The organism is Pantoea sp. B550 (assembly GCF_024158165.1).
GTDB classification, from domain to species: Bacteria; Pseudomonadota; Gammaproteobacteria; order Enterobacterales; family Enterobacteriaceae; genus Pantoea; species Pantoea alfalfae.
On sequence record NZ_JAMYXI010000003.1, the window covers coordinates 346,030 to 401,067 of the forward strand.

At 56.2% G+C, this 55,038-nt stretch carries 62 protein-coding genes, 1 tRNA gene and 2 pseudogenes (1 of these 65 only partly in view); 33 read left to right on the plus strand and 32 right to left on the minus strand.

Annotation, left to right across the window (positions count from 1 at the left end):
• Positions 1–188 precede the first annotated feature (188 nt).
• Entirely contained in the window at positions 189–740 is a 552-nt protein-coding gene (locus NIM72_RS04725; RefSeq protein ID WP_253419040.1) for a DUF6037 family protein, read from the plus strand.
• A gap of 143 nt (positions 741–883) precedes the next feature.
• Here NIM72_RS04725 and NIM72_RS04730 read toward each other — a convergent pair whose 3' ends face one another.
• Together NIM72_RS04730 and NIM72_RS04735 are read right to left on the minus strand one after the other, a co-directional pair.
• Positions 884–1,651: an antitermination protein gene (locus tag NIM72_RS04730; protein ID WP_253419043.1), complete on the minus strand. Its 768-nt coding sequence runs from the start codon at positions 1,649–1,651 to the stop codon at positions 884–886.
• Positions 1,648–1,926 carry a recombination protein NinG gene (locus NIM72_RS04735; RefSeq protein ID WP_253419046.1) on the minus strand — a complete coding sequence of 93 codons (279 nt, stop codon included), beginning with the start codon at positions 1,924–1,926 and terminating at the stop codon, positions 1,648–1,650. The genes NIM72_RS04730 and NIM72_RS04735 overlap by 4 nt, the downstream gene beginning before the upstream one ends.
• Before the next feature lie 47 nt (positions 1,927–1,973).
• Here NIM72_RS04735 and NIM72_RS04740 point away from each other — a divergent pair, with 47 nt between their 5' ends.
• The 5 genes and pseudogenes from NIM72_RS04740 to NIM72_RS04760 all read left to right on the plus strand — a co-directional run bounded on the left by NIM72_RS04740 (position 1,974) and on the right by NIM72_RS04760 (position 3,662).
• Complete coding sequence (locus NIM72_RS04740; RefSeq protein WP_253419048.1) at positions 1,974–2,081, plus strand: protease FtsH-inhibitory lysogeny factor CIII; 108 nt, start codon at positions 1,974–1,976, stop codon at positions 2,079–2,081.
• Positions 2,078–2,218, plus strand: coding sequence for a hypothetical protein (locus tag NIM72_RS04745; RefSeq protein WP_253419050.1), 141 nt, complete (start codon positions 2,078–2,080; stop codon positions 2,216–2,218). The genes NIM72_RS04740 and NIM72_RS04745 overlap by 4 nt, the downstream gene beginning before the upstream one ends.
• Positions 2,215–2,526, plus strand: coding sequence for a hypothetical protein (locus NIM72_RS04750; protein WP_253419053.1), 312 nt, complete (start codon positions 2,215–2,217; stop codon positions 2,524–2,526). The genes NIM72_RS04745 and NIM72_RS04750 overlap by 4 nt, the downstream gene beginning before the upstream one ends.
• Positions 2,526–3,041, plus strand: a pseudogene (locus tag NIM72_RS04755) (PD-(D/E)XK nuclease-like domain-containing protein); the annotation flags it as partial. The gene NIM72_RS04750 and the pseudogene NIM72_RS04755, both read left to right, overlap by 1 nt.
• Before the next feature lie 186 nt (positions 3,042–3,227).
• Positions 3,228–3,662, plus strand: coding sequence for a site-specific integrase (locus NIM72_RS04760; protein WP_256497747.1), 435 nt, complete (start codon positions 3,228–3,230; stop codon positions 3,660–3,662).
• A 325-nt stretch (positions 3,663–3,987) separates the two neighbouring features.
• Here the strand turns inward: NIM72_RS04760 and fliE are convergent, their stop codons facing one another.
• Positions 3,988–4,299, minus strand: coding sequence for a flagellar hook-basal body complex protein FliE (fliE, locus tag NIM72_RS04765; protein ID WP_013358280.1), 312 nt, complete (start codon positions 4,297–4,299; stop codon positions 3,988–3,990).
• Between the two features lie 233 nt (positions 4,300–4,532).
• Between fliE and fliF the strand changes: the two genes are divergently transcribed.
• The 15 genes from fliF to NIM72_RS04840 all read left to right on the plus strand — a co-directional run bounded on the left by fliF (position 4,533) and on the right by NIM72_RS04840 (position 18,396).
• Positions 4,533–6,254: a flagellar basal-body MS-ring/collar protein FliF gene (gene fliF, locus NIM72_RS04770; RefSeq protein ID WP_161736212.1), complete on the plus strand. Its 1,722-nt coding sequence runs from the start codon at positions 4,533–4,535 to the stop codon at positions 6,252–6,254.
• A complete protein-coding gene (gene fliG, locus NIM72_RS04775; RefSeq protein ID WP_013358282.1) occupies positions 6,251–7,243 on the plus strand; it encodes a flagellar motor switch protein FliG in 993 nt (330 codons plus the stop codon). Before fliF ends, fliG begins: the two co-directional genes overlap by 4 nt.
• The gene (gene fliH / locus NIM72_RS04780; RefSeq protein WP_161736211.1) at positions 7,236–7,928 is read left to right on the plus strand and encodes a flagellar assembly protein FliH; all 693 of its coding nucleotides are present in this window, start codon (positions 7,236–7,238) and stop codon (positions 7,926–7,928) included. The genes fliG and fliH overlap by 8 nt, the downstream gene beginning before the upstream one ends.
• Positions 7,928–9,298, plus strand: a complete 1,371-nt coding sequence (gene fliI / locus NIM72_RS04785; RefSeq protein ID WP_161736210.1) for a flagellar protein export ATPase FliI — start codon at positions 7,928–7,930, stop codon at positions 9,296–9,298. The genes fliH and fliI overlap by 1 nt, the downstream gene beginning before the upstream one ends.
• Before the next feature lie 19 nt (positions 9,299–9,317).
• Positions 9,318–9,761 (plus strand): flagellar export protein FliJ, encoded by a 444-nt coding sequence (gene fliJ, locus NIM72_RS04790; RefSeq protein ID WP_003854478.1) that lies wholly within the window; start codon positions 9,318–9,320, stop codon positions 9,759–9,761.
• The gene (locus NIM72_RS04795; RefSeq protein WP_253419056.1) at positions 9,758–11,041 is read left to right on the plus strand and encodes a flagellar hook-length control protein FliK; all 1,284 of its coding nucleotides are present in this window, start codon (positions 9,758–9,760) and stop codon (positions 11,039–11,041) included. The genes fliJ and NIM72_RS04795 overlap by 4 nt, the downstream gene beginning before the upstream one ends.
• Positions 11,042–11,168: 127 nt before the next feature.
• On the plus strand, positions 11,169–11,654 hold the full coding sequence (gene fliL / locus NIM72_RS04800; protein ID WP_013358286.1) for a flagellar basal body-associated protein FliL: 486 nt from the start codon (positions 11,169–11,171) through the stop codon (positions 11,652–11,654).
• Between the two features lie 4 nt (positions 11,655–11,658).
• Positions 11,659–12,666 carry a flagellar motor switch protein FliM gene (fliM, locus tag NIM72_RS04805; RefSeq protein WP_013358287.1) on the plus strand — a complete coding sequence of 336 codons (1,008 nt, stop codon included), beginning with the start codon at positions 11,659–11,661 and terminating at the stop codon, positions 12,664–12,666.
• Positions 12,659–13,066 carry a flagellar motor switch protein FliN gene (gene fliN / locus NIM72_RS04810; RefSeq protein WP_033733054.1) on the plus strand — a complete coding sequence of 136 codons (408 nt, stop codon included), beginning with the start codon at positions 12,659–12,661 and terminating at the stop codon, positions 13,064–13,066. Before fliM ends, fliN begins: the two co-directional genes overlap by 8 nt.
• Before the next feature lie 10 nt (positions 13,067–13,076).
• Complete coding sequence (gene fliO / locus NIM72_RS04815) at positions 13,077–13,475, plus strand: flagellar biosynthetic protein FliO (RefSeq protein WP_161736208.1); 399 nt, start codon at positions 13,077–13,079, stop codon at positions 13,473–13,475.
• On the plus strand, positions 13,475–14,206 hold the full coding sequence (fliP, locus tag NIM72_RS04820) for a flagellar type III secretion system pore protein FliP (RefSeq protein WP_031593200.1): 732 nt from the start codon (positions 13,475–13,477) through the stop codon (positions 14,204–14,206). Before fliO ends, fliP begins: the two co-directional genes overlap by 1 nt.
• Before the next feature lie 25 nt (positions 14,207–14,231).
• The gene (fliQ, locus tag NIM72_RS04825; RefSeq protein WP_003854466.1) at positions 14,232–14,501 is read left to right on the plus strand and encodes a flagellar biosynthesis protein FliQ; all 270 of its coding nucleotides are present in this window, start codon (positions 14,232–14,234) and stop codon (positions 14,499–14,501) included.
• Entirely contained in the window at positions 14,501–15,286 is a 786-nt protein-coding gene (gene fliR / locus NIM72_RS04830; protein ID WP_061062740.1) for a flagellar biosynthetic protein FliR, read from the plus strand. The genes fliQ and fliR overlap by 1 nt, the downstream gene beginning before the upstream one ends.
• 627 nt (positions 15,287–15,913) lie before the next feature.
• Positions 15,914–16,549 (plus strand): transcriptional regulator RcsA, encoded by a 636-nt coding sequence (gene rcsA / locus NIM72_RS04835; protein WP_010247685.1) that lies wholly within the window; start codon positions 15,914–15,916, stop codon positions 16,547–16,549.
• A gap of 140 nt (positions 16,550–16,689) precedes the next feature.
• Positions 16,690–18,396, plus strand: coding sequence for a methyl-accepting chemotaxis protein (locus NIM72_RS04840; protein ID WP_161736207.1), 1,707 nt, complete (start codon positions 16,690–16,692; stop codon positions 18,394–18,396).
• A 105-nt stretch (positions 18,397–18,501) separates the two neighbouring features.
• Here the strand turns inward: NIM72_RS04840 and dsrB are convergent, their stop codons facing one another.
• Positions 18,502–18,696, minus strand: coding sequence for a protein DsrB (gene dsrB, locus NIM72_RS04845; protein ID WP_013358293.1), 195 nt, complete (start codon positions 18,694–18,696; stop codon positions 18,502–18,504).
• Positions 18,697–18,758: 62 nt separating this feature from the next.
• Positions 18,759–18,917 (minus strand): YqaE/Pmp3 family membrane protein, encoded by a 159-nt coding sequence (locus tag NIM72_RS04850; RefSeq protein WP_013358294.1) that lies wholly within the window; start codon positions 18,915–18,917, stop codon positions 18,759–18,761.
• 316 nt (positions 18,918–19,233) lie between these two features.
• Here NIM72_RS04850 and NIM72_RS04855 point away from each other — a divergent pair, with 316 nt between their 5' ends.
• The 3 genes from NIM72_RS04855 (at position 19,234) to NIM72_RS04865 (ending at position 21,863) form a co-directional block, all read left to right on the plus strand.
• Positions 19,234–19,467: a DUF2525 domain-containing protein gene (locus NIM72_RS04855; RefSeq protein ID WP_013358295.1), complete on the plus strand. Its 234-nt coding sequence runs from the start codon at positions 19,234–19,236 to the stop codon at positions 19,465–19,467.
• A gap of 353 nt (positions 19,468–19,820) precedes the next feature.
• Positions 19,821–20,612, plus strand: coding sequence for a mannosyl-3-phosphoglycerate phosphatase-related protein (locus NIM72_RS04860; protein ID WP_222925332.1), 792 nt, complete (start codon positions 19,821–19,823; stop codon positions 20,610–20,612).
• A gap of 30 nt (positions 20,613–20,642) precedes the next feature.
• Positions 20,643–21,863, plus strand: a complete 1,221-nt coding sequence (locus NIM72_RS04865) for a glycosyl transferase (protein ID WP_013358297.1) — start codon at positions 20,643–20,645, stop codon at positions 21,861–21,863.
• Between the two features lie 86 nt (positions 21,864–21,949).
• Here NIM72_RS04865 and NIM72_RS04870 read toward each other — a convergent pair whose 3' ends face one another.
• The 5 genes from NIM72_RS04870 to NIM72_RS04885 form a co-directional block, all read right to left on the minus strand.
• Positions 21,950–22,129, minus strand: a complete 180-nt coding sequence (locus tag NIM72_RS04870) for a YodC family protein (protein ID WP_161736204.1) — start codon at positions 22,127–22,129, stop codon at positions 21,950–21,952.
• 182 nt (positions 22,130–22,311) lie between these two features.
• Positions 22,312–22,443, minus strand: a complete 132-nt coding sequence (locus NIM72_RS21490; RefSeq protein ID WP_256497435.1) for a hypothetical protein — start codon at positions 22,441–22,443, stop codon at positions 22,312–22,314.
• A gap of 33 nt (positions 22,444–22,476) precedes the next feature.
• On the minus strand, positions 22,477–23,388 hold the full coding sequence (locus tag NIM72_RS04875; protein WP_161736203.1) for a DUF808 domain-containing protein: 912 nt from the start codon (positions 23,386–23,388) through the stop codon (positions 22,477–22,479).
• A gap of 10 nt (positions 23,389–23,398) precedes the next feature.
• Positions 23,399–23,674: a hypothetical protein gene (locus NIM72_RS04880; protein ID WP_090959971.1), complete on the minus strand. Its 276-nt coding sequence runs from the start codon at positions 23,672–23,674 to the stop codon at positions 23,399–23,401.
• Positions 23,675–23,726: 52 nt separating this feature from the next.
• Positions 23,727–24,206, minus strand: coding sequence for a very short patch repair endonuclease (locus tag NIM72_RS04885; protein ID WP_161736202.1), 480 nt, complete (start codon positions 24,204–24,206; stop codon positions 23,727–23,729).
• Positions 24,207–24,395: 189 nt separating this feature from the next.
• On the opposite strand from NIM72_RS04885, the gene dcm reads away from it, so the two are divergent.
• Positions 24,396–25,781: a DNA (cytosine-5-)-methyltransferase gene (gene dcm, locus NIM72_RS04890; RefSeq protein ID WP_253419059.1), complete on the plus strand. Its 1,386-nt coding sequence runs from the start codon at positions 24,396–24,398 to the stop codon at positions 25,779–25,781.
• Between the two features lie 268 nt (positions 25,782–26,049).
• On the opposite strand, the gene NIM72_RS04895 is transcribed toward dcm, so the two are convergent.
• Positions 26,050–26,331 carry an Arc family DNA-binding protein gene (locus NIM72_RS04895; protein WP_253419061.1) on the minus strand — a complete coding sequence of 94 codons (282 nt, stop codon included), beginning with the start codon at positions 26,329–26,331 and terminating at the stop codon, positions 26,050–26,052.
• Between the two features lie 72 nt (positions 26,332–26,403).
• Positions 26,404–27,108, minus strand: coding sequence for a phosphohydrolase (locus NIM72_RS04900; protein ID WP_253419064.1), 705 nt, complete (start codon positions 27,106–27,108; stop codon positions 26,404–26,406).
• A 611-nt stretch (positions 27,109–27,719) separates the two neighbouring features.
• On the opposite strand from NIM72_RS04900, the gene NIM72_RS04905 reads away from it, so the two are divergent.
• The 3 genes from NIM72_RS04905 (at position 27,720) to NIM72_RS04915 (ending at position 29,525) form a co-directional block, all read left to right on the plus strand.
• The gene (locus tag NIM72_RS04905; protein ID WP_161736198.1) at positions 27,720–28,397 is read left to right on the plus strand and encodes a hypothetical protein; all 678 of its coding nucleotides are present in this window, start codon (positions 27,720–27,722) and stop codon (positions 28,395–28,397) included.
• Positions 28,398–28,569: 172 nt separating this feature from the next.
• Entirely contained in the window at positions 28,570–29,346 is a 777-nt protein-coding gene (gene mtfA, locus NIM72_RS04910) for a DgsA anti-repressor MtfA (RefSeq protein WP_202605051.1), read from the plus strand.
• A gap of 103 nt (positions 29,347–29,449) precedes the next feature.
• A tRNA-Asn gene (locus tag NIM72_RS04915) sits at positions 29,450–29,525 on the plus strand.
• Positions 29,526–29,720: 195 nt separating this feature from the next.
• On the opposite strand, the pseudogene NIM72_RS21545 reads toward NIM72_RS04915, so the two are convergent.
• A pseudogene (locus tag NIM72_RS21545) lies at positions 29,721–29,981 on the minus strand (LysM peptidoglycan-binding domain-containing protein); the annotation flags it as partial.
• 152 nt (positions 29,982–30,133) lie between these two features.
• Between NIM72_RS21545 and NIM72_RS04925 the strand changes: the two are divergent.
• The gene (locus NIM72_RS04925; protein ID WP_041456944.1) at positions 30,134–30,394 is read left to right on the plus strand and encodes a GlsB/YeaQ/YmgE family stress response membrane protein; all 261 of its coding nucleotides are present in this window, start codon (positions 30,134–30,136) and stop codon (positions 30,392–30,394) included.
• Positions 30,395–30,419: 25 nt separating this feature from the next.
• Positions 30,420–30,800 carry a YidB family protein gene (locus tag NIM72_RS04930; RefSeq protein WP_253419067.1) on the plus strand — a complete coding sequence of 127 codons (381 nt, stop codon included), beginning with the start codon at positions 30,420–30,422 and terminating at the stop codon, positions 30,798–30,800.
• A gap of 264 nt (positions 30,801–31,064) precedes the next feature.
• On the opposite strand, the gene NIM72_RS04935 is transcribed toward NIM72_RS04930, so the two are convergent.
• From NIM72_RS04935 to NIM72_RS04950, 4 genes are all read right to left on the minus strand, one after another.
• Positions 31,065–31,292, minus strand: a complete 228-nt coding sequence (locus tag NIM72_RS04935; RefSeq protein WP_253419070.1) for a SymE family type I addiction module toxin — start codon at positions 31,290–31,292, stop codon at positions 31,065–31,067.
• 429 nt (positions 31,293–31,721) lie between these two features.
• A complete protein-coding gene (locus tag NIM72_RS04940) occupies positions 31,722–31,877 on the minus strand; it encodes a hypothetical protein (protein WP_253419074.1) in 156 nt (51 codons plus the stop codon).
• A 144-nt stretch (positions 31,878–32,021) separates the two neighbouring features.
• Positions 32,022–33,134 (minus strand): beta-propeller fold lactonase family protein, encoded by a 1,113-nt coding sequence (locus NIM72_RS04945; RefSeq protein WP_253419077.1) that lies wholly within the window; start codon positions 33,132–33,134, stop codon positions 32,022–32,024.
• A gap of 197 nt (positions 33,135–33,331) precedes the next feature.
• The gene (locus NIM72_RS04950) at positions 33,332–34,741 is read right to left on the minus strand and encodes an EmmdR/YeeO family multidrug/toxin efflux MATE transporter (RefSeq protein ID WP_161736528.1); all 1,410 of its coding nucleotides are present in this window, start codon (positions 34,739–34,741) and stop codon (positions 33,332–33,334) included.
• Between the two features lie 462 nt (positions 34,742–35,203).
• Here NIM72_RS04950 and NIM72_RS04955 point away from each other — a divergent pair, with 462 nt between their 5' ends.
• Entirely contained in the window at positions 35,204–36,658 is a 1,455-nt protein-coding gene (locus NIM72_RS04955) for an AMP nucleosidase (protein ID WP_222925324.1), read from the plus strand.
• A 981-nt stretch (positions 36,659–37,639) separates the two neighbouring features.
• On the opposite strand, the gene NIM72_RS04960 is transcribed toward NIM72_RS04955, so the two are convergent.
• Positions 37,640–38,938, minus strand: coding sequence for an NCS2 family permease (locus NIM72_RS04960; RefSeq protein WP_253421993.1), 1,299 nt, complete (start codon positions 38,936–38,938; stop codon positions 37,640–37,642).
• A 422-nt stretch (positions 38,939–39,360) separates the two neighbouring features.
• Here NIM72_RS04960 and NIM72_RS04965 point away from each other — a divergent pair, with 422 nt between their 5' ends.
• Complete coding sequence (locus NIM72_RS04965; RefSeq protein WP_253419080.1) at positions 39,361–40,104, plus strand: response regulator; 744 nt, start codon at positions 39,361–39,363, stop codon at positions 40,102–40,104.
• A 15-nt stretch (positions 40,105–40,119) separates the two neighbouring features.
• Here NIM72_RS04965 and NIM72_RS04970 read toward each other — a convergent pair whose 3' ends face one another.
• The 4 genes from NIM72_RS04970 to NIM72_RS04985 form a co-directional block, all read right to left on the minus strand.
• A complete protein-coding gene (locus NIM72_RS04970; protein ID WP_253419083.1) occupies positions 40,120–40,803 on the minus strand; it encodes a D-lyxose/D-mannose family sugar isomerase in 684 nt (227 codons plus the stop codon).
• A gap of 44 nt (positions 40,804–40,847) precedes the next feature.
• Positions 40,848–41,786, minus strand: coding sequence for an ABC transporter substrate-binding protein (locus NIM72_RS04975; RefSeq protein WP_161736000.1), 939 nt, complete (start codon positions 41,784–41,786; stop codon positions 40,848–40,850).
• Positions 41,787–41,875: 89 nt separating this feature from the next.
• Positions 41,876–42,856 carry a ribose ABC transporter permease gene (locus NIM72_RS04980; protein ID WP_161736001.1) on the minus strand — a complete coding sequence of 327 codons (981 nt, stop codon included), beginning with the start codon at positions 42,854–42,856 and terminating at the stop codon, positions 41,876–41,878.
• Between the two features lie 10 nt (positions 42,857–42,866).
• Positions 42,867–44,381: a sugar ABC transporter ATP-binding protein gene (locus NIM72_RS04985; protein ID WP_253419086.1), complete on the minus strand. Its 1,515-nt coding sequence runs from the start codon at positions 44,379–44,381 to the stop codon at positions 42,867–42,869.
• Positions 44,382–44,528: 147 nt separating this feature from the next.
• On the opposite strand from NIM72_RS04985, the gene NIM72_RS04990 reads away from it, so the two are divergent.
• The gene (locus tag NIM72_RS04990; protein ID WP_161736003.1) at positions 44,529–47,138 is read left to right on the plus strand and encodes an ATP-binding protein; all 2,610 of its coding nucleotides are present in this window, start codon (positions 44,529–44,531) and stop codon (positions 47,136–47,138) included.
• On the opposite strand, the gene phnE (NIM72_RS04995) is transcribed toward NIM72_RS04990, so the two are convergent.
• The 10 genes from phnE (NIM72_RS04995) to NIM72_RS05040 all read right to left on the minus strand — a co-directional run.
• Entirely contained in the window at positions 47,092–47,976 is an 885-nt protein-coding gene (phnE, locus tag NIM72_RS04995; protein WP_161736004.1) for a phosphonate ABC transporter, permease protein PhnE, read from the minus strand. The genes NIM72_RS04990 and phnE (NIM72_RS04995) overlap by 47 nt on opposite strands.
• The gene (phnE, locus tag NIM72_RS05000; RefSeq protein ID WP_222925317.1) at positions 47,973–48,833 is read right to left on the minus strand and encodes a phosphonate ABC transporter, permease protein PhnE; all 861 of its coding nucleotides are present in this window, start codon (positions 48,831–48,833) and stop codon (positions 47,973–47,975) included. The genes phnE (NIM72_RS04995) and phnE (NIM72_RS05000) overlap by 4 nt, the downstream gene beginning before the upstream one ends.
• A gap of 92 nt (positions 48,834–48,925) precedes the next feature.
• Positions 48,926–49,852: a phosphonate ABC transporter substrate-binding protein gene (gene phnD / locus NIM72_RS05005; protein ID WP_161736006.1), complete on the minus strand. Its 927-nt coding sequence runs from the start codon at positions 49,850–49,852 to the stop codon at positions 48,926–48,928.
• A gap of 26 nt (positions 49,853–49,878) precedes the next feature.
• Positions 49,879–50,709 carry a phosphonate ABC transporter ATP-binding protein gene (phnC, locus tag NIM72_RS05010; RefSeq protein WP_161736007.1) on the minus strand — a complete coding sequence of 277 codons (831 nt, stop codon included), beginning with the start codon at positions 50,707–50,709 and terminating at the stop codon, positions 49,879–49,881.
• 78 nt (positions 50,710–50,787) lie between these two features.
• Positions 50,788–51,558, minus strand: a complete 771-nt coding sequence (phnP, locus tag NIM72_RS05015) for a phosphonate metabolism protein PhnP (RefSeq protein ID WP_253419089.1) — start codon at positions 51,556–51,558, stop codon at positions 50,788–50,790.
• The gene (gene phnN / locus NIM72_RS05020; RefSeq protein WP_161736009.1) at positions 51,555–52,091 is read right to left on the minus strand and encodes a ribose 1,5-bisphosphokinase; all 537 of its coding nucleotides are present in this window, start codon (positions 52,089–52,091) and stop codon (positions 51,555–51,557) included. Before phnN ends, phnP begins: the two co-directional genes overlap by 4 nt.
• On the minus strand, positions 52,091–53,227 hold the full coding sequence (gene phnM, locus NIM72_RS05025) for an alpha-D-ribose 1-methylphosphonate 5-triphosphate diphosphatase (protein ID WP_161736010.1): 1,137 nt from the start codon (positions 53,225–53,227) through the stop codon (positions 52,091–52,093). The genes phnN and phnM overlap by 1 nt, the downstream gene beginning before the upstream one ends.
• Positions 53,224–53,937, minus strand: coding sequence for a phosphonate C-P lyase system protein PhnL (gene phnL, locus NIM72_RS05030; protein WP_253419093.1), 714 nt, complete (start codon positions 53,935–53,937; stop codon positions 53,224–53,226). Before phnL ends, phnM begins: the two co-directional genes overlap by 4 nt.
• Entirely contained in the window at positions 53,938–54,699 is a 762-nt protein-coding gene (phnK, locus tag NIM72_RS05035) for a phosphonate C-P lyase system protein PhnK (protein ID WP_161736012.1), read from the minus strand.
• On the minus strand, positions 54,689–55,038 hold the 3' portion of the coding sequence (locus NIM72_RS05040) for an alpha-D-ribose 1-methylphosphonate 5-phosphate C-P-lyase PhnJ (protein ID WP_253419095.1). 499 nt of this gene lie beyond the right edge of the window; 350 of the gene's 849 nt are visible here — the last part of the coding sequence; its start codon lies beyond the right edge, outside the window — the gene reads right to left on this strand; its stop codon occupies positions 54,689–54,691. Before NIM72_RS05040 ends, phnK begins: the two co-directional genes overlap by 11 nt.

A 55,038-nucleotide genomic window follows, 5' to 3' on the forward strand; every position in this document is an offset into this window, starting at 1 on the left:
CACCTCCGATTATCGGGCGGTGCTGTCTGTAGTTACATAAAAGGCTGTTAATATTTTGCCAGGGGGATTGGGATACATCTTGATTGAAAGTAGCCTAGCTGATTGAAAGGAATAGATTAAAAATCTGGTCGCACCTGCCTCTACTTGTTAAAGTTAAGCTTCCCTTACTATTTTTTATTGGAGGAGAAATGCAATTAGAAGGACTTCGTCCGCTACATGCGGATATGAAGCGAAACAATGTCAAGCGTACTCAGTTCCAGTATCGCCATAATAATGTGGTTTTTGATGTAATTTTCTTTACTGATAGTGACCCTTTTCAATTGCTTTTTGGAGCAATAGGCCATAAATGCAGCTTCATATTTGATGTGACTAAGGGGTATCAAGTTGCTCCCATAATCAAGCCTCGTTCTGCTTACTATGAATTATGTCGGATTTTAGGTCTCACATATGATCCTGATAATCCTTTCAGACCTCAAAATTTTCTAAGTCACTTTTCAGACCATATTCCTTCGACAATAACTTCTGGAAAGGAGCCTGTGGCCCTAACTACACAATTTGCCGAAATCGTTGATGATGGGGACAAAATTTACTTTAGCCATTGGAGAAATAACGGAGAGTCAAGCCACGTAAGTGAACAAAATCTTGAGAAAACCTATAAGGCCTTTGGCGAAACAATCTCTGAATTCTGTCGCATCAGAAATATCAGTAGTTGCTGGTCAGTAAAGGATAAAAAAAAGTAAAAAGTAAAAAGTAAAAAGCCCAAGGGGTTAACCTCGGGCTTAAATTCGTTAAACGAAGGCAGAAATCCCATCGTTGGAGCCAAATTACCACAGTTTCGGGAAAAGTAAATAGCTCACGATAAAATAACGCACTATTTTTTATATTATGATGTAACTTTTGCAAGGGAGCGGTTGGCCCATGCCTCTTCAATCTCAAGCTTAGTTATGAGTGAATCGTAAAACGGCTTAATACTCTTCTTCCAGGTGTCGAGTGATATCCCCTCGGTCACATTACATGTCGCCCGATGCGCTTCGGTTGAAGGGATTCGCTCATAGCCTCTCCCAGAGCAGCGCTTACAATCACCCATGACCGGTACGCCCTGCGTTTCTGTCTGTTTGCGATCGAGTGCCCGCCCACGGCCAGAACAGTCGTTGCATGATGCTGATACAACCCCGCGTCCCTCGCAGGATTTACAGCGTACCCGCACAACTTCGCGCACGTTCCGCTTTATACCCCCTGCCAGCGGTGACTTCATCGTGAAAACGTCAGCGTCAATGAAGCCTACGCCCGAACAGCATTCACATGACTTAACGCTGGCTGCGCTTCGGCAATAATCCAGATAGGCGTATGTTGCGAGCACTTGCATTACGGCTGGTTTACTATCAATTCCGAGCTTACGAAGGGCTGCAACCCTGTCGCAGGTTTGAAGTGCATGCTGAGTTAATAAGGTGATCGCTCGAACGCTGTCATGTTTACTGAGTCCCATCTTGCCTAGAAACGCGCTGTAGCCCATTTCAGCGCGGCTCTGAGCCATACCCATTGCCGCCATTACATCAGTACCCGTCAGGACTTCTGAGGCTGTGGCAGGGGTTGTTGCCGTATAATTTGGAGATTTTGGTGAGTGGAATTTAATGGCACTTTCAAGGTTCATGCTGTCTCCTGTCTTGTTTTTATCAACTCTCTGATTTTCTGCCGGTAATCTGCTGCCAGCTCCTGCAACTCCTCACGCGTCCACTTTTTCAGTTCATGCGGGCCCATCAGGCGATCGAATGCGGACTGCCCAATTTTCGCGATGAGCTGCGGCCTGTACTCCCCGATATTCCCGGACAGGTATGAATTGCAGTGCTCACACTGGAGGTGGCAGTTGGTTTCGTCATAACGGGTTTCTTTGCTGGCACCTACCGTGCGGTAGTGACCGGCGTTCATCTTCGCGCCTGTATTGCGGCCACAGCTGATGCACGGCCGGCGCCGTCGTGGGCGCTGCTCAGTTAGATGAATCACTGCTCGACACCATCACCCGCCGCCTCCGCACTGGCTGGCGCAACCTTATCAACACTATTAATCAAAGGGGCCAGCCATGAACGCGCCGGCATCAGCAAAGCAGCATAAGAAGCAGCGGAGCGATATAGAACGCCAGCGCGAGATGCTGGAAAAAACGAAGGATTTCACGTTCATCAATCTGATGCTGAGAAGCCTTGGTTTGGGAGAGAAGAAATGAGACTGAACAGAACAGCCCGGCATGAGGTGCAGGATATCGCCGACAACCTGCCGGAGAGCGAACTGGAGTTAATCGCCGCTGAAGTCGATGCGCGGATGAACCAGCACAAGACGAACCCGTTAATGCCTGCTCTGTGCGCCTTCCTGACGAAGCATTACGACTACCCGGCCATTGAGATGTTCGATGAAGACGATGAGCAGCACGAAGCCGCTGAGGCGTTTTTACGTGAGGCGATGGTGCGGGTTGCGCGTCGTGAAGTGGCGATCGGGATTTACCGCAACAAACATGGAAATCAGGAGGCAGCGTAATGCAGCCTGGCATCTACTACGACCTCAGCAATGAGGAATATCACGGCGGCCCGGGCATCAGCAAATCGCAACTGGACGACATCGCTATCAACCCGGCCATCTTCCAGTGGCGCAAAGGGGCGCCGGAAGATGATGAAAAGAAGGCAGCGCTGGACATGGGAACGGCGCTGCACTGCCTTCTGCTGGAGCCAGATGAGTTTGATAAGCGGTTTATTGTTGCCCCTGAGTTCAACCGCCGGACCAATGAAGGCAAAGCGAGCGAGAAAGCCTTTTTGCAGGACTGCGCAGGGCTGGGCATGACGGTGATGAATGCTGAGGAAGGTCGAAAGCTTAAGCTGATGCGCGCCAGTGCCCTCGCCCATCCGGCGGCGCGCTGGCTGCTGGAAGCTGAGGGGCATCAGGAAACGTCAATTTACTGGAACGACGATCAGACAGGCGAACTTTGCCGTATCAGGCCAGATAAATTTCTGTCAGGTCAGCCCGTCATCGTCGACGTGAAAAAGGTGGCCGACATCCGGTCAGTCATGCAGAAGGATATTCTCAACCTGCGCATCGAGCTTCTGAATGGCAGCTACTTTACCGGCAGGAAGATGAATATAGAAAAGAAAGGCAGGACGGCGGCCACGGTTAATTCCAGCATGGCAGACCTGAAAGCGATCTTCGCCTTTGCTCATGGCAACGGGTACATTGAGGCAAATCCAATGACAGGAATAAAACCTCTCAAAAAATCCAATAAGCGTCCGGATCCGATTACCCGAGAAGAGTACCCCCGCCTCATCGCGGCATGCTCAACACGCCAGACGGCAAACATGTGGTCACTTGCCATCCTGACTGGGTTGCGCCATGGCGAGATATGCGCTCTGGCCTGGGAAGATGTGGACCTTGAGGCAAAGACGCTGACAGTCAGCCGCAACCTGACACCGCAGGGATTATTCACGCCACCCAAGACAGAAGCTGGCAACCGTGTCATATGCCTGATAGATGCAGCCGTTGATATTCTGCGTGATCAAAGAGAGCTTACCCGAATGTATCCTCAGACCTCTTTCTCTTTTCATACCAGGGAGTATGGCGAGCGAATTGAGGAACAGAAGACATTCGTGTTCAATCCCGGCGTGAACGCAGTCAACGTGAGGTAGAAAGCCTATTACTCAACAGAGTCTCTTGTACAGATATGAAACGGCGCACTGAGGCGTGCAGGCCTGCGTCACCGGAAAGCCTATCAATCACGTCATTCGTTCGCGTGCTGGGCTCTTTCAGCAGGCGCAAACCCGAACTACGTTGCATCGCAAATGGGTCACTCCGATGCGCAGATGGTGTACCGGGTTTATGGCGCCTGGATATCAGAGAACAATACCGACCAGCTATCACTCATCAACACGAAAATGAGCGATCTTGTGCTACATACGTGCTCCACTAAAGTGGCAGTATGATAAAACTTAACAGCTTCAGACAGTTACCCGCCTAAACCTGCATATTCATAATTTCACTGTACGCCGACACCAGCTTGTTCCTGACCTGAATCCCCATCTGCATGGAGATGGATGATTTCTGCAGATCGACCATCACATCATTCAGCGCGATGCCGGGTTTCCCCATCTCAAAATCCTGCGCCTGGGTGCGGGCGGTGGTCTGCGTTTCGCTAATCTTATCCAGCGCCGCTTTCATGGTTGCGCCAAAATCGATCTGATTAGTGGCTTCACTGCTGCGGTTACTGGCCTGCAGTGAGGTCGCCTGAAGCTGCTGCAGTACGCCGTCAATTGCCTGAATGGACATGAACGATACCTTATTAAAGAGGATGACATTTTTTGATGTGAGGAAAAGTTAGCACGTTGTCAATGAGACAAAGCCGCTAAATGACAGCAAAAAACCTACCTTATCCAGCCATCGAATTTTGCTTATCACCTAATAATGCCTGGCATTGAAGTGGAAATTTTATCTACGCAGGTCAGGGAGTCTGTTTTGCCATCTCAACTTACCCGGTCAATTACGTCAGGCAGGAATCGGTCATGAATGCGAGCACAGCCGCCACAACAGAACAAGAAAAGAAAGGCTTCGGTGACCTGCTCGCTCGCCTGCGCGCAAATCCGCGTATTCCTTTAATCGTCGCGGCGGCTGCCGTGGTGGCGATCGTGATCGCGATGGTGCTGTGGGCCAAGCAGCCCAGCTATAGCGTCCTTTATAACAACCTCACTGATGAAGATGGCGGTGCCATCGTCACCCAGCTGACGCAGATGAACATCCCCTATCGCTTCGCCGAAAACGGTGGCGCACTGATGGTGCCGGAAGCGAACGTGCATGAGCTGCGTCTGCGTCTGGCTCAGCAGGGTCTGCCAAAAGGCGGATCGGTGGGCTTTGAGCTGCTGGATAAAGAGAAGTTCGGTATCAGCCAGTTCAGCGAGCAGGTTAACTACCAGCGCGCGCTGGAAGGCGAACTGGCCCGCACCATCGAATCACTGGGTCCGGTCAAAAGCGCCCGCGTTCATCTGGCGATGCCAAAACCCACCTTATTTGTGCGTGAGCAGAAAGCGCCATCCGCCTCTGTCACCTTAACCCTGCAGCCTGGCCGTGCGCTGGATGAAGGCCAGATTCAGGCCATCGCCCACATGGTTTCAAGCAGCGTCGCCGGTTTACCGCCGGGCAACGTCACCGTGGTCGATCAGACCGGTCGCCTGCTGACCCGTTCTGATAACGCCGGTCGCGATCTGAATGACGCGCAGCTGAAGTACTCTTCTGAAGTTGAAGCACGCTACCAGCAACGTATCGAAGCGATCCTGAATCCGATTCTTGGCCAGGGCAATGTGCATGCGCAGGTTACCGCACAGATTAACTTTGACACCAGCGAGCAAACCGACGAGAAATATCAGCCTAACGCTAACCCGTCGAACACGGCGATCCGTTCGCGTCAGACCAGCACCAGTGACCAGTCGGGCAGCCCTTATCCGGGTGGCGTGCCAGGCGCGCTCTCTAACCAGCCTGCGCCAGCCAACACCGCGCCGGTCACGACTAACAATGCAGCCAACGGTCAGGCCGCGAATGGTCAGAACAACGCAGCGAATAACGCTAACCAGACCACCAGCACCGCACCGGCCAGCTCAGGACCGACTAATTCACGTCGTGATGACACGGTGAACTACGAACTGGATCGCTCCATTCGTCATACCAAAGTTAACGTCGGCGACGTACAGCGTCTGTCGGTTGCGGTCGTCGTGAACTTCCGTGCAGATGATAAAGGCAAAGCGGTTGCGCTGAACGAGCAGCAGCTGAAGCAGATTGAAGACCTGACCCGCGAAGCGATGGGTTACTCCCAGACGCGTGGCGACAGCGTCAACGTGGTGAACTCGCAGTTCAACACCACTGAAGCAGTGACCGCCGATCTGCCCTTCTGGCAACAGCAGTCCTTCTTTGATCAGCTGATGAACGCCGGTAAGTGGCTGTTGATTGCCCTGGTCGCCTTTATCCTCTACCGCAAACTGGTTCGTCCGCACCTGGTTCGTAAGCAGGCCGCCGAGAAAGCCGCTGCCGAAGCCGTTGCTGCCCGCGCCGCTGCACAACAGCCAGAAGAAGAAGCCTTTAATGTGCAGCTCAGCAAAGATGAGCTTGATCAGGAACGTAAGTCTAACAACCGCATGAGCGCAGAAGTGATGAGTCAACGCATCCGCGACATGTCAGAAAACGATCCGCGCGTTGTTGCGCTGGTGATTCGCGAATGGATGAGTAAAGAGCTATGAGTCTGACCGGAACCGAAAAAAGCGCCATCCTGATGATGACCATCGGCGAAGAGCGCGCTGCGGAAGTTTTCAAACACCTGAACCAGCGCGAAGTACAACACCTGAGCGCGGCGATGGCCAATATGCGTCAGGTGTCACACAAGCAGCTGACTGAAATACTGCGTGAGTTCGAAACCGATGCTGAGCAGTTTGCTGCATTGAGCCTGAACTCCAACGAATACCTGCGTTCAGTGCTCACCCGTGCGCTGGGCGAAGAGCGCGCCTCCAGCCTGCTGGAGGACATTCTCGAAACGCGCGAAACCACCAGCGGGATGGAAACGCTCAATTTTATGGAGCCGCAGGCTGCCGCCGACCTTATCCGGGACGAGCATCCACAGATCATCGCCACCATCCTGGTCCACCTCAAGCGTGGTCAGGCCGCCGATATTGTGGCGCTGTTCGACGAACGTCTGCGTCACGATGTCATGCTGCGTATCGCCACCTTTGGTGGTGTGCAGCCAGCCGCGCTGGCCGAACTGACCGAAGTGCTGAATGGCCTGCTGGATGGCACCAACCTCAAGCGCGCGAAGATGGGCGGCGTGAGAACCGCAGCCGAGATCATCAACCTGATGAAAACGCAGCAGGAAGAGGCCGTTATCGAAGCGGTACGCGACTTCGATGGCGAACTGGCGCAGAAAATTATCGACGAGATGTTCCTGTTCGAAAACCTGGTGGAAGTGGACGACCGCAGCATCCAGCGTCTGTTGCAGGAAGTGGAGTCCGAACAGTTGCTGGTTGCACTGAAAGGTTCCGAGCAGCCACTGCGCGAGAAGTTCCTCAAAAACATGTCAGCCCGTGCGGCCGATATCCTGCGCGACGATCTGGCCAACCGGGGTCCGGTGCGTATGTCCGCTGTGGAGAACGAACAGAAAGCGATCCTGCTTGTGGTCCGTCGCCTGGCCGAATCGGGCGAGATGGTGATTGGTGGTGGCGAGGAAACTTATGTCTGATGCATTTTCTGCCCGCCCCTGGCAGCTGTGGCAGCCCACCGATTTAGGTCGTTTTGACGAGCCTGAACCGGAGCTGCAGCCAGAAATTTACGAAGCTGAAGACGGCGTGGATGAGCAGCAACAGCAGCTCGAACGTCTGCAGCAGCAGATGCGCAAAGAGGCGCAGGGCCAGGGCTACAACGAAGGCTATCAGCAGGGTATGACTGAAGGTCAGAAAGCAGGCTACGACGCCGGTTTTCAGCAGGGACTGGCCGATGCCCGGCAGCAGCAGGCACCGCTTCAGGCGCGGATGCAGCAACTGGTGACGGAGTTCCAGAACACGCTGGAGTCACTGGACAGCGTGATTGCTGCCCGTCTGATGCAGCTGGCGCTGGAAGCGGCTCGCTCGGTTATTGGCCAGGCCACCACGGTAGATGGTACCGCCCTGCTGCGCCAGATTCAGGGTCTGCTGCAGCAGGAACCGATGTTCAGCGGCAAACCACAGCTGCGTGTTCACCCGGACGACTTACAGCGTATTGAGCAGACTTTAGGTCCGACGCTGGATCTGCATGGCTGGCGGCTGATCGCAGACAGCACCCTGCACCCTGGCGGCTGCAAACTCAGCGCTGAAGATGGCGATCTGGATGCCAGCGTCGCAACGCGCTGGCAGGAACTCTGCCGTCTCGCTGCGCCAGGAGAAATCTGATGACTACCCGTCTGAACCGCTGGCTGGGCTCACTCGACGCCTTTGAAAAACGCATCGCCCAGGTGCAGCCGGTGCGCCGTTATGGCCGCCTGACCCGCGCGACCGGCCTGGTGCTGGAAGCGACGGGTTTACAGCTGCCGCTGGGTGCGACCTGCATCATCGAACGCAACGATGGCAAAACCATCAGCGAAATCGAAAGTGAAGTGGTGGGATTCAACGGTCAGAAACTGCTGATGATGCCACTGGAAGAAGTGGACGGTATTTTACCGGGGGCGCGGGTCTATGCGCGTCAGAATGGCGATAACCCGCAGGCGGGCAAACAGCTGATGCTGGGGCCGGAACTGCTGGGCCGCGTGCTCGACGGTAGCGGCCGACCGCTGGACGGTCTGCCGTCGCCGGATACCGGCTATCGCGCACCGCTGATCACCCCGCCGTTTAACCCGCTGCAGCGTACGCCGATTACTGATGTGCTGGATACCGGCGTACGTGCCATTAATGCCCTGCTGACGGTCGGTCGCGGGCAGCGTATGGGACTGTTTGCCGGTTCAGGCGTGGGGAAAAGCGTGCTGCTCGGCATGATGGCGCGCTACACCAAAGCAGACGTTATCGTAGTCGGTCTGATTGGCGAACGTGGCCGCGAAGTTAAAGATTTTATCGAAAACATTCTGGGTGCTGAAGGCCGCGCCCGTTCGGTGGTAATTGCTGCCCCGGCGGATGTTTCGCCACTGCTGCGTATGCAGGGTGCCGCTTACGCCACCCGTATCGCTGAAGATTTTCGCGATCGCGGCAAGCATGTGCTGCTGATTATGGATTCCCTGACCCGCTACGCCATGGCGCAGCGTGAAATCGCCCTGGCGATTGGTGAGCCACCGGCAACCAAAGGCTACCCGCCTTCTGTATTCGCCAAACTGCCTGCGCTGGTTGAACGCGCCGGTAACGGCATCGACGGCGGCGGTTCGATCACCGCCTTCTATACCGTCCTGACCGAAGGCGACGATCAGCAGGATCCGATCGCGGACTCCGCGCGCGCCATCCTTGACGGCCATATCGTGCTGTCGCGCCGGCTTGGCGAAGCGGGTCACTATCCGGCGATTGATATCGAAGCCTCAATCAGCCGTGCGATGACCTCGCTGATCGATGAGAACCACTATGCGCAGGTGCGCCAGTTCAAGCAGTTGCTCTCCAGCTTCCAGCGTAACCGCGATCTGGTCAGCGTCGGGGCCTATGCCGCCGGCAGCGATCCGATGCTCGATAAAGCCATCAGGCTCTATCCGCAGATGGAAGCCTTCCTGCAACAGGGCATCTTTGAGCGCAGCGATTATGACGACGCCAGCCTGCATCTGCATGCGCTGTTTGGCTCGTCACAATAATTAACGCGAGGTAACGGCAATGAAAACTGCAAATGCCATTGATACGCTGCGCGACTTAGCGGAGCAGGATCTCGAACGTGCCGCCATCTATTTAGGCGATATGCGCCGCGGCCAGCACGCCGCTAACGAGCAGCTGACGATGCTGCTCGATTATCAGGACGAGTATCGCAACAAGCTCAACGATGACATGTCATCCGGCATCGCCAGCACCCGCTGGACGAACTATCACCAGTTTATTCAGACGCTGGAAAAAGCGATTGAGCAGCATCGCAACCAGCTTAATAACTGGAATCAGCGGCTGGAGCAGGCGCTGATTAACTGGCGCGACAAACAGCAGCGGCTGAACGCCTATCAAACCCTGATAACGCGGGCAGCGGAAAATGCATTACGACAGGAAAACCGTCTCGATCAGAAACGGATGGATGAATTTGCCCAACGGGCCGCATCGAGGAGAGGCGAATGATTACGCTGCCACACATTGGCATAAAAGCGGCGGCTAAAACCGACGCGGAACCATCCGGCGCGACGGACCTGGTAGCAGGGGCTGATGCCCTGCCACAGGACTTTCTGACCACGCTGGGAAACCAGCTGGCAGGCCTGGCGAAACAACCGGGAAAAGCGGCGCAATCCGCTGACGTCAAAGCAGAAACTGCCGATGACGCCCGCCCGAAGGCGCCGCTGAATGCGCTGATGGCGGCGCTGGATAATCCTGCTGAACTGACCGCTCTGTTTAAGCCGGAAAATATTAAAGGTGGGTCAAAATCAGCCGATGATAAAGACAAGCCGGAGGCCGCACCTTTAAGCGCCAGTGACATGCAGAATGTGCAGGCACTGTTTGCCATGTTACCGGGTGCGGTAACGCCGACAGCGACGCCTTCGACGCCGGTCAGCAGTGAAGCCGGTGAGCTGATTGCCCAGACCGACACCGGCCGGAAAAGTCAGACCGCGCTGACGCAACTGCTGAACAGCGCGCAGCAGGGCCACGCACCGGATAGCCCTGCGCCGGGTAAAGATGAGAAGCATGATGCTAAAGGTGCCGCACTGAATTCACCTGCGGTGAACAGCTCCGCCAGTCAGAGTCAGCCCGCCGCGCAAAGTGCGACCAGCAGCGGCCTGACGCTCGACAGCAGCTTCCAGCAGGCGCTAAGCAATATGGTGAAGCAGGATGATCAGAGTGCGATCAAAGCCAGCACCAGCGACAACGCGATCAGCGCCACGCCGTTCGCCAGTGCCAGCAGCCTGCCCGCGCCAGTGACCGCCTCTGCGACCAGCAGCACCCCGTCCACCCCGATGCTGAATTCACAGCTGGGCAGCGACGAGTGGCAGCAGGCGCTGAGTCAGCAGATCGTGATGTTCAGCCGCAACGGCCAGCAGAACGCGGAGTTGCGTTTACATCCGGAAGACCTTGGCGCTATCCAGATCAGCCTGAAACTGGACAACGACCAGGCACAAATTAGTCTGGTTTCCAGCCATAGCCACGTCAGATCGGCACTGGAAGCCGCGATACCGCAGCTGCGCAGCGCGCTGGCAGAGAGCGGTATCAACCTGGGCGAGAGTCAGGTGAGCAGTGACAGTTCCGCGCAGGGCCAGCAATTCCAGCAACAACAGGAGGCGCGCCGCGATGGACAGCATGGCCGCTTCTCTCTCACCCAGGACAGTGACACCGACATTACGCCGATCGCCGTTCCCGCCGCCCTTCAGGCTCGCGTTAACGGCAACAGCGCCGTCGACACTTTCGCCTGACAGCGGCAAACGCTGAAGGTAAGCGTAAAACCCGCGTCTTTTCTACCCATTGGTTTGACTTAAGACGCGGATAATCTGTCCCGTGAGCCGAGAGGCTTGCCCATAATTCACAGGAAGTAACTGCACCATGTCTGATAACGCGAAAGCAAAAGGCAGCAAACGTAAAATCTTAATACCAGTGTTGATCATTCTGACGCTGGCCGCTTGCAGCGTGGCAGGCTATGCAGTCTGGCGAATGATGAATAAACACGAGGGCGATAAGCCTGAGGTGGCGAAAGTTGAACCGCCTCCCGCTCCGGTCTTTTTTGCACTTGATACATTTACGGTTAACCTGGTCAATCCCGACAACGATCCTGACCGCGTGCTTTACGTAGGCTTTACCCTGCGTCTGGCCGATGAAGAGTCCCGGAGTCGGATGAATGACTATCTGCCTGAGGTGCGCAGCCGTCTGCTGCTGCTGCTCTCGCGTCAGAGTGCTGCGGCGCTGGCGACGGAGCAAGGAAAACAGGCGCTTGTTGAACAAATCAAACAGGCGCTGACACCTCCGCTGGTAAAAGGTCAACCTCCGCAGGCCGTAAACGACGTGCTGTTTACTGCCTTCATTTTGAGGTGAATCAATGGGCGATAGCATTCTCTCCCAGGCTGAAATTGACGCCCTTTTAAACGGCGACAGTGGCAGCGCGGAAGAAGAAAAGAAACAAAATGGGCCGGAAGGCGATATTCGTCCTTACGACCCGAATACCCAGCGCCGCGTGGTGCGCGAGCGTTTGCAGGCGCTGGAAATTATTAACGAGCGTTTTGCCCGTAGTTTCCGTATGACGCTGTTTAACCTGTTGCGCCGTAGCCCGGACATCAGCGTCGGGGCGATTAAGATTCAGCCGTATCACGAGTTTGCCCGCAATCTGCCGGTGCCAACCAACCTGAATCTGATCCACCTGAAACCGCTGCGCGGCACGGCGCTGGTGGTGTTCTCACCCAGCCTGGTGTTTATCGCCGTCGACAACCTGTTTGGTGGTGACGGACGTTTTCCGACGAAAGTCGAAGGCCGTGAGTTTACCCATACCGAGCAGCGCGTTATCCGCCGCATGCTGAAGCTGGCGCTGGATGGTTACAGCGACGCATGGAAGGCTATTTATCCCCTGGACGTCGAGTATGTACGTTCAGAGATGCAGGTAAAGTTCACCAACATCACCACTTCACCGAACGACATCGTGGTTAACACGCCGTTCCAGGTGGAGATTGGTAACCTGGTGGGTGAGTTTAATATCTGCATCCCGTTTTCAATGATTGAACCGCTGCGCGAGCTGCTGGTGAATCCACCGCTCGAAAACTCACGTCAGGAAGATAACCACTGGCGCGATAACCTGGTCAAACAGGTGCAGCACTCTGAGCTGGAACTGATTGCTCACTTTGCCGAAACGTCACTGCGTCTCTCACGGATTCTGCAACTGAAACCCGGTGATGTGCTGCCGATTGAGAAGCCGGAACGCATTATCGCCCATGTCGATAGCGTACCGGTCTTAACCAGCCAATATGGCACGATGAATGGGCAATATGCGCTCCGTGTCGAACACCTGATTAACCCGATTTTGAATTCGCTTAACGAGGAACAGCCCCATGACTGACAGTAATAAACCGTCTGACGATATCTCTGCGGACGATCTGTGGGCTGAAGCAATGAACGAGCAGGTCGGCAGCAGCAGTGCGCCGCAGACCGATGACGTCTTTAAGTCATTCGACAGCGGCAATGTCGCGGGCTCGTTGCAGGATATCGATCTGATTATGGATATCCCGGTGAAACTCACCGTCGAACTGGGCCGCACCAAGATGACCATCAAAGAGCTGCTGCGCCTGGCGCAGGGTTCGGTGGTAGCACTGGACGGACTGGCAGGTGAGCCGCTGGATATTCTGATCAACGGTTACCTGATTGCACAGGGTGAAGTGGTGGTGGTGAACGACAAATATGGCGTTCGTATCACTGACATCATCACCCCGTCTGAACGTATGCGTCGTCTGAGTCGCTAAGAGTCACATTATGAATAGCCAGAATCAAACGCTGCAACCGGCCGCACCGCACGCACAGGCGATTTCGACCGGTTCTATGCTGGCACAGGTCAGCAGCGTGTTAGCAGTGATTATTTTATTGATTCTGGCCTGCGCCTGGCTGGCACGCCGTGCCGGCTTTGCGCCGAAAAAGGTCAGTGGTCAGGAGCTGAAACTCACGGCCAGCGTCTCAGTGGGCCAGCGTGAGCGGGTGGTGATTGTCGATACTGCCGATGCGCGTCTGGTGCTGGGCGTCACTGCCCAGCAGATTACTCATCTGCATACGCTGCCGCCGGGTGAACCGGTCTCTGTGACGCCAGTAAACAGTGCGCCACAGGATTTTCGTCAGCTGTTACAGAATCTGGTTAAACGTCCCGGAAAACCACAATGATGCGTCGACTGCTTCCTTTATTGCCACTGCTGTTACTGGCACCGGTTGCCCATGCCCAGTTGCCGGGCCTGGTGAGTCACTCACTGCCGAATGGCGGTCAGAGCTGGTCACTGCCGGTACAGACGCTGGTCTTTATCACTGCGCTGACCTTTATTCCGGCCGTGCTGCTGATGATGACCAGCTTCACCCGTATCATCATTGTGTTTGGTTTACTGCGTAACGCGCTGGGCACGCCCTCTGCGCCGCCTAACCAGGTGTTGCTCGGACTGTCGCTGTTTCTGACTTTCTTTATTATGGCACCGACCTTCGACAAGATTTATCAGGATGCTTACCTGCCGTTCAGCCAGGACAAGATCAGCATGGACGTGGCGATTGATAAAGGTGCCCAGCCGCTGCGCGAGTTTATGCTGCGTCAGACCCGTGAAGCGGATTTAGCCCTGTTTGCCCGTCTGGCGAATACCGCCCCGATTGCCGGTCCTGAAGCGGTGCCAATGCGTATTCTGCTGCCCGCCTATGTGACCAGCGAGCTCAAGACCGCGTTCCAGATTGGCTTTACCGTATTTATCCCGTTCCTGATCATCGACCTGGTGGTTGCCAGCGTGCTGATGGCGCTGGGGATGATGATGGTACCGCCAGCGTCCATCGCGCTGCCGTTTAAACTGATGCTGTTTGTTCTGGTCGATGGCTGGCAACTGCTGGTCGGTTCACTGGCGCAAAGCTTCTACTCCTGATCCCCTTTTCTTACCGGAGCACGACATGACACCCGAATCAGTAATGGTAATGGGACAGGAAGCGATGCGCGTCGCCCTGATGCTGGCCGCCCCGCTGCTGCTGGCAGCCCTGGTCAGCGGTCTGCTGATCAGCCTGATCCAGGCGGCGACCCAGGTCAACGAACAGACCTTATCCTTTATTCCTAAGATCCTGGCGGTTGCCACCACCGGTATCATTGCCGGCCCGTGGATGCTGAATCTGCTGCTGGACTATATCCGGACCGTCTTTACCAACCTGCCTTATATCATCGGCTGATGATTACTCTCGACAGCAGCCAGCTGGTTCAGTGGGTCAGCCAGTTTTTCTGGCCACTGGTGCGCATCATGGCGTTGTTCGCTACTGCGCCGATCCTCAGTGAACGATCCGTCAGCAAACGTGTCAAAATCGGACTGGCGGTGATGATCACCTGGCTGCTGATGCCGCTGTTACCTGCTGTCAATGTCACCCTGTTTTCCCCTGCCGGTTTCTGGCTGCTGATCCAGCAGATGCTGATTGGTATCGCGCTGGGCTTTACCATGCAGTTTGCGTTTGCGGCGGTGCGCCTTGCCGGGGAAGTGATTGGATTGCAGATGGGCATTTCGTTCGCCACCTTTTTTGATCCTGGCAGCCGTCTGAACATGCCGGTGCTGGCCCGTTTTCTCGACATGCTGGCCATGCTGCTGTTTCTGACCTTTAACGGACATCTGTGGCTGATCTCACTGCTGGCGGACAGTTTTCACACGCTGCCGATTGGTGGCCACCCGCTAAATGCCAACGCATTTATGGCGCTGGTGAAATCCGGCGGATTAATTTTCCTTAATGGCATGATGTTAGCGCTGCCCTTAATCGTTTTGTTACTCATGGTAAATCTGGTACTGGGTTTGTTAAACCGTGTTTCACCACAGTTATCAATCTTCGCAATTGGCTTCCCGATTACCTTATCAGTCGGAATTTTAACCATCAGCCTGCTGATGCCCCTGCTGGCCCCGTTCTGTGAGCATTTGTTCAGTGAAATATTTGATTTACTGGCCCTGTTCCTGACAGAACTATCCCGTCCCTGAACATTAAGTTTCTAACTACCTTTGCTCAGCAACACTTAAGTATCGCAAAACCATCCCTGCATTTTCCGAACCATGTTTTCCAGAATGCAACTAAGGAAATTCTGATAAATGTGCTGAGAGTCTGAAAATAATTCTTATTAAACCGGGCTTCGCGTATTTTAGTTGGGTGGTTCACAGAAGCGGTCAGACTGTGAATGTGCATGCAAAACTGGCAATACACTGAATTCACAGGGAAAAAAACTTTAAGTGATTTTTCTTGTTAAAAAATGTTTTTTCCGGCATTGTCATCGCACGCTGAGACTTCACACTTTCGTAAAACAAATGTTTTTGAGAATTGTCCTATCAGAAAACTTCCTGTTTTCAGGGATAGTGACACAGCTCTCAAAAAATGAGCTTTACTGAATCTCCGGCACTTCACTGGCATTCCCCGCCATTGCCGGAGAATGTGTGACGTCATGGAAGCACAAATTTTTTGCAGAACGGGTCAGGGATGAAGACTTTTACGGGCGTTTGCCTGTTGCCACACTGCACGAGCAGAATAAAAAAGTACCTAAGAAATCTCTCTCGTACCGCAACGCGTATTCATCGTTGATTTAAACGGATAACAAATTGGTGAGGGTCGCTATTATGCCAACTATTATTATGGATTCCTGCAACTACACACGCCTGGGATTATCAGACTACATGTCTTTAAAGGGAGTTAAGAAGAAAAATATCTCTTCTGTCTCCGATATTGAGCAACTACAGCAAAAATGTGAGCAATTAAATCCTGGTGTCGTCTTTATTAATGAAGATTGTTTCATTCATGAGTCAGATTCCAGTGAACGTATCCGCAGTATTATTACGCAGCATCCTGATACGCTGTTCTTTATATTCATGGCGATTAGCAATATCCATTTTGAGGAATATCTCTACGTTCGTAAGAACCTGATTATTACATCAAAATCGATGAAGACATCGACCCTGGATTCCTTACTCAGCACCTATTTGCAGAAGAAGCTTAACCAGTCTGCGCGCATCTCTTCGGGCATGGATGTTCACCCGCTGACGCTGAGCCAGACTGAGTCAAACATGCTGAAGATGTGGATGTCAGGTCATGACACCATTCAGATCTCAGATAAAATGCAAATTAAGGCCAAAACGGTATCGTCACACAAAGGTAATATTAAACGCAAAATCAAAACCCATAATAAACAGGTTATTTATCATGTGGTGCGTTTAACCGATAATGTGACCTCGGGTATTTACGTTAATATTCGCTGATCGTCAGACCTGAAGAACCGGCCTTAATGGCCGGTTTTTTTTGCGCTGAATTGGGATCCAGGTCTCACTCTTGCTCCTAAGCCTTTACACTCTTTTGCCGATGTTAAGCCTTATAACAACAGCCTCAAGAGAGCAAGGATATGAACACTGCATTAGATAATAATGGACATAAAAGCGCTGGCATCTGGCAGAATCTCCGCCTGATGCCGCTGTTTAGCCTGATCTTCGGCGGCATATTGCTGCTGTTCGCACTCTGTATTGGTATCGCCAGTTACTTTCTTATCTCAAGCAACCACTCTCTCAATGATGCTACGGACGAAATCCAGGTTCGCATGGGCCTCGCTAACAGTTCCAACCACCTGCGTACGGCACGCCTGACCATTATTCAGGCCGGTGCCGCCGCGCGTATTGGTGAAATGGACGCGTTTCGCGCCAACGTGGCGGCTGCTGAAAAACGGATTCAGCAGGCTAAAGAGGGGTTTGCGGTCTATCAGGCACGTGAAGTGAAGACCCCCGCTGACGTTGAACTGGATGCCACGCTGCAGGCACGCTTCAACGATTACATCAATAAAGGCCTGATACCCATGATTAATGCCGGTAAACAGGGCAGCTTTGAGGGCATTATCGCCCAGGAGACGGACGTTACCCGCAGGCTGGATGATGACTATAACGCAGTGTTACTGAAGGCGATCAAAATTCGTACTGACCGCGCGAATGCTATTACTGCCGAAGCCGATCATCTGTCACGCATTGGCTTTATCTCGATGGCCGTGGCGTTTAGTGCCGCGCTGGTGCTGGTGCTGCTGACCTTTGTCTTCCTGCGACGCGTGGTGATTAACCCGCTGCGTCAGTCGGTGATGCGTATCGAACGCATTGCGCAGGGCGATCTGACCTCTGTTCCCCTGCCCTATGGCCGCAGTGAGATTGGTACGCTGATCCACAACCTGCAGCTGATGCAGCAGGCGCTGGTCACCACCGTCGGAACGGTGCGTGAAGGTGCTGTGGCGATTTATCAGGGCTCCAGCGAAATTTCAGCTGGTAACACCGATCTCTCTTCACGCACCGAGCAGCAGGCGGCAGCACTGGAGCAGACCGCTGCCAGCATGGAACAGCTCACCGCCACGGTAAAACAGAACGCCGAGAATGCCCATCACGCCAGCCAGCTGGCCGCGGATGCCTCTGGCAAGGCGCGCAGCGGGGGTGATCTGGTCGATAGCGTGGTGAAAACCATGACCAACATTTCCGGCAGCTCAAAGAAAATCGCTGAGATCACTAACGTCATTAACAGCATCGCGTTCCAGACCAACATCCTGGCGCTGAACGCAGCGGTTGAAGCAGCGCGCGCCGGAGAACAGGGTCGCGGCTTTGCGGTGGTGGCAAGCGAAGTGCGCAATCTGGCCCAGCGTAGTGCGCAGGCGGCCAAAGAGATTGAATCCCTGATTGCTGAGTCGGTCACGCTGATTAATGACGGTTCGCATCAGGTTGGCGCAGCGGGCAGTACCATGGGTGAGATTGTCGAGGCGGTACGTCGCGTCACCGATATTATGTCGGAAATCGCCGCGGCATCGGACGAACAGAGCCGGGGTATTCAGCAGGTGAGCCAGGCGGTCACTGAGATGGACAACGTCACACAGCAGAACGCCTCGCTGGTGGAAGAAGCCTCAGCAGCAGCAGCCTCGCTGGAAGATCAGGCGGGCAAACTGACACAGGCGGTAGCGGCATTCCGTCTGCAGGATTCGCCTGCCACGAAAAGTGTGGCCACCCGCGTCACATCACCAGCCAAAACATCCGCTCTGACACCGCGCCCGGCGCTGACCACCGGTAGTGATAACTGGGAAACCTTCTGACGCCAGGCAGGTAACTGGCAGCGGCTGTTGTCGACGGCAGCGGCGCTGAATGCAAAAAAGCCCCGTTACGTTTAACGTAACGGGGCTTTTTTATGCACGTCAGGCTCAGGCGTCGTGGTAAGGCTCGACGAAAATACCATCCGGCTGCTGCGTTTCATTAAAAAACCAGATGCCTAATGGATAATCTTCCAGCGCGACCAGAAACATGGTGCCTTCATTAAATGGCTCCATAGCCAGAATGGTGCCAACGCGACGCGGGCCGCCATCGGTTTTGACGCTGACGCGGTCATTTACCTTCATTTCGGTTCTCCTGATTATTTACTGCGTACAGTCTAAACGAAGAACCGGCGCGATGCAGCGCGTTAGCGGCGGGCAATGACCCAGACGGCATGAACGATACCAGGGATGTAACCACAGATCGTCAGCAGAATATTCAGCCAGAAAGCACCACCAAAACCGACCTGCATAAACACACCCAGCGGTGGCAGCAGAATTGCGATAATAATTCTTAAGATGTCCATAACCATTCCTTTAGGTATTGAAAAAAATCAGCTTTATCATCAACTATAGCCGAATCTGCTCTGTTCAGGGGCAAAGTCAGGTAAATCTGAGTAAGGACCATTTTTGCAATTTCTTAACATTTCACCGCAAGACTTCTTACGCGCCTGGCCTTTACACTTCCTCCACTGCACCACCCCCATAGGTGCAGCCACAACCTGAAGTAACAAGGATTTTGCCCGCGCAGCGCGGGCTTTTTTTTGCCTGCGATCTGCCCGGTCCCCTCTTTCTGCCCCGCGTTCTATACTGATTATTCTGTTTGCTCTCAGGAGTCAGAAAATGACAGACGAAAAGCAGCACACCGATATGCCGGCGTCCGATTTGAAGGTGGATGTTGAGGGTTTACTGGCGGCGATTCAGGCGAAAACGTCAGGAGAGATAAGGGAATATATGGAGCAGGGCCAGATGCCACGGCTCGAAGTTGAAGGCCAGATTTTCCACTCCTATACCGAACTGGCAGAAGCGTTTGAAATCGACATCTGTGACTATCGCGCCTATGAAGCTAACCGCTGAAATCGATTTCAAAAAAATACCCGGCGGGAAGGCCGGGTAAAAATTCAATTCGTTACACCAGGGAATTCTTAACACCTATGCAGATTACGCGATCGCGTCACCGAAACAAGTATCAGATATGCACGTTTTTGCAACGAACCGGGTCGTTGTAAGGCTATAGTTACCGAAAACACCGGGCCAGCCAGTGACTTAGCGCCTGCACATTTCTTGTATCCCCCGTTTTCCCCTCTTCTCTTTTAAGATTTATCCTGGATTTTCAGCCGGCGTGGCAGGAAAAAAAGTGTGAGCCATATTCAACTATAATATTGAAAAATCGCTGCTTTAGCCGCGAACGTGATGAAAGGAGCCTGTTAATGCCCGATCTTCAACAGCCGTTAATGATTATTACCGATCTCGATGGTTCGCTACTGGACCACCATACCTATCGCTGGGATGCGGCCACGGAGTGGCTCACCACACTAAAACAGTCCGCTATTCCGCTGGTGATCTGTTCCAGTAAGACGGCAGCCGAAATCATTCCGCTGCAAAAAAAACTTGGGATCAGTGGTTCACCCTTTATTGCCGAGAACGGTGCCGTGCTTCAGCTGCAGGATCAGCAGCGTATCCGTCTGCCTGATAACACGCTGACTTATGACGCTCTCTGCCAGCGGCTGGCTGCATTGAAAACAGCCTACCGCTTTACCGGCTTTCATGATTTCTCCGATCCGGAAGTGGCCTCAATGACCGGACTGAGTGAGGGAGATGCCGCGCTGGCACGCCAGCGCGACGCCTCTGAAGTGATTGTCTGGCGCGACAGCGATGAAGCTTTCGATAGCTTTCAGGAGGCACTGCGTGCTGAAGGGCTGGCGCTGACGCAGGGCGGACGTTTCTGGCATGTCATGCCAGCAGGCTGCGGCAAAGGTGAAGCGCTGCGCTGGCTGCTGGATCATGCCCCCGGTGAAGCGCCCATCACAATTGGTCTCGGTGACGGGCCGAATGATGCGCCGATGCTGGATGCAGTTGATTATGCCGTCGTGATTAAGGGCTACAGTAAAACACCGGTAACACTCAGCCGGACCGATCAGCAGCAGGTCTATCACACCGCTCACCATGGCCCCGAAGGCTGGCGTGAAGGGCTGGACTATTTTTTGACTCAATCTCAATAAGCTGCCCACGGGCATTAAAAGGATGATGCGATGAGTGACTTTTATCAGAATGGCGTAATCACCAACTTCCACAACCTTACCCACCGCAGCGTGGAGTCGCTGGAAAAAGAGATGGTTCGCTTTGCCCGCAAACGCAAAATGGGGCTGATCCTGCCATCGCTGTTTTCCGAACTTGAAGGTCCGGCGCTGACGAAAATCGTTGATGAGCTGGCCAAAGTGCCTTATCTGGACGAAATTGTCATTGGTCTGGATCGTGCTGACCGCGATCAGTTCCTGTTTGCCCGCGAGTTCTTCTCCCGCCTGCCGCAACGGCATCGCATCCTGTGGAACGATGGCCCGCGTCTGAAAGCCATTGATGCGGAACTGGATAAAGAGGGTCTGTCGCCCACCAACCCCGGCAAAGGCCGTAACGTCTGGTTCTGCACCGGTTATACGCTGGCGTCAGATCGCACCAGCTGTGTGGCGCTGCATGACTGCGATATCGTCACGTATGAGCGTGGCATGCTGGCCCGCCTGCTCTACCCGCTGGCCAACCCGGCGTTTCAGTATGAGTTCTGTAAGGGCTTCTACGCGCGCGTCGCGGATGGCAAGCTGAATGGCCGCGTCGGCCGTCTGCTGGTCGGGCCGCTGCTGCGCTCACTACAGAAAGTCTATGGCCATTCGGAATACCTGGATTACCTGACAAGCTTCCGCTATCCGCTCTCGGGCGAGTTTGCCATGCGAACGCATGTGCTGAACGGCATCAAGATCCCCGGCGACTGGGGACTGGAGATTGGCGTGCTGTCGGAGATTTATCGTAACTACACCACCCGCCAGTCGTGCCAGGTTGAGATCGCCGATAACTACGATCACAAGCATCAGCCGCTGGCAGAAGATGATGGCACCGGCGGCCTGAAGCGCATGAGCAGTGATATTGTCCAGTCACTGCTGCGCAAGCTCGCCACCATGGGTGTGCCGCTGACCAGCGACTCGTTCCGGGTGCTGAAAGCAACCTATTATCGTAATGCGCTGGATATGATGGAGACCTACAATCACGAAGCGGCAATGAACGGGCTGAAGTTTGATCAGCATGTGGAAGAGGCTGCGGTAGAGATGTTTACCCAGTCGATTCTGGAAGCAGGTCAGGCGTTTATTGAGCGTCCTAACGATAAGCCGTTTATACCGAGCTGGAGTCGTGTCCAGTCAGCCTTCCCGGATGTGCTGCAGCGGATCTATCAGGCGGTTGAAGAGGATAACGACGGTAACGTCTGAAAACAGGGCGGCACAGGGAGTGTGCCGGGCCATAGGCAGTCAGAAACCGGGCCTGGCGGGTCGCAGAACCCACAGGCCTGATGCTGTCAGCCCGCCAGTTGTTGTGCCGGATTCAGGGCGCAGAGTTCATCGCTGCGAAAAGCCTCGCTGCGCACGGCAAAGCCGTCATACCAGCGGCACTCCACCATGCCACTCGCGTAGCCGGTCACCACCATCGTCTGCCCCTCCTCCTTATGCTGCACTTCTTCACTGATTGCGAAAACCATAATGCGCTCCTTTCATGCGTGTTATTAACCTGAGTGATTATTTTCTTTATAGCAGGCAAAGCCGACCCTTGCCTGTTAAGGCACGCAAAAAAAGGGCGAATTCAGAATTAAGCAGCTGGATATGCGGAATATAAAAAAAGCGGATAAAACTTATCCGCTTTTATGAAGTGTTGACGCTGACGTCAGATTTTACAGCCTTCGCAATCGGCTTCGTCACCGAGATCATCCGGCACTTCGCTGGCTTTTTTCTCTGCTTTCGCTTCAGCCTGCTCAATTTGTGCGTCGATATCAAATTCAAACATGTCGTCGTTCATCGTCATTCTCCTGACCTTTAATCACAGTGCGCTTTATACCGATTTTCCGCGCACTCTGGCAATAAGGTTGACCACTAACAGCACGATCGACCCAATGATAAAGCCGAGCACCAGGTTAGCGCCGTTGCTGAGCAGCATCGCGATCCAGCTGCTGAAGCCACTGCTGACTTCCTCTATCAGATGATGCAGCGGCGTGATGCCATGCACCACAATGCCGCCGCCGACCAGGAACATGGCGATGGTGCCGACTACCGAGAGGATCTTCATCAGCCAGGGCGCGGCGGCCAGCAGCACACTGCCGATACCCTGCGCAACGCGCGACGGCTTTTCACGCAGCCAGAAACCGAGGTCATCAATTTTCACGATGGCCGCCACGATGCCGTAAACGCCTACCGTAACCAGAATTGCGATGCCCGCAAGGATAATCACCTGGTTGAGCAGCGGCGATTCCGATACGATGCCTAAGGTAATCGCAACAATTTCGGCTGACAGAATGAAATCGGTGCGCACTGCGCCCTTGATCTTCTTCTTCTCAAACTCGGCCGCATTCTGATTCGCCAGCGACTCGAGTCGCTGCTGACGCGCTTCCGGTGATTTGCTCTGCTTGTCATGCTGCAGACTGTGCATTACCTTCTCCACGCCTTCGTAGCAGAGATAGGCACCGCCAATCATCAGCAGCGGCGTAATCAGCCAGGGCGCAAACGCGGAGATAATCAGCGCCAGTGGCACCAGGATCAGTTTGTTAAGAAACGATCCTTTGGCAACGCCCCATACTACCGGCAGCTCACGGTTGGCTTTGACGCCGCTGACCTGCTGAGCATTCAGCGACAGATCGTCGCCCAGCACGCCAGCAGTCTTTTTCGCCGCCACTTTCCCCATGACGGAAATATCGTCCAGAAGTGTTGCAATATCATCAAGTAAAGTCAGTAAACTGGTTCCCGCCAAAATCTTATCCTTAGTCTGGTTCGTTATGTTGACAACATGGGCAGCGCTCAATTTCCGTAACAGTCATCTCCGCGATGCCCTCACAATCCCACTCTACCCGCACCGTCTCGCCTGCTGCTCCTTCAGCATGCAGATATTTGCTGACCGGGCTTTCAGTCATACCGGTGATCTCCTCCGTGGCGATAAGCCTGTCACCACAGTAAACCCGCGCGGTCGCTTTGGTATTCACCATCCGCTCGTCACGAATCTGGTAAAGGCGTTTTACCGTCAGTTTTATGCTGCTCATTTCAGGATCCTTGCCACGGAGAAAGCGCCGATCTAACCAATTATGTCTCTGATTAGCAATCGGCGTTGTAATGATGAATGCCCTGATGGTCGATCTCCGCACTCTCCGGCATCGCCAGCAGCCACTCCTCCAGCCGCTCCAGCAGATCCTGATCCGCCAGGCGCAGTTTGCCACGTAGCGCACACTCCCAGATGATCAGCACTTTCCAGCCGCTTTCCTGCAGCTGGCGCACATAACGCCGGTCACGTTCAACATTGCTGTTAATTTTTCCGGTCCAGAATTCTGTGCGCGTCGCCGGCAGCTTAAACAGATAGCAGTGATGACGATGCCAGAAGCAGCCATGAACAAAAATAATCGCCTGCTGTTCGGTCAGAACAAAATCAGGCCGTCCCGGCAGATTTTTATCCTGCACGCGAAAACTGAATCCCCGATCTTTCAGCAGCAGCGCAATACGTTGCTCAATGGCCGTATCCTGAGCGCGAATGGCACGCATATTTTTGCTGCGTGTTTCGCTGGAGTGAACATCAGCCATAACGTCTCCTTTTTTGCTGGTTCTGTAACTTTAGCCTGCGCCGCGAAAAGCGAAAGCTGTCGCCGGACGACTTCGGAGATTACGCCGCGAAACAGAACTTTCCGGTGGTCTGACACAGGGCACATCCCGGCAATTTCCTCGCAGCCTCTGGAGTGTTAGCATAGGCTCCTTACTGTTAAGGAAAAACGCATGCATTCCGCCGCCCTCGCTGAACCACTCTCTGCTGCACTTTCATCTGCTGATGCGTCTGAACTCTTTAGACAGGTGCTGGACATCTATTCGGTTCGTGATCTCACGGCCCGACTGCAGCAGGCGGGATTTTCCTGCTGGACGCCGGCCCTGCTGAACCGGATTCGTCAGGGTAAAAGCGTCCTGCCACCGCTGTGTGATGCGGAGCTGTCGCTGTTGCAGAGTCTGCTGCCGACCCGGCCCGCCCACTATGATAACCCTGAGTTTCGTTTTATCGATCTCTTTGCCGGGATTGGCGGCATCCGTAAAGGATTCGAGGCGATCGGCGGTAAGTGTGTGTTCACCAGTGAATGGAATAAAGAGGCGGTTCGCACTTACAAAGCCAATCACTACAGCGATCCGCTGGAGCATCACTTCAATACCGATATTCGTCAGGTGACCCAGCCTGAAGGTCTGACTGACGATGAAGCGATATACCGCGCGATTGATGCGGCAATCCCCGACCATCAGGTGCTGCTGGCCGGTTTTCCCTGCCAGCCTTTTTCGCTGGCGGGGGTCAGCAAGAAAAATGCGCTGGGCCGCGCCCACGGGTTTGAGTGTCAGGTACAGGGCACGCTGTTTTTCGATGTTGCGCGCATTCTGGCTGCCAAGAAGCCGCCATTTTTTGTGCTGGAGAATGTGAAAAACCTCAAAAGCCACGATAAGGGCCGCACCTTCGCCATTATCATGGAGACGCTGGATGAGCTGGGCTATGACGTGGCCGATGCCGGAGCCAGCAGCCCCGATGCCAAAGTGATCGATGCGCGCCACTTCCTGCCGCAGCATCGCGAACGCATTGTGCTGGTGGGGATTCGCCGTGACCTGAAAAAGCAGGACTTTACGCTGCGCGATATCCGCCGTTTCTACCCGGCGCAGGTCCCCAGCCTGCAGAGCCTGCTGGAGAGTGCGCCGGACGACAAATATATCCTGTCACCGGTGCTTTGGCGCTACCTCTACCAGTATGCGAAAAAACATAAAGCCAAAGGTAATGGCTTTGGCTTTGGCCTCAACGATCCGCGCAATCCTGACTGCTGCGTGCGGACGCTGTCAGCGCGTTACTACAAAGATGGCTCAGAGATTCTGATTGATCGCGGCTGGAACAGTGCGCTGGGCGAAGCGGAGTTTCAGGATGCGGATAATATGGCGCGTCGACCACGCCGCCTTTCCCCGCGCGAATGCGCGCGCCTGATGGGCTTTGATGTGCCGGGTCGCGAGCCGTTCCGCATTCCGGTTTCAGATACCCAGGCCTATAAGCAGTTTGGTAACTCGGTGGTGGTGCCGGTGTTTGCAGCGGTGGCTCAGCTGTTGCTGCCGCATATTCGTCAGCTGAAGTCGTCATCGAACTGAAATAAAAAAACCCGTCTTGCGACGGGTTTCAGGCTGATGAAGAACTTACATCTGACGATACTCACAGCAACAAATAAGCTCAACTCGCAGGGAACACGGTCAGAAGAGGAAAGCGTCCCGCGCCAGGACGGTGCGGGCCGAGCATGCCATGGATGGCGGCTTTTGCGTCTTTCCGATCTGACCGTGTTCCCTGAGCAGGCACAGTCTCATAGCGAAACGGTCCAGCCTTTCTCCAAAGTAAAAACCCGTCTGGCGACGGGTTTCTGTTTTATTTCTTCTTCTTGCCCTGCTTCTTGAGCAGCAACCGAATCTGCTTCAGCTCTGTTGCACTTAATGCATCGGTCTTCACGTCAGCGGCACTGGATCCCTCAGTCCCCTCTTCAGTGATGTCCTGATTATCAATGGCGGGATGCGGATGCGTTTCGAGACTGGCCTGCAAACGCTGCACAATTTCCTGGCTCATTGAAACCTGGTTTTCCAGCGCCAGCTGTTTAATCGTTTCTTTCAGTTCGGGATCAATTTTAATCGTTAAATTAACAGTTTCGGTCATCGGGCAGCTCCTTTTTGTTATTGCTCACACGCTACCGGATGACCGTATCGATTAACATACTGTCATAAAAATTTAATATTCAGTTTTCAATGGAGTAAAATCCCGCAGCACGCCCTCATCCATCCCCACCAGATTGCCCTGAAGCTCGGCATACAGCTTCGCCATATAGCGTACCAGGTAATCGGCGTTATGCTCAGCCAGCATGCGGCCGGTTTCGGTATGCATGGTTTCCGGCAGCCGCAGCAGCTTCTTCTGGAAATGGTCCAGCGTCCACTTAACATCATTCAGCTCGCGATCTTTACCCAGCGGATCCTGACTGTCGAATAATGGACGATTCAGTGCACCGGCCGTGTAAAAGACCCGCGCCAGCCCGATTGCGCCCAGCGATTCGAGCCTGTCTGCATCCTGAACGATTCTGGCTTCGAGCGTCTCTGACGGGATACCGGCGCTGAAACTGTGGGTTTTAACTGCATGCATCACGGCATCAATCTTTTCTGCCGGGAAATCGAGAAAATCCTGCTGCAGAATGCGCTGCGTTTCCGCGGCTGCATACGTTGAGGCGAGATGCCGTTCCGGATGATTCTTTGGAAGATTCACTACATCATGAAAATAGCAGGCGGTGAGCACCACCAGCGGGTCCGCCTTCGTGCCTGTCATGATTCGCTGCGCGCTCATCCAGACGCGTCGCAGATGGGCGATATCGTGCGCGCCGTCGTCGTGGATCCAGTTCGCCTGAAACCAGCTTTCATAGCGGGATTGCCAGAGTGTGAGTGACATAATCTATCTCCCTGTAGTGATCGACAGCGGATTCTCTGTCGTGATCAGTGCGCAAACGGCAAGCCATCATAGCGACTGGCTAATGACACCTTTTTTACAGTGCTGTTGAAAAGAGCAGTGCTGCCAGCTATTTCGGGCAGAAAAATGAGATCTGGATCATCTGTATAGCATCTCTGTTACATAAATACCGCAATTTCGGCGGTTTTAAGCCTTTCCTCAGTGAATTGCTGCTAAGAAAATTAGTTTAACAGCAGTAATGTTTGATTCATTCTCAACCAGCTAAACCTGTCGGGCTTAACCTTTTTTTGTCACGCATTTAATTGTAAAAGTGTGGGCAATAGCAGGTGAAAAAATCTGAAAAGGTTCCTATTTTTACCGTTATAACGTACTGTATCCGGGCTGTTCGTCGCGTTCTGCCGATTGCGTGATAAGCTTTGGTGCGCTTTTTGCATTTTGCTGGTTTTTAACACCCAACGTGACAATTTTGAAGTGACTGTCAGGCGACAAATTATTAAGCAAAATGATTTAAAGCTTTTATGATAATTCTCAGATGTGAAGCAAATGGACGTTTACAGCAGTAACCGGGTTCTACTAATAAAAAGAGGTAATCCATGAAAGAACGGCCGATTCTTTTTTCCGAACAGCGTGTTCGTGCCCTGTTGGTTGGCCAGCAAACACAAACCCGGCGCATTATGAAAACTCAGGCTTTCGGGCCGGGGCAGGATCATCACGAGGGCGTACATGCTTTTGATGTGAGTGCTAACCATCTGCATGGCTACAAGATGATGTCGATGGCGGACATCAGCTATCAGTGCCCCTACGGCAAGCCGGGTGACATCCTCTGGGTGCGTGAAACCTGGCGTGGCCCGATGGTGCCAGAAAGCGATCTGGCCGAATATGAACGTGATCCGACGCCGTTTCGCCTGCCGGAATATTGCCAGTATCGTGCCGACAGCAATGAGCTGGGTCAGCATGCGATGAGCACCCCGGAAGCCGAAGAGTTTGGCTGGCAGACCGCCATCCACATGCCGCGCTGGGCCAGTCGTATAAACCTCGAAATCACCGGCGTGCGCGCGGAGAAGATTCAGGATATCAGTGAAGATGACATTATGGCGGAGGGCGTACAGACCGACTCGCATTTCCTTAATAACTTCTTCACCATGAACGTTAATTCTGAGTCGCCTAAAGAGGCGTATCGTAAAGCCTGGGAAAAGCAGTATGGCGCAACCAGCTGGGAAGTGAATCCCTGGGTCTGGGTCATTGAATTTCAGCGCGTTGAACGCAGGTAATCCCTTAACCCTGCGCTTTGCGGGTTGAATCACAGACAACGGCTGCGCTAACGGGTTGAATAGACAGCCTTCAGTCCTGAAGTGCGACAGAAGATGCCAGCATTCGATGCTGGCATTTTTATGTCTGCCGCGTCAGGATAACGACATAGCCCGGTTCTGTGCAGGAGTTGCGATGTTTAAATGGCCCTGGAAAACGCATAACGACACCATGCTGGCGGCCCTGCCGTGGCAACAGGGGCTGTCACAGCCTGTCTTCAGCCCGCTGGATGAGGCTGAACAGCAGGCGCTGGTGGAGCTGGCAAGGCGCTTTCTGCAACAGAAAAAACTGGTGCCTCTCGGGGGTGCTCAACTGGATGAACTGCGCAGCGTGCGGATCGCCCTGCTTTTCTCTCTGCCAGTGCTGAAGCTGGGTCTGGAGTGGCTGGACGGTTTTCATGAGGTGCTGATCTATCCCGAGCCGTTTGAGGTTGACGATCAGTGGCAGGATGAAGATGGGCTGGTTCACAGCGCACCTGCCGTTCATGCCGGACAGAGCTGGACCCAGGGACCGGTCGTCCTCAACTGGCTCGATATTCAGGATTCATTCGATCTCTCCGGCTTTAATCTGGTGATCCATGAGGTGGCACACAAACTGGATGCGCGCGGCAGCGGTTATACCAGCGGTGTTCCGGTCATGCCGCTGCGTGACGTAGCCCAGTGGGAAAAGGATTTGCGAGCCGCGATGGCAGAGATTGAGAGTGAAGTGGAACTGGCAGGCGAACAGGCTGCGACCATTGATCCCTACGCCGCCAGCGATCCGGCAGAGTGTTTCGCTGTACTCTCTGAATATTTCTTTACGGCTCCGCTTCTGCTGGCAGAACGTTTTCCCGCCATGTATCAGCATCTGCGCCAGTTTTACCAGCAGGATCCCCTGAGCCGGATGACATCTGAAACGGCTCAAACTGCTTAAATCCCGATCGCATTGCGTTAAAGCTAGCCAGTTGAATGATAATGTCTTTTTTGCTGTTGACACCTCAGTGCGACGCCGCTAATATTCGCCTCGTTCAAACGATTCCTCTGTAGTTCAGTCGGTAGAACGGCGGACTGTTAATCCGTATGTCACTGGTTCGAGTCCAGTCAGAGGAGCCAGAATTAGAAAAGCCCGCTCAGGGAAACCTGAGCGGGCTTTTTGCTTTTCAGTACTCCCGATTTTCTCGTTCTTTCTGATTAGCATCCGGATCCGCCTGCTGTTACCTGCATATTCCTGGTGAATCCGGCGGTTATAAATGCAAGAAACCAGCCGGGCAATCCCTGCTCTGGCTGGCTCGTACTCCCGGCGAATTATTACTCAGGAATAGTCAATACCTGACCCGGCGCAATTTTATCCGGGTTGCTGAGGATATTTTTATTCGCCTCAAAGATTTTCATATATTTTGATGCGTCATTATAAAGTTGCTTAGCGATTGCGCTGAGCGTGTCCCCGGATTTCACCGTATATGTGCGAACACCTGATATTGAGGCATCAGTCTTATTCTCAACATTTTTATCAACGCTATGTAACAACTCATCGCCAATATTTTTAATATTATCCAGAATGCTCATAATTACTCCCCTATCGTTTCCGATACGTTTAGTTTAATTAAAAAAACAGGATTGCCAGACAAATACTACGCGGCGTACGATACACCTGCTTTTATTTTTCGGATTAAACCACTGCTAAACGTGCAGTAATTTATATAAAAAGAAGGATGGTAATGATGGGTATATTGTCATGGGTTGTATTTGGTCTGCTCGCCGGTATTATCGCCAGATGTATTATGCCAGGTAAAGAACATATGGGCATTTTCATGACCATGATTCTGGGTATTATCGGCGCACTGATTGGCGGTGTCGCCAGTACGGCTCTGGGCTTTGGCAAGGTCAGTGGTTTCAATATTTACAGCATTGCGATTGCAACCCTGGGTTCAATTATTGTGCTGTTTGTCATTCATAAAATCAGAGCATGTAAACAGTCTTAAGCGATCACTATTCAGGGGAAATAAAATGAGTTTACTGGAAACGGTGCTGGCGATGTGCGGCCTGAATACTCAGACCAGTCAGGAAGTGAAAGGTGTACTGGAGTGGGTGGAACAGCAAGGCGGTTTACACACCATCGTAAGCCATCTTCAGAGCGGTGAGTACAGTGAGGTGGTTAACTCCTGGCTGGGCGATCAGCAGAACGTTGCCCTGAGCAGCGAGCTGGTGCAGAAGATGATTAACTCCGAAGCGATTGAGCAACTGGCTGCACGGATGGGCATCAACACCAGCGATGCACTGAACCTGCTGGCAAAATATCTGCCGCAGCTGGTGGATAAAGCGTCAACGGCGGGGGTCGTGGATAAAAAAGCCGATCTTACCGGTCTGGTGAGTCAGTTAATGCACTAAGCTTGATGCCATTGAAAGATAAAAGCCTGCTGCGAAAGTATGAGGCTTTTATCTTTTGGGTTAGTCAGGATGAATTAAGTCAATTGCTGTCAAGCTCTTTTCAACGTTAATAGAAACTATTCAGATGACCCTATAGCAAATATCAAGATTCAACTTTAGGGTCACCTGCATTTAGCTTGCCAGGTGGATCCACCTGGCAGGTGTTATCACACTCACTGACTGAAGCAACTCACATTATGTGAGCCATTTATCTGCATTAGAAAATTACATTTGAGCACTTTCCGGAATCAACAAAAGACAGCCCTGCTCAATTTTCACCGTAATAAGGGCTCCGGTTTCAAATCCAGCTTCACGAAGCCATTTCCCGCTCAGATGTATTGCAGGTGTGGTGCAATCGCCGCGTTTGGGCTGATAGCCGATGGTATACCGACGTTGTGTTTTAGTTGGCGCGCTTTCAGATGGCAAATGGTGTGGATCGAGGTTCGTGCTCATGGGGAAGCCTCCAGTATGCATTTTAAACCGCCACCTGAGGTTCCAATCTCATGGGTGGCAGACTGAACGAGGTTGGAACTACCGGGCACACTGAACCGGCGCACCCTAAGGTGCCCTCGCCCAGCCCACCATTGAGGTGTAGCCAGACGCACGACAATAAAATGTTGCCGCGAGTGTGCATTAACCGGAGTTCCAATTCCGTCGCCTGATTTGGCAGGCGCAGAAAAAGAATACGGCGATTAATGCGGGACGACAAGAAGCAGTGCTGGAACACAACTCGCAGATATTAAACGAAGTTATCTGCCAGAGAAACCAGCTCATCTCTTTATCCCTGCGCTTTCTGAGCAACGAAATGACCGTTCACTTCCCCCTGAACGCAAAAAGGCCCGCAAAGAAGCGGGCCTTTAACCAGACAAAGCACAACAACCGTTATTTTTCATGATAACGATGCACTGCCGGATAGTATTCCAGTCCATAGAGCTGGCTTAGCGGCAGTAGCAGTTCAGCGTTAATGTCATGGCTATGGGCATCCGCCGCAGGGCCGCTCAGCAGCTGTTCAAACCAGGCTATCAGTTTCTGTTTCATCTCGGGTTCTCCGCATCAGTTTATGCCCTGAGTAAACCCGCTTACGCGCCCGATCAGAACCAAAAATTTCTGCGCTGCTTATGCCGAAAATGGCATAACGCGCCTTGCCTGGCCCATCATCAGCTGCCGCGAGACACCGGCCGGTTACTGCGTTATCAGCGTCACCCAGTTTGCCCCTTTGCCAGCTGGTGCTTCCGCCACCCGTTTAAGTTCGCCGCTGGCCGGAGCGATGGCGTAGCTGCCAATCACGGCGCTCTTCTCTCCGCTGACGATCAGCCATTTGCCCTGCGCATCAATCGCGATACTGCGCGGCTGTTTTTCCACCGGCCAGCTGCCGATGAGTGTTAACTCACCCGACGATTTATCTACCCGATAGCCGCTGACGGTACTGGAGGTGCGCTCGGTCACATAGATAAATTGTCCATCCGGCGTGATTCTGATGTCCGCCGCCCAGATGCGCGGCGTCGGATCGCTGTAACCCGCCGGGCGCTGCTCGCCATGCTGCAGGTTATATTTCTTCGCCACCGCATTGGGCCAGGTTTTTAATGGCGTCAGCGTGCCATCGGCTGCACGCCGGAACTGCGTAATGGTGCCGCTCATCTCCGCGAGGTTGTAGAGGAAGCGATTATCCGGCGATATCACCGAATGCCGCGCACCGCTGTTCTTCTCGCCCTGAACAAAACCGGTGCCCAGCGGCGTGATCGCCCCGTCACTGGCAAAAGCATATTGCAGCACCCGATCCGCGCCAAGGTTGCCAACGTAGAGCGAATGATTGCTGACGTCGGTGATCACCGAATGGGCATGCGGCCCGGTTTTCACTTCGCCCGTAACCTGGGTCGTCACAATGCCTTTATCATCAATCCGGTTGCTGGTGACGATATCGCTGTCATAGGAGGCGGCCAGCAGGTAGCGCCCGCGCTTATCGGTAGTGATCCAGGGAAAGCTGGCTTTAACCGGCGTCAACGCCAGTTTCTGCAGATCACCGTGTGGACGGGTGACGCGCCAGCTGATGATTGCGTAAGGCGGCGAGCGCAGCGCGCCATAGAGATGTTTACCATCCGGGCTGACCGCCAGCGGCATAATCTTTTTCCCGGCGGGCGTATCGCCCCGCCATTGCAGGCTGCCATTCGCCTCGCTGAGCTGATAGCGGGAAACCGTGCCGGATTCGGCATTCGACACATAAACAAAGGTTGTCGCCCACAGCGGGGGGCTACACAGCAGCGGCAGAAGTGCCAGCGCCGTTTTCAGACGGATCATAGGGTCACCTTGATAAGAAATGTCTGCGTCAATGCGCAGCAGGAATTACGCTAACCCTGTCTGATGAGACTGGCTTTGTGCAACTGACTGAAATTATACCTGAAAGTCTGGAGATGTGACGAAGATGTTATTTTTAAAGGCGGGGGCCTGAGAGGTGATGCCTTCCCCCGGTGCCAGGAGAAGGCATATGCTTGTTGCTACCCGGTTTTCGCGATCATTTTATAGTAACGGTTAAGCCACTTGCCGCTGTTAAGTCGCCACCAGAAGAAGATGCCACGCACCGTCCAGTCGAGGAACATCCCCAGCCAGACGCCGGTGACGCCCATCCCCAGCTGAATACCCAGCAGATAACCGACCACCACGCGCGCACACCACATGCTGAACATCGACACATACATAGTGTAGCGCGCATCACGTGCGCCCTTAAGTCCGGCAGGTAGCACCCATGACGCAGCCCATAGCGGCATAAACAGCGCATTCAGCCAGAGCAGATGTTTCGTTACGTTGATCACTTCCGGGTCGCTGGTATAGAACCGCGCCAGCAACCCGGCCAGCGGCACCGTCAGCAGCGCTATCGCGCTCAGGCACGCCGTTGCCAGCCAGAAAACATGCCGCACCTGTCGTTCCGCCTGAAAGACCTGATTTTTGCCCAGACGGGTACCGGTAATAATGGTCGATGCTGAACCCAGCGCATTGCCCGGCAGGTTGATCAGCGACGCAACCGAGAACGCGATAAAGTTACCCGCAATCTCACTGGTGCCCATGCCTGCCACAAACACCTGCGTCAGCAATTTACCGCCGTTGAACAGCACCGACTCGATACTGGCAGGCACACCTATACCTAATACTTCCATCAGAATGCTGCTGTTCCAGCGTCGGAAATAACTCGACAGCGTGATTTTCAGCGAGGCATTAAAGCCAATCATCAGCACGTAAATCACCGCGATCGCCCCGATATAACGGGTGATGGTCAGACCGAGTCCGGCGCCGACAAACCCCAAACCGTCCCATGAGAAGCAGCCATAGATCAGCACGCTACTGATAATGATGTTAAGGATGTTCATGCCGCCGTTAATCAGCATCGGAATTTTGGTGTTACCCGCGCCACGCAGCGCACCGCTGCCGATCAGCGTGATAGCCGCTGCCGGGTAGCTCCAGGCGGAGGTCTGCAGATAGCTCAGCGCCAGCGCTTTAACTTTAGGGTCGGCGGCACCGGCTATCGCATCAACGATGAGATGGCCCCAGAACTCAATGGCGATCACCAGCACAAAGGCGAGTATCGTCATCATCGCCAGCGACTGACGCGTGGCGGCACGGGCGCGCTTGCCGTTGCGTTTTGCCAAGCTGAACGCCACCACCACCGTGGTACCGAGATCGATAGCCGCAAAGAACGAGATGATCACCATATTGAAGCTGTCAGCCAGGCCAACGCCCGCCATTGCCTCTTTGCCCAGCCAGCTGACCAGGAAGGTGCTCAGTACGCCCATCAACAGCACACAGGCGTTCTCGAAGAAGATAGGCACTGCTAATGGCGATATTTCACGCCAGTAGAGCGTGCGATAAGAGCGGCGTTTCGGGTACCACGCCGTGCGCTTAATCGCCTGCATCACTGCTACGCCGGGATTTTGCAAAGGATTACCAAATCAGAAGAGACTGACGAGATCTAATGATGATAGTGGGCAGAGAAATATGCAAAGTCTTTCCGGGACAAATTAATCATGGTTACAAACTTTTTAGTTCAGATTCGGCACATTCTGCCTCGCCGGGTCGTTCCCTGTAGCAAACCTGATTATTTCCGGGACGTTACGATCGCCTGTCAGCACGTTACTGCTGGCTGCGCTGCCGCTCTCTTGTCATATGCAGCGCAACAGACACGGCGGCATCGCCTGTTGCGATAATAAAGATTTTCTTAACGGATTCTCGTGGCGTGCGTTCCGGCTCAGTGCAGCACTGGTCAGATTACGCGCGTCGTTAGCGCAAAAAAAAGGCGATCACAGATTCTTCACCAATCTCTGCAACAAACCCGCTAAGCTTGGGGCAAATTGCGGAAAAAAATGGAAGGAGAAACCATGCCGACACTACGGAAAAACCTGACCAGCCAGCAGGCGCTGGATGAACTCGAACGCCTTTACGACGGTGCCGTTGATGCGCTCCGTGCGGCGATTAAAGTGTTTACCGAAAACGGCACGCTGCCCGATGCCGCGGAACGGGAAAAGGGACTCTTTGTTTACCCGGAGCTGCGCATCACCTGGCACGGTGAAGGTCCACAGCAGAACCGCACGCGTGCCTGGGGCCGCTTTACCCATACCGGCAGTTACAGCACCACGGTCACCCGCCCGGCGCTGCTGCGCCACTATATTTCAGAACAGCTGGCGATGCTGGAGAAGGAATATGAGCTGGAGATCGACGTGGTGCCCTCCAGCCAGGAGATCCCCTATCCTTACGTGATCGACGGTTCCGATCTGTCGCTGGATCGCACCATGAGCGCCGGTATTGCGCGCCACTTCCCGACCACCGAGCTGTCACAGATTGGCGATGAGACCACCGACGGTCTGTTTCACGTCGACGCCAAATTCCCGCTGTCGCACTTCGATGCGCTGCGCACTGACTTCTCGCTGGCCCGTCTGCGTCACTACACCGGCACCAGCGTAGAGCACTTCCAGCCGTTTGTACTGTTCACTAACTACACCCGTTATGTCGACGAGTTTGTGCGCTGGGCAATTGAGCAGGTGCGCGATCCCAATACCCCTTACGACAGCCTGGCCTGTGCGGGTGATGTCGTGCTGACGGCCGACACCGCCGACAGCGAGTCGATGCTCTCGGATCTGGCGTGGAAGAAGCATCAGATGCCTGCCTGGCATCTCACCTCACCCAATCGCCGTGGCATTACGCTGATTAATATCGGTGTCGGCCCGTCGAATGCCAAAACCATCTGCGATCATCTGGCGGTGATGCGCCCGCACGCCTGGCTGATGATTGGTCACTGCGGCGGTCTGCGCGAGAGCCAGCGGATCGGCGACTATGTGCTGGCCCACGCCTATCTGCGTGACGATCACGTACTCGACAGCGTGCTGCCGCCAGACATCCCGGTGCCAAGCATTGCCGAAGTGCAGCGCGCACTGTATGACGCCACCAAGTCGGTGAGCGGCATGCCAGGCGAAGAGGTGAAACAGCGCCTGCGTACCGGCACCGTGGTGACCACCGACGATCGCAACTGGGAGTTGCGTTACTCCGCGTCGGCCCTGCGCTTTAACCTGAGCCGTGCGGTAGCGGTCGATATGGAGAGCGCCACCATTGCCGCGCAGGGCTATCGCTTCCGGGTGCCGTACGGCACGCTGCTGTGCGTCTCCGACAAGCCGCTGCACGGCGAGATTAAGTTACCCGGTCAGGCAAACCGCTTCTATGAGGGGGCGATTTCAGAGCATCTGCAGATTGGTATCCATGCGGTTGAACTGCTACGCGCCGAAGGCGATAAGCTGCATTCGCGAAAGCTGCGGACGTTTAATGAGCCGCCTTTCCGGTAGGTGTATCGCCGCTGGCTTGGGGAGGTTTGTTCGCTGCGTGAACGGGGCTGCTGCGCTGACGCTGAGGTGTTCGCTGCGCGAACAGGCTATGAGAGGAGTTTCGTTCGCCTCGCGGGCTACATGCGCTAATAACATGGTGTTCGCTGCGCGAACAGGCTCTGAGAGGGGTTTCGTTCACCTCGCGGGCTACATGCGCTAATAACATGGTGTTCGCTGCGCGAACAGGCTCTGGGAGGGGTTTCGTTCGCCTGAGCAGTTAGGCAGTTTCAGACCCGCCTCTGCAGGCGACCGACAAGGGGGCGCCAGTCGCCGCGCCCCCTTGACCCCGGGCTCCGGCCTGCTTCACCGCCGCTTCGCGGTCCCTTCGCTTCTTCCGGATTTCTGACGGAACGGCGGGACGCGCCATCCCTGGCGCGAACCCGCCTCTTCGCGACATCCCTGTCGCTCGTCCTGAAATCCCTCATCCGCTCAGCGGTTCTGACGGCCTCCCTCTCCCCGCTTTTATCTCTTCTTTTAATGTTGAGTAACTTTATCGTTTTACATTTCCGGGATTGGCTTTGGCTTTGGCTTTGGCTTTGGCTTTGGCTTTGGCTTTACAGGTCAGCAGACAACACAGCACCACAGTTAACACAAAGAAATCACAGGCGGGGGTTGGTGAGAGGCATCCGGAGCGCTGAGGAACAACCAGAGGCCAGGATGAGCCGACAGGACGTCGGCGAAAGGACGGTTCGCGCCAGGGATGGCGCGTCCGGACGGTCCGCTGGCCGCAGGGCGTGACGAAGGCACCCCGCAAAGCGGGGCGCGCAGGCAGCCGGACGCCGGGATTGTTAAGGGGCGGGCGTCCGCCCCTTGACGCGTCCGCCTGCACAGACAACCTGAAACTCCCCATAGCCTGGCGGGCGTAACCTTCTCAGTTCCAGCCCGCTGCAAAGCGATCCCTGCCTGCCGCGAGGCGAAACTCACCCCGCCGCCAGGCACCCATCAGGCACTTAACCACCCAAGTTTAATCACAAACAAAATCGACAGAATCACCAGCGCCGCATTCACCTCTTTCGCGCGACCACTCAACAGCTTCACCAGCGTCCAGGTAATAAAACCAAACGCGATGCCATTGGCGATGGAATAGGTCAGCGGCATGGTCAGCGCGGTCACGGTAACCGGGGCAGCCGTGGTGATATCTTTCCAGTCAATATCTGCCAGACCCGATGCCATCAGCACCGCCACAAACAGCAGTGCAGGCGCAGTAGCGTAAACCGGCACGCTGGAAGCCAGCGGTGAGAAGAACAGTGCCAGCAGGAACAGGATACCCACCACGATCGCGGTCAGTCCGGTACGGCCACCGGCACTCACGCCTGCCGCCGATTCCACATAACTGGTGGTGGTCGAGGTCCCGAGCAGTGAACCAAACAGTGCAGCCGCACTGTCAGCAATCAGCGCACGGCCCATCTTCGGCACGTTGCCCTGCTCATCCGCCAGACCAGCACGTTTCGTCACGCCCAGCAGCGTGCCGGTGTTATCAAACACATCGACAAACAGGAAGGCGAAAATCACGCTAATCAGGCCGACGTTAAATGCCCCGGCAATATCCAGCTGCATAAAGGTTGGTGCAATCGATGGCGGCGCAGAAAAGACCCCGGCAAACGGCGACAGACCCATGCCCATCGAGATAAAGGTCACCAGCAGAATACCGATCAGCACCGCGCCGGTGACGCGACGCGCTTCCAGTACCACGATCACCACAAAGCCAAGCATCGCCAGCAGCGGACCCGGTTTGGTCAGATCGCCAATGCCCACCAGCGTGGCCGGATTATCGACCACGATGCCCGCCCCTTCCAGCGCAATGATCGCCAGGAACAGCCCGATACCGGCGCCAATCCCGGCGCGCAGCGGCAGCGGGATACTGGCAATAATCCACTCACGGATTTTAAACAGGGACATTGCGAAGAAAATCACTGCCGAGAGAAACACCGCGCCCAGCGCAATCTGCCACGTGTAACCCATGTGCAACACCACGGTGTAGGTAAAGAAGGCGTTCAGTCCCATGCCTGGTGCCAGCGCGATCGGGTAGTTGGCGATCAGCCCCATCAGCACGCAGCCAATCGCCGCCGCCAGACAGGTGGCGACAAATACCGCGCCTTTATCCATGCCGGTTGCGCCCAGAATGCTCGGGTTCACAAACAGAATATAGGCCATCGCCAGGAAGGTGGTGATCCCGGCGATAATCTCGGTACGAACCGTGGTGTTATGCGCTTTGAGTTTGAATAGTTTTTCTAACATCATCATCTCTCGATACAGGAGACAGCCGTCTCTCTTGCCAAAGGGGTTTGTATGCTGATTATTCTGTTTCCGGGACATGGATGCCGGCCGCTGCATACCTGCGTGCCAGAACCGCCTGAAATCCCTGCCTTACCCACTGCCCAAAGCAATTGCCATGCCATCTGCAGACGCAATCGATTACCTGGCAGAGCCGGACTTGCCTAAGAAGAGTCCGAACCAAAACGAGGCGCGATTATGGTGCAATGCACCGATCCTGCGCAATCGTTTTCCTGCGGCAAATCAGCACCCCCTGAAAACTCTGCGCCAGCGCACGCTTCCATACTCTCACAGGCGAAGCGGGTCACGTTTCAGCACGCTGCCTCAGCAACCTTTTCTGGCCTGTGTAGACTCCAGAATTAACTCTTTCGTAACATTGAGGCCGCGCCATGAAGCCAGCGATTTTGGTGGTGGATGATGATCCTGCTGTCTGCGATGTCCTGCAGGATGCGTTAAGTGAACATCTGTTAACGGTCTACCGCTGTCATCAGGGACGCGAAGCGCTATCGATGCTCAACGCGCACCCGGAGATTTCGCTGGTGATGCTGGATATGATGCTGCCCGATACCAACGGTTTACTGGTGCTGCAGCAGCTTCAGCGGCAACGACCGGAAGTGCTGGTGATTATGCTGACCGGCATGGGTTCAGAAGCGGAGATGGTAGTCGGTCTGGAGATGGGCGCAGACGACTACATCGCCAAACCCTTTAATCCCCGCGTGGTAGTGGCGCGCGCTTGGGCGGCCCTGCGTCGCAGCGGGCGTATCGCACAGGCCGATCCTGAACAGGCGGGCTGGCGTTTTGGCGGCTGGCAACTGGACGATGGCCGCTGCCAGCTGTTTAATCCGCAGCGCGAACTTGTGCCGCTGACCCAGGGAGAATACAGTCTGCTGCGGGCGCTGGTGCGTCACGCCCGCAAGGTGCTGACCCGCGATCAGCTGCTGGAGCTGACCCACAGCGAAAGTCTCGATGTGTTTGACCGCACCATCGACGTGCTCATCATGCGGCTGCGCCGTAAAATTGAAACTAACCCGCATCAGCCTGACCTGATCCGCACCATCCGCGGGCTGGGTTACGTCTTTTCGGCCGATGTGGTGAAACCCGATTCGACAACGCGTGCCAGTCAGATTGCCTGATTACGCCTGCCGCGCTCAGGATAGCCAGTCCGAATAATCGTTGCACAGCAGCCAGCGCGGCGCTTCATCCTCATTCAGTGGATTAAAACGGGCCAGCGGCGTCAGAAACACGTTGTCCTTTTCATCATCGTTGGGCATTGATACCTCGCCCACCAGCACATCGCCGAAGCCGCTTTCGCCCCAGAAACTGTGCCAGACGCCCGCCTCCAGCGTTACGCTTTCACCCGGAGAGAGCCGCAGTTGTGAACCGGCAGCATGAATCTGGCGCAGGCCATCCAGCGACACTGCCACCGGCGAGTCAGCCAGCCCGTCACCGTCGCGGTTATGCAGTTCGACAATCAGGTTGCCGCCGCCGCGATTGATGATGTCTTCCATCTTGCGCGGATGATAGTGCATCGGCGTCAGTTGCCCTTCACGCACGTGCATTATCTTCTCGGCGTAGGGTTTATGCCACGGCTGCCCGCCCGGCGAGCCGTTACGAAGGGTAAACAGCGTCAGGCCGGTCTGCATAAAATCTGCAGCGCCAAAACTGGTGAGGTCCCAGCCCAGCCGCAGCGCCAGAATCTCCTGTATCACGTTGCGATCCTGAGCGCGCCACTGGCTGACGCTGTAATCGGCCCACGGCGTCAGATGCACATCCTGCTGCCGGAAAAACTCGCGGGTATGTTGCAGATAAGAGTTAACCTCTGAACGTTGCATAGTGGCCTCCTGAGAGCGGCACCCGAAGGGTGCCACATTAAAGCCTATTTCACCGTCCAGCCCTGATAGCTGCCGATATTATTGCGGTCGATCAGTTTCACCGGGATCAGCACGGGCTTATCCGGGGCCGGTTTGCCCTGCAGGATGTCATAGCCAATCTCAACCGCTTTGGCCGCCATGACCTGCGGGTCCTGCGCAGGCGTCGCAACGAACAGTGAATTCTTGCGCTTCAGCGCCTCTTCACCGTCTGGCGAGCCATCGACGCCAACGATAAAGAACTCACTGCGCTGCGCCTGTTTCGCGGCTAAATCGGCACCAATCGCGGTCGGGTCGTTGATAGCAAAGACCGCATCGATTTTCGGGTTAGCCGAGAGCAGACCGGTCATGACTTCCAGTCCGCCTTCACGACTGCCTTTGGCGTTCTGGTTGTAGGAGAGCAGCTTGATATCCGGATGGGTTTTCAGCTCATTCATGCAGCCTTCAACGCGGTTCTGTACGGCTGAAACCGGCGGTCCGTTGATGATCACCACGTTGCCTTTGTTCTTCAGGCGGTCAGAAATATATTTACAGGCCATCGCGCCCGCCTCGGTGTTATCGGAGGTGATGGTCGCATTCGCGCCATCGGCTGCCACGTCGACCGCCACCACCACGATACCGGCGTCACGCGCCCGCTTCACCGCCGGGGCGATCCCTTTGGAGTCAGCGGCATTGAGGATAATCATGTCGACTTTGGCCGCGATAAAGTTATCAATCTGGCCGACCTGCTGACCGAGATCGTAACCGCTGGAGACCAGCGTCACGTTGACCTTATCGCCCGCCAGCTGACGCGCCTTCATCTCTGCGCCTTTGGTGATCTGCACGAAGAAGGGGTTAGCGAGATCGCCGACCGTGACGCCAATAGATTTGAGTTCTTTTGCCTGAGCCAGGCCGGTGCTGAGCAGCGTCGCCGCCAGCAGCCCGGTTACAATCGGATTAAAACGCATAGACCTTCTCCTGCTGTTTTTAGGTGCCAACCACTTAATGGCGTTTTTTGGGTGGCGGAGGCGACACGGCGCATCCGCCCTTTTCAGCCTCAACTCACATGATGTCGGGTACGGTATTTGTCGATCAGGACCGCGATGATGATCACCGCCCCCTTGATCACCAGTTGCCAGAAATAGGAGACGCCCATCAGCGTCATGCCGTTATTCAGCGTGGCAATAATCAGTGCGCCAATCAGGGTGCCGGTGATGGTACCAATGCCGCCGACAAAGCTGGTGCCGCCGAGGATCACCGCCGCAATCGCATCCAGCTCGTAGCCGACGCCGAGGTTGCCGTTGGCGCTGTAGAGCCGCGAGGCGCTCATTAAGCCGCCCAGCCCCGACAGCAGGCCGCTCATGCCGTAGACAAACAGCAGCACCACGCCAACCTTGATGCCGGTAAGACGCGCCGCCTGGATGTTGCCGCCGACCGCGTAGATATGGACGCCCAGCGTGGTGCGACGCAGGATGAACCAGCAGATGGCGATTACCGCAAAGGCAATCACAATCAGCCACGGCACCGGCCCGAGATAGCCGTTACCAATCCACTCAAAGTTAATATCGGAGTTAATCACCGTGGTGCCGTTCGCCAGCAGATAGGCCGCCCCGCGCAGCGCAGTGTAGGTGCCGAGCGTGACAATAAAGGGCGGCAACCCGGCCCAGGCGACGAGGATACCGTTGAACAGCCCCATCACCAGGCCCGCGCCCAGCGCCATCGGAATAGTCAGGGAGGCGAGCATCGGATCCAGCGACGCCACCAGCGCGACCACCGCCGTAGTGCCCAGCATCGATCCCACCGACAGGTCGATGCCGCCGGTCAGAATGACAAAGGTCATGCCCGCCGCCAGCACGATGTTGATCGACGCCTGACGGGTAATGTTGAGCAGGTTCGCTTCGGTAAAGAAGTTGGGCGTAACGAACCCAAATACCGCCACGATCAGGATAAGAATCGGCAGGATACCCACCGTTTGCAGCAGATCGCCCATCAGGGCGCGTTTCAGCGTCGGCGCTTTGGTGCGGGCCAGTTGTGACATGATGGTCTCCTCAGATTTCGCCTGCTGACGTGCTGTGCGCACCGGTTGCCAGCGTCATAATGTTTTCCTGACTGATGTGGCTGCCCTCAAGCTCACCGACGATGGTGCCTTCGTGCATCACGTAAACGCGGTCGCTCATCCCGACCACTTCCGGCAGTTCGCTGGAGATCATTAAAATCGCCACACCCTGCCGCGCCATCGCCTGCATCATGCGGTAGATCTCGCTTTTCGCGCCGACATCGACGCCGCGCGTCGGCTCATCCAGGATCAGAATGCGCGGGCCAATCGCCACCCAGCGTGAGATCAGCAGCTTCTGCTGGTTGCCGCCCGACAGGCCGCCTGCACGGACCTGAGCGTGTGGTACACGAATATTGAGTGAGGCGATCGCCTCCGTCGCGATGGTCTGTCCTTTACGGCGGTTGAGCATGCCGTAACTCGAATCGCGCTCCAGCGTCGCCATGACGATGTTCTCCTGCGCCGCCATCTCCAGAAACAGCCCCTGCTCTTTGCGGTTCTCAGTGAGAAAACCGATACCGCGCGCAATCGCATCACGCGGCGAATGAATAGTGACCTTCTCGCCGTCGATCCAGATCTCACCCTGTTTCGGCTTGTGTACGCCAAAGATCAGCTGTGCCAGTTCACTGCGGCCTGCGCCCACCAGACCGGCCAGGCCGACTATTTCCCCGGCCCGCACCGCCAGACTGCTGGGATGCACTTTGCCGCCGTCGGCGAGGTGATTCACTGCCAGCCGGATGTCGCCCAACGGGATAGCCCGGTCTTTGTTAAACAGGTCGCTGAGCGGCCGCCCGACCATCATCCGCACCAGTTCACTGGCATTGAGCTGGTCACGGGTCAGGCTGCCCACATACTCCCCGTCACGCAGCACGCTGACGCGATCGGACAGCTCATAGACCTCCGCCATGCGGTGGCTGATATAGATAATGGCCATGCCTTCGCTGCGCAGCCGTTTAATCAGCGCAAAAAGCTGTTCGGTTTCGCGATTAGAGAGCGCGGCGGTCGGCTCATCCATCACCAGGATGCGGCTGTTGCGTTGCAGCGCGCGGGCGATCTCCACCTGCTGCTGCTCGGCGATGCTCAATCGACTCACCAGATCCCAGGCGCTGAACTGCGCGCCGAGCCGGTCAATCACCCGCTGCGCCTCTTCGGCCATCTGCCGCCGCTTCACCAGCCCGCCGGGTGCGATTTCGCTGCCGAGAAAAATGTTCTCCGCCACCGTCAGATTGGGTGCCAGGTTGATCTCCTGATAAATCAGGGTGATCCCGGCGGCCAGCGCCTCTTTCGGCCCCTTAATCGTATAGGGCCTGCCTTCAATGAGAATTTCCCCGCTGCTGGCGGTATAGGCACCGGCCAGAATCTTCATCAGTGTGCTTTTACCCGCGCCGTTCTCTCCCATCAGCGCATGAACCTCACCAGGATACACCGTGAGGTCAACGCCCTTCAGGGCATAAAAATTGCCGAAGCGCCGGGTAATGCCCCGCATTTCCAGTATCGGTGTGGCTGTCATCGCCCTGCTCCTGCGGACTGTGGATAGCCGCCAGTTAAGCAACACCAGATAAACGGAAAATGTCAGCCGCCATTCATATTTGTCATAAATGCCCGACATCACGCTCCTATACTCGGCCCACTGTTGCAGTGATGAAGAGGTCGTGGGATGCAGCGCAGTTATCCGTGGCAGGCCGGGGCACGTGGCCGCCTGTTGCTGTTCAATCTGCTGGTAGTGTCGGTCACGCTGATGGTGAGCGTGGTGGCGATTATCGGCTTTCGTCATGCCGGGGCGATTCAGGAGCAGGCGCAGGCGCAGACGCTGGCGGATATGAACGGCAGCCTGGCGCTGGCACGTGACACCGCCAACGTGGCGACAGCAGCGGTGCGGCTGTCTCAGGTGGTCGGGGCGCTGGAGTATCAGAGCGAATCACAGCGGCTGCAGCAGAATCAGCAGGCGTTGCAGCAGTCGCTGAGCCTGCTGGCCAGCGCGCCGCTGGCGGCCCGTCAGCCGGAGCGCATCGCCCGGATCCGCGCGCGCAGCCTGATGCTGGAACAGACGATTAACAGCCTGCTGCTGAACGGCCATCAGCGGCATCTGCAGCGCAACAACATGCTGAGCGATCTGTGGCAGACGCAGATTCTGCTCAGCCATATCGACCAGCGGGTGCAGCTGGAACAGCGGACGCGACCGGATGCCGCACTGCGCGAGCAGACCGAACGGCTGATCACTATCGCCATCCGTACACCCTCGCCCATCGCCGTGATTGAGCAGCTTCAGCAGATCATGACGCAGTGGCGCACGGTGCCGCTGACGGGGATCACCGGTCAGCAGGTACAGCGGCTGCTGGTCACTCAGCAGCGCCTGCTGCCGCTGGCGGAGGCGCTGGAGCAGAGTGACCTGGCGATCGCCTACGCCACCTACCGGATTAAAGCGCTGGTCGCGATGCTGAACGACGATATCAATGCGTCGGTGCAGCAGGTCGCATTGCAGAGCGAGGCGCGCACCCAGGCCACCCATCACGAACTCGACTCCATCATCGGCTTTATCGCGCTATTTGTGCTGCTGGCGCTGGCGATCACCGGGTACGCCGGGATCTATATCTACCGCAATCTTGGGTCGAGCCTGACGGCGATTGCCGGGGCGATGACGCGGCTGGCGCAGGGCGAGCAGAACGTCAGCGTGCCGGGATTGCAGCGGCGCGACGAGCTGGGCGAGCTGGCGCGCGCCTTTAACGTCTTTGCCCGCAATACCGCCTCGCTGGCGCATACCTCACGTCTGCTGAAAGAGAAAAGCAATCAGCTGGAATCCACGTTTCTGGCGATGCGCGACGGCTTTGCCCTGTTCGATCACCACGGTCAGCTGGTGGTGTGGAATGCCCAGTATGCCGAGCTGCTGGGTATCGCGCCGCGTGAGCTGCATCGTGGCGTCCATTATCAGCAACTGCTGGCTCCGCTGGCGGTCGATCTGCACGATCCCGGCGAACCGCAGGAGATCCGGCTGGCCGATGGCCGGACACTGGAGCTGCGCTTCAGCCCGATCCCCCGGCGCGGCATGGTCAATACCGTGCTGGATCGGACCTCGCGCAAAACGCTGGAGGAGGCGCTACAGCACAGCCAGAAGATGAAGGCGGTCGGTCAGCTGACCGGCGGCCTGGCGCACGACTTCAACAATCTGCTGGCGGTGATTATCGGCAGTCTGGCGCTGACTGAAGGCCAGCTGATGCCCGGCCCGCTGGCGACCCGGATAGAGCGGGCGCGGCAGGCCGCCGATCGCGCCGCCCAGCTGACGCAGCGGCTGCTGGCGTTTTCACGCAAGCAGGCGCTCTATCCCCGCGCGGTGTCGGTGGTGACGCTGGTGGATAACCTGCAGAGCCTGTTGCAACACTCGCTGCTGCCGGGACAGCAGCTGGTTATTGATGCGCAGCGTCCTGGCTGGCTGGCCTGGATTGATGCCAGCCAGCTGGAGAATGCGCTGATGAATCTGGTGGTAAACGCGCGCGATGCGATGTATCAGCAAAGCGGCGAAATCCGGCTGCGCATCTGGAATCAGCGTCGTCCGGAAGCAGGCGAGAAAAGTGACAGGGTCACAATAGAGGTCATCGATCGCGGTTGTGGCATGTCCGCCGAGGTTCGCGAGCAGGTTTTCGAGCCCTTCTTCACCACCAAAGCCACCGGCAGCGGCAGCGGACTGGGGCTGTCGATGGTTTACGGCTTTGTGCGACAGTCAGGCGGGCAGATCGAACTGGAAACCGCGCCGGGCCAGGGCACCACGGTGCGGCTGCTGTTGCCGCGCGCTTCGGAAGCCGCCGCCACTGCCGCGATCGCCCCGCCACCGCCAAAGCCCGCGGAGGCAGAGGCAGCGAACAACCGGCTGATACTGGTGCTGGATGATGAACCGGCGGTGCGCCAGACGCTGTGCGAGCATCTGCATCAGCTGGGGTATCTGACGCTGGAGTGTGGTGATGGTGAAGCGGCGCTGGCGCTGCTGCGCCAGACGCCTGATATCGACCTGCTGATCAGCGATCTGATGCTGCCCGGCGAGATCAATGGTGCAGAGGTGATCCGCCAGGCGCAGCAGAACTGGCCGCAGCTGGCGACGCTGCTTATCAGCGGTCAGGATCTGCGCCACCAGCCGGTGACGCTGCCGCTGTGCGAACGACTGGCGAAACCCTGGCAGCAGGCCCAGCTGGTGCAGGCGCTGCAGCGCGCCTGGCAGCGCAGCGAGCGACTTAATCGCGCGCAGCAGGCTGCCACAACGGCACCGGCTTGCCACTGATGTAGCGCTTACGCAGGCGGCTGGAGATCACATCCATCACCATGACCACTACCACCAGGATCAGCGTCAGGAACATCACCACATCCCAGTTCCACAGCCGCATGTTCTCGGCATAGACCAGGCCGACGCCACCCGCGCCGACAAAGCCCAGCACCGCCGCCGAGCGGGTATTAGACTCAATCTGGTAAAGGCTCAGCGCCAGGAACTGCGGAAATGACTGGGTGAAGATGCCGAACCGGTGTTTCTGCAGACTGTTGGCCCCGACCGCGCCCAGCCCGCGACTGGGCGAGCGCTCCACCGCTTCATGCCCTTCGGCGTACAGCTTACCGAGCAGGCCGACATCCTGCAGGATAATCGCCAGCACCCCGGCCAGCGGCCCCATCCCCACCGCTCGCACGAATATCAGCCCCCAGATCGCCATATCGATGCCGCGTAACACATCGAACAGACGCCGCACCAGAAACGCCAGCGGCTTCGCAGCGCGATCGTGCATCACATTGCGTGCCGCCAGAAACGACAGCGGCAGCGCCAGCAGCGAGGCAGTCAGCGTGCCGGCAAAGACAATCCCTAAGGTGATGCCGACCTGCGACAGATAGTAGCCAAACGGCCAGTTCACGAAATCGTGCCAGACAAACATCCGCAGGAAATAGCGCCCCAGCTGCTGACAGCCCATCAGCAAACGCGACCACTCCAGACCAAATACCGAGAAGAAAAAGAGGTAGTAGAGCAGCACTGCCAGTGTCATCAGCGCCAGGCGACGCAGATAGCGCGGCTGTGCGGCGAAGAGTTCACGATGCTGCTGCTTCATTAGCGCGATATCGGGAACGGTGCTTATCATGTCCTGTCTCCTGTGACACGGCGACGAAGCTGGCCGGAGAGCGTATCCAGCAGCGACACCACAATCAGGATCAGCAGCAGCGTGATACTGACCTGATCGTAGCGGTCCAGTTTGATATTGGTCATCAGCTCCTGGCCGATGCCACCTGCGCCGACCAGCCCAAGAATGGTGGAGGAGCGAAAGTTAATCTCCAGCCGCATAAAGCTGTAGGAGAGAAAGATCGGTTTCACCTGTGGCCAGAAGGCGAAACGCATCCGCTGCAGCTTGCTGGCACCGCAGGCGGCCAGACCGCGCACCGGCTTATCCGACGCCGACTCAATCGCCTCGTAAAACAGCTTGGTCAGGCTGCCCACGGTGTGCAGCGCCAGCGCCAGAAAACCAGGGATCGCGCCGATGCCAAACGCCATGACAAACATCACCGCCCACGCCAGCTCTGGCATGGTGCGCAGAAAGGCAACACAGGCGCGAATAGTCATCCGCACGCTGACCGGCGTCTGGGTGTTGTCGGCGGCGAAAAAGGCCAGCACTGCGGCCAGTGCCACCGCCACCAGCGTCGAGGCCAGCGCCAGTTGCAGCGTTTCCCAGATCAGCGGCAGCTGAATCGGCAGACGGTAGCCCCAGTAAGCCAGCGAGCCACTGGTTTTGCCGTCAGCAAACAGCAGCGGCAGATGCAGCACCGGCAGGATTTCGTGCAGGTAGTCGAAGAAGTGCGGCAGCGACTGCCAGACGGTGAGCAGATTAAATTCTGCCACCCTGCCCGCCGCCAGATAGAGCGCCACCAGCAGCAGTGACCACAACAGCGTGTCACGCTTCTGCTGACGGCGGATGCGTTGGTAATAGTGTTCGAAGTCGGTCAAAGGGGTTCTCCGGCGCTAAAGCAGCGGGACGCAGGCGGGGTTGCCGCGTCCCGCCTTTCCCGCCTGGGCAGGAAAAGTCAGGAAGTCCGGCCTTAGCCGCGGCTGCCTTTCATCAGGTCACGTTTCATATCGATGATATTTTTGTAATCAGCGACCGTCGCCTCACCGATATGCTGCTCACCGCCTACCGCTTTCACGAAGCAGGCGTGATCTTCCTTATCCAGCTTTTTAATCGCCGACACCACTTTCGCTTTAAAGTCAGCGGGCAGCTTGTTGCTGACCAGCACCGGGCCGTTGGGGATCAGCGGTGACTGCCAGATAATGCGGATCTGCTTCATCAGATCCGGATGGTCCATACGGATCAGACGGCCAAATGCGCCAGAGGTGTAGCCGCTGTTGTAGTCACCGACCAGCGAGGTCCAGGTGACCGCGCCATCGAACTGGTTGTTCAGCACGCCCAGAATGTCCTGCTCATGGCCGCCAGAGAAGGTGACGCTGGAGAAGGTGTTGTTATATTTGTCATCCACCGAGCCGCCGAACATCTTCTTAAACGCCTGGTTTGGCATCAGGAAACCGGACGTCGAGTCGGGATCGGCCATACCGAAAGATTTGCCCTTCAGGTCTTCCAGCTTTTTATACGGGCTGTCCGCTTTAACGATGACGACAGAGTGGTAGCCACGTGACTGATCTTTGTCATCCACCACAATGCCGACCACGTCTACCGCTTTCGGGTCCTGAATGTAGACCGAGGCAAACGAAGCCGGTGACATGCTCAGTACCATATCGATCTTGCCGCCCAGCAGGCCCTGAATCACGCCCGAATAGTCAGAGGCGTTGCGCATCTGGGTATCCACACCCAGCTCTTTATCAAAGAAGGTCTTCACACACTGATTATCGCCAATCTGCTGGGTGGCGTTCTGCCCGCCCAGAATCCCCAGATTAAGCTGTTTCGGCGCATCCGCTGCGCTGACACCAAACGCCATGACAGGGGTCAGAAGTGCTAAAGAAGTCAGTTTCATTCGGAATTATTCTCTTACTGTGGACGTTAATGGATTTGGTTAAGTTCATCACCGTACAGCTGGTGCAGCAGGCTGTCGGTGAGTCGGGAAGGATGGCCGTCAAACAGCACCACGCCGCGCTGGATGCCAATCACACGGGTGCAATAGCTTTTCACCAGCTCAATCGAGTGCAGGTTGACCATGACGCTGATGCCCTGCTCGCTGACCTGACGCAGTACATCCATGATGCGTTTGGTATTTTTAGGGTCGAGCGACGCCACCGGCTCATCGGCCAGCAGGATTTTGGGGTTCTGCATTAATGCGCGACAGATCGCCACGCGCTGCATCTGACCGCCAGAGAGGTTTTCCGCCCGCTGCAGCGCCTGCGGCAGCATGTTCATCCACTGCAGCAGTTCGATGGCGTGCGCCCGGTCCTGGTCAGAGAAGATTTTAAAGAAAGACTTCAGCGTGCCGGTCTGGCTCAGACGGCCCAGCAGCACGTTGGTCAGCACGTCGAGTCGCGGCACCAGACAGAAGTCCTGAAAGATCATGCCGCACTGGCTGCGCCATTCGCGCAGCTGGCGGCTGTTGAGCGTGACCACGTTACGATCGGCTTCGCCTTCATGCAGGCTTATAATCGCGCCGGACGTGGCGTTAATCGTGCCGTTGAGCATATGCAGCAGGGTCGATTTACCCGCGCCCGAGCGGCCAATCACCGCCACCAGTTCACCGGCGTGCAGGTCGAAACTAACCTGATCCAGCACCTGGGTGTCGCCGTAGGCTTTGCTCAGTTTCTGCACCGACAACACTTTTTGTCCGCTGTGGCTGGCCGGTGGTACGTCGTTATCGACCACCGTTTTCAGAAGTGCCTGTGCCATGCTGTTCTCCGTCATCGCTGATTGCGTCTGCCGGTTATTAAGGCGTGGCGCGATGAACGCGGGATGACAGCAAGATGATCAAACCGTGACAGGCCAGTGCGCACCGCACAGCAATGTCTGACCGTCACGGGCAGGCTGCACACCCTCAGACAACGGGTTTTCGGCTAACCAGTTATCCATCTCATGACTGAGGTGGGTCAGCCACGTCTGACGCGGCTGAAGCAGCGCCGCAATCGCCAGTGCCCGGGTCACATCATTGTGATTACGCGGTTCGGCACGGGGCGGATCGTTGCAGTCAATCACCAGTTGATCCAGCGGCTGGCCGCGCAGGAAGTCGGCGGTGTCGGGTGGCAATCCGCAGGTATCACACAGCCAGGCGAGCCGGGTGCCATGCCAGTCGAACAGATAGCCGTGCGTCAGCTTCGAGTGTTGCAGGGGCAGCGGCGTGACCTGCAATTCACCGAAGGCGTGCGCCACAAACGGCGTTAAGGCGGGACGGAAATCGAGCAGGCCAGGGTGTTTATAGAGATCGTCACAGCCTCGCGGATCGGGTGGACCCCAGACCGGAATCGGTGCGCCCACTCCCCAGCGCAGCGCAAACAGGCCCTGCACATGATCCATGTGGTAATGGGTCAGCAGAATGCGCGTCAGCGTGCCGGGCGGAAAGCGCGACGCCAGCAGCGGCAGACCGGCATCCAGCAGGATTCGCTCGTGGCCAAACTCAATCAGCGCACTGCAGGCCGCACGCGCATGGGCGCTATTGCGCTGCGCCCGCTGGCAGGCGCGACAGTCGCAGCCCGGCAGCGGTGCCGCAGTCACCCCGCCGGTACCCAGAAAAGTGAGTTTCATTGATGCGCCTCCAGTATCTGGCGCAGCTGGCAGACGGTATCCGCCAGCGCGCCGTCGTTGTTGAGAATAAGGCAGCCATCGGGCTGCGGCTGAGCGGCGCGCGCCAGCCGCCGGGCGATCTCCGCCTCATCTTCCCGTCCGCGCTGACGCAGCCGCGCCGCCAGTACCGCGGGCGACACCTGCAGACAGACCGGCAGCAGCTGCGCACCAAACCGCGCCTGCGCCTGGGCCAGATGCAGCCGCGACCCGTTCACCACCACATTCTGCCCGCGCAACAGCCATTGCTCGGTCTCACAGCCGATGCCGTAGCGGAAACCGTGCGCCTCCCAGCTCACCGCAAACAGGCCGAGTGCGGCGCGACGCTCAAACTCCGCCTCAGTCAGCGCCACATGGTTTTCACCGCCCGCATCGGCGGCGCGGGTAATGTAGCGATGGGCGATCAGCAGCCGGGGCGGCGGTGACGCCCGCAGCGCATCCAGCAGGCTGTCTTTACCTGAACCCGAGGGACCGGTGAGCCAGATCAGCCGCGCCATCAGTAAACCTGCCGACCTTTGCTCCAGACGTGCCGCACGTGCGGGTAGCCGTGTGCGGTGTGCGCCAGCACCAGATCGGCGCGGCAGCCCTCGGCGATCACACCGCGATCCTCCAGCCCTAGCGCGCGGGCCGGGTTACAGGTCACCAGTGCAATCGCCTGCGCCATGCCGAGGCTGTTGCGCTCATCATCTGCCAGCCGGAACGCCGCATCCAGCAGGCTGGCCGGGTAGTAATCGGATGACAGAATATTCAGCAGGCCGTGTGACGCCAGTTCCCAGGCGGCAACGTTGCCGGAGTGCGAGCCGCCGCGCACGATGTTGGGCGCGCCCATCAGCACCTGCATGTTGCGATAGCGTGAGGCGCGAGCCGCCTCCAGCGTGGTCGGAAACTCCGCGATGCGGCTGCCTGCCGCATGGGACTCCTCCACGTGCGCCGCGGTAGCGTCATCGTGGCTGGCAATGGCGATGCCATGTTCGCGGCACAGTCCGGCAATCGCCTGACGATTGGGCTGCGACCACGCTGCCGCCAGAGTGAGCTGGTCATGCTCGAACTGATCCATCTCGGCGTCGTTGAGCTGATATTTGCCCTGATAATATTCGCGATATTTGGTCAGCGACGCATACTGGCGCTGGCCCGGCGAATGGTCCATCAGCGACACCAGCGCCAGTTCCGGCGTGCCCATCAGCGCTTCAAACAGCGGCGCGGTGGTAGGATGCGGCAGTTCACAGCGCAGATGCAGCAGATGCTCGGCCCGGTTCAGCCCTTTACGGTTGCTGTCGCGGATGGCGTCGATCATCTTGCTGAGGTTATCCAGCCGGTGCCCGCCGTCGCGCACATCGCCCACGCCAATCGCGTCCAGCACAGTGGTGATGCCGCTGGAAACCATCAGCGCATCGTGGCTGCTCATCGCCGAATGTGCAGGCCAGTCCACTTTTGGCCGTGGGGTGAAAAACTTGTCGAGGTTATCGGTGTGCAGCTCCACCAGCCCCGGCAGCAGCCAGGCCCCTTCGCCATCCAGCGCGCCCGGCTGCTGGCTGGTGGTTTCGCTGAAGCTGCTGATGCGCTCATCACGAAACTCCAGCGATCCGTTCACCACTTCGTTTTCCAGCACCAGTCTGACGTTATTGATGATCATGCCTGCACTCCTGTGTCGGTCAGGTGCATCAGGTGCAGCCGGTCGGCTACCCGCTCGCGCACCGCCCGATCGTGAAAAATACCGACGATGGCGGCACCCCGGGCGCGCGCCTGTTCAATCAAACTCACTACCGCCGCGCTGTTGACGCTGTCGAGCGAGGCGGTGGGTTCATCCAGCAGCAGCACCGGATAGTCGGCGATAAAGCCGCGAGCGATGTTCACGCGCTGCTGCTCACCGCCGGAAAAGGTGGACGGGGCCAACGACCAGAGACGCTGCGGCACATTCAGCCGGGCCAGCAGTTCGGCGGCCCGCGCTTCGCAGAATTCACGATCCACGCCGCGCTCCAGCAGCGGCTGCATCACAATCTCCAGTGTCGGCACGCGCGGGATCACCCGCAGAAACTGGCTGACCCAGCCCAGCGTGTCACGGCGCAGGGCGATAATCTGACGCGCTGATGCCTGCGCCATATCGATCCATTCGCCCTGATGCGCCACGCGGATGTGGCCGCTGTCGGGCTGATAGTTGCCATAAAGCGCGCGCAGCAGCGTGGATTTGCCGCTACCAGAGCGACCGTGCAGCACCACGCATTCGCCCTCGCCTGCCGTCAGACTGGCGTTGTGCAGCACCGGCAGCGCCGCGCCGTTCTGATTGTGCAGCACAAAGGTTTTACACAGATTTTCTACACGCAGACGCGGAGTGTGAGTCGTCATTTAATTGAGCACCGAAGAGACCAGCAGTTGAGTGTAAGGATGATGAGGATCGTCCAGCACGCGGTCGGTCAGACCGCTCTCCACCACCCGCCCCTGTTTCATCACCAGCAGGCGATGCGCCAGCAGTCGCGCTACGCCGAGATCGTGAGTGACAATCACCACCGCCAGATTCAGCTCGCGCACCAGCGTTCGCAGCAGATCCAGCAGTCGCGCCTGCACCGAGACATCCAGCCCGCCGGTTGGCTCATCCATAAACATCAGCTGCGGCTGCGTCACCAGGTTGCGGGCAATCTGCAGACGCTGCTGCATCCCGCCGGAAAAGGTGGTCGGCAGATCGTCGATGCGACCGGCATCAATCTCTACCGCCTGTAACCAGCGGCTCGCCTCGGCGCGGATGTCGCCATAGTGGCGCTGCCCGGTCGCCATCAGCCGTTCGCCGATGTTGCCGCCCGCACTGACCTGCGAACGCAGTCCGTCCATCGGATGCTGATGTACTACGCCCCACTCGGTGCGCAGCAGGCGACGGCGATCGCTTTCACTCATCTGATAAAGGTTGCGGTTCTGATAAAGAATGCTGCCCTGCTGCGGCGTCAGACGCGCCGACAGGCTCTGCAGCAGCGTGGTTTTACCGGAGCCGGACTCGCCGACAATCCCCAGCACTTCACCGGGCCAGAGATCAAAACTGACCTGCTCAAACCCTTTGCCCGGCGCGTAAAGATGGGTGAGCTGGTTCACCGCAAGCAGCGGCTGTTCACTGTGCATGTTGCTGTTCCTGCTGCTGATGGCAAAAGTCGGTGTCGGAGCAGACAAACATCCGCGTTCCCTGATCGTCCATCACCACCTCATCGAGATAGCTGTGGCGCGAGCCGCACAGCGCGCAGGGTTCTTCCCACTGCTGCACGGTGAACGGGTGATCGTCGAAGTCGAGACTCTCCACGCGGGTATAAGGCGGCAAAGCGTAGATGCGCTTTTCACGCCCGGCACCAAACAGCTGCAACGCGGGCATCATGTGCATCTTCGGGTTATCGAATTTAGGGATGGGCGACGGATCCATCACGTAGCGATCGTTGACCCGCACCGGATAAGCGTAGGTGGTGGCGA

Coding starts and splice junctions, on each gene's coding strand:
- NIM72_RS04895 (WP_253419061.1), bottom strand. CDS start 26,331: ATGACCGAAACTGTTAATTTAACGATTAAAATTGATCCCGAACTGAAA.
- NIM72_RS04760 (WP_256497747.1), top strand. CDS start 3,228: ATGACAGGAATAAAACCTCTCAAAAAATCCAATAAGCGTCCGGATCCG.
- phnL (WP_253419093.1), bottom strand. CDS start 53,937: ATGACGACTCACACTCCGCGTCTGCGTGTAGAAAATCTGTGTAAAACC.
- NIM72_RS04905 (WP_161736198.1), top strand. CDS start 27,720: ATGAAAGAACGGCCGATTCTTTTTTCCGAACAGCGTGTTCGTGCCCTG.
- phnN (WP_161736009.1), bottom strand. CDS start 52,091: ATGGCGCGGCTGATCTGGCTCACCGGTCCCTCGGGTTCAGGTAAAGAC.
- fliG (WP_013358282.1), top strand. CDS start 6,251: ATGAGTCTGACCGGAACCGAAAAAAGCGCCATCCTGATGATGACCATC.
- NIM72_RS04855 (WP_013358295.1), top strand. CDS start 19,234: ATGACAGACGAAAAGCAGCACACCGATATGCCGGCGTCCGATTTGAAG.
- phnD (WP_161736006.1), bottom strand. CDS start 49,852: ATGAAACTGACTTCTTTAGCACTTCTGACCCCTGTCATGGCGTTTGGT.
- NIM72_RS04745 (WP_253419050.1), top strand. CDS start 2,078: ATGAACGCGCCGGCATCAGCAAAGCAGCATAAGAAGCAGCGGAGCGAT.
- rcsA (WP_010247685.1), top strand. CDS start 15,914: ATGCCAACTATTATTATGGATTCCTGCAACTACACACGCCTGGGATTA.
- dcm (WP_253419059.1), top strand. CDS start 24,396: ATGCATTCCGCCGCCCTCGCTGAACCACTCTCTGCTGCACTTTCATCT.
- NIM72_RS04735 (WP_253419046.1), bottom strand. CDS start 1,926: ATGAACGCCGGTCACTACCGCACGGTAGGTGCCAGCAAAGAAACCCGT.
- NIM72_RS04985 (WP_253419086.1), bottom strand. CDS start 44,381: ATGACAGCCACACCGATACTGGAAATGCGGGGCATTACCCGGCGCTTC.
- NIM72_RS04870 (WP_161736204.1), bottom strand. CDS start 22,129: ATGGTTTTCGCAATCAGTGAAGAAGTGCAGCATAAGGAGGAGGGGCAG.
- NIM72_RS04930 (WP_253419067.1), top strand. CDS start 30,420: ATGAGTTTACTGGAAACGGTGCTGGCGATGTGCGGCCTGAATACTCAG.
- fliJ (WP_003854478.1), top strand. CDS start 9,318: ATGAAAACTGCAAATGCCATTGATACGCTGCGCGACTTAGCGGAGCAG.
- fliR (WP_061062740.1), top strand. CDS start 14,501: ATGATTACTCTCGACAGCAGCCAGCTGGTTCAGTGGGTCAGCCAGTTT.
- NIM72_RS04990 (WP_161736003.1), top strand. CDS start 44,529: ATGCAGCGCAGTTATCCGTGGCAGGCCGGGGCACGTGGCCGCCTGTTG.
- NIM72_RS21490 (WP_256497435.1), bottom strand. CDS start 22,443: ATGAACGACGACATGTTTGAATTTGATATCGACGCACAAATTGAGCAG.
- phnP (WP_253419089.1), bottom strand. CDS start 51,558: ATGAAACTCACTTTTCTGGGTACCGGCGGGGTGACTGCGGCACCGCTG.
- NIM72_RS04730 (WP_253419043.1), bottom strand. CDS start 1,651: ATGAACCTTGAAAGTGCCATTAAATTCCACTCACCAAAATCTCCAAAT.
- NIM72_RS04950 (WP_161736528.1), bottom strand. CDS start 34,741: ATGCAGGCGATTAAGCGCACGGCGTGGTACCCGAAACGCCGCTCTTAT.
- NIM72_RS04880 (WP_090959971.1), bottom strand. CDS start 23,674: ATGAGCAGCATAAAACTGACGGTAAAACGCCTTTACCAGATTCGTGAC.
- fliH (WP_161736211.1), top strand. CDS start 7,236: ATGTCTGATGCATTTTCTGCCCGCCCCTGGCAGCTGTGGCAGCCCACC.
- phnK (WP_161736012.1), bottom strand. CDS start 54,699: ATGCACAGTGAACAGCCGCTGCTTGCGGTGAACCAGCTCACCCATCTT.
- NIM72_RS04970 (WP_253419083.1), bottom strand. CDS start 40,803: ATGCAACGTTCAGAGGTTAACTCTTATCTGCAACATACCCGCGAGTTT.
- fliI (WP_161736210.1), top strand. CDS start 7,928: ATGACTACCCGTCTGAACCGCTGGCTGGGCTCACTCGACGCCTTTGAA.
- NIM72_RS04750 (WP_253419053.1), top strand. CDS start 2,215: ATGAGACTGAACAGAACAGCCCGGCATGAGGTGCAGGATATCGCCGAC.
- fliP (WP_031593200.1), top strand. CDS start 13,475: ATGCGTCGACTGCTTCCTTTATTGCCACTGCTGTTACTGGCACCGGTT.
- NIM72_RS04945 (WP_253419077.1), bottom strand. CDS start 33,134: ATGATCCGTCTGAAAACGGCGCTGGCACTTCTGCCGCTGCTGTGTAGC.
- phnM (WP_161736010.1), bottom strand. CDS start 53,227: ATGATCATCAATAACGTCAGACTGGTGCTGGAAAACGAAGTGGTGAAC.
- phnE (WP_161736004.1), bottom strand. CDS start 47,976: ATGATAAGCACCGTTCCCGATATCGCGCTAATGAAGCAGCAGCATCGT.
- NIM72_RS04840 (WP_161736207.1), top strand. CDS start 16,690: ATGAACACTGCATTAGATAATAATGGACATAAAAGCGCTGGCATCTGG.
- NIM72_RS04795 (WP_253419056.1), top strand. CDS start 9,758: ATGATTACGCTGCCACACATTGGCATAAAAGCGGCGGCTAAAACCGAC.
- mtfA (WP_202605051.1), top strand. CDS start 28,570: ATGTTTAAATGGCCCTGGAAAACGCATAACGACACCATGCTGGCGGCC.
- phnC (WP_161736007.1), bottom strand. CDS start 50,709: ATGGCACAGGCACTTCTGAAAACGGTGGTCGATAACGACGTACCACCG.
- NIM72_RS04960 (WP_253421993.1), bottom strand. CDS start 38,938: ATGATGTTAGAAAAACTATTCAAACTCAAAGCGCATAACACCACGGTT.
- NIM72_RS04925 (WP_041456944.1), top strand. CDS start 30,134: ATGGGTATATTGTCATGGGTTGTATTTGGTCTGCTCGCCGGTATTATC.
- fliF (WP_161736212.1), top strand. CDS start 4,533: ATGAATGCGAGCACAGCCGCCACAACAGAACAAGAAAAGAAAGGCTTC.
- NIM72_RS04975 (WP_161736000.1), bottom strand. CDS start 41,786: ATGCGTTTTAATCCGATTGTAACCGGGCTGCTGGCGGCGACGCTGCTC.
- dsrB (WP_013358293.1), bottom strand. CDS start 18,696: ATGAAGGTAAATGACCGCGTCAGCGTCAAAACCGATGGCGGCCCGCGT.
- NIM72_RS04860 (WP_222925332.1), top strand. CDS start 19,821: ATGCCCGATCTTCAACAGCCGTTAATGATTATTACCGATCTCGATGGT.
- NIM72_RS04865 (WP_013358297.1), top strand. CDS start 20,643: ATGAGTGACTTTTATCAGAATGGCGTAATCACCAACTTCCACAACCTT.
- fliO (WP_161736208.1), top strand. CDS start 13,077: ATGAATAGCCAGAATCAAACGCTGCAACCGGCCGCACCGCACGCACAG.
- NIM72_RS04850 (WP_013358294.1), bottom strand. CDS start 18,917: ATGGACATCTTAAGAATTATTATCGCAATTCTGCTGCCACCGCTGGGT.
- NIM72_RS04980 (WP_161736001.1), bottom strand. CDS start 42,856: ATGTCACAACTGGCCCGCACCAAAGCGCCGACGCTGAAACGCGCCCTG.
- NIM72_RS04965 (WP_253419080.1), top strand. CDS start 39,361: ATGAAGCCAGCGATTTTGGTGGTGGATGATGATCCTGCTGTCTGCGAT.
- fliM (WP_013358287.1), top strand. CDS start 11,659: ATGGGCGATAGCATTCTCTCCCAGGCTGAAATTGACGCCCTTTTAAAC.
- fliN (WP_033733054.1), top strand. CDS start 12,659: ATGACTGACAGTAATAAACCGTCTGACGATATCTCTGCGGACGATCTG.
- NIM72_RS04940 (WP_253419074.1), bottom strand. CDS start 31,877: ATGAAACAGAAACTGATAGCCTGGTTTGAACAGCTGCTGAGCGGCCCT.
- fliE (WP_013358280.1), bottom strand. CDS start 4,299: ATGTCCATTCAGGCAATTGACGGCGTACTGCAGCAGCTTCAGGCGACC.
- NIM72_RS04935 (WP_253419070.1), bottom strand. CDS start 31,292: ATGAGCACGAACCTCGATCCACACCATTTGCCATCTGAAAGCGCGCCA.
- NIM72_RS04885 (WP_161736202.1), bottom strand. CDS start 24,206: ATGGCTGATGTTCACTCCAGCGAAACACGCAGCAAAAATATGCGTGCC.
- NIM72_RS04900 (WP_253419064.1), bottom strand. CDS start 27,108: ATGTCACTCACACTCTGGCAATCCCGCTATGAAAGCTGGTTTCAGGCG.
- fliQ (WP_003854466.1), top strand. CDS start 14,232: ATGACACCCGAATCAGTAATGGTAATGGGACAGGAAGCGATGCGCGTC.
- NIM72_RS04725 (WP_253419040.1), top strand. CDS start 189: ATGCAATTAGAAGGACTTCGTCCGCTACATGCGGATATGAAGCGAAAC.
- NIM72_RS04955 (WP_222925324.1), top strand. CDS start 35,204: ATGCCGACACTACGGAAAAACCTGACCAGCCAGCAGGCGCTGGATGAA.
- fliL (WP_013358286.1), top strand. CDS start 11,169: ATGTCTGATAACGCGAAAGCAAAAGGCAGCAAACGTAAAATCTTAATA.